Raw genomic sequence first — 49,143 nt, forward strand, 5'->3', positions numbered from 1 at the left:
CCTCGACTAGCTGCCGGTAATCGGTGATCGGGGTGTCGTTGGCGTTGCTGGGTCCGGACATGCGTGGCTTCCCCTGTGGACGCGCAGCATAGCCCGCAGCGATGACGGCCGGCAGTGCGCCTCCCGGCTTTCAGTGTTGCGGCTGCATACGTATTCCCGGCCGAATCCGTTGTCCCCGCATCGGCGCGCTTGTAGCCTCGCTCGCACATCGCTGCCTTGGAGGGGCCTGATGCGCACGATCCTCTGCACGCTCGCGTTGCTGCTCGGCTTTTCCGCACCCGTGCGCGCCATCGACATCGAACGCGTCGAACCCGCCAACTGGTGGGTCGGCATGCAGCACAACCGGGTCGAGTTGCTGGTGCACGGCAACGGCATCGCGACATCGACGCCGCGGCTGTCGCACCACGGCGTGGCCATCGTCGATGTGCAGAAGACCGACAACCCCAACTACCTGTTCGTGACCGTCGAGATCGCGGCCGACGCCACGCCCGGCAACTTCGACATCGCCTTCGTCGACGCCGGCAAGATCGTGGCGACGCATCCGTGGCGACTCGACGCGCGCGAGCCCGGCTCCGCGCAGCGCCGCGGCTTCGATGCGCACGATGCGATCTACCTGATCACGCCCGATCGCTTCGCCAACGGCGATCCATCCAACGACAGCGTCCCCGGCATGCGCGAAGCCGCCAACCGCGCGAGTCCGAACGGCCGTCACGGAGGCGACATCGCCGGCATCCGCAAGCACCTGGACTACATCGCCGGCATGGGCTTCACCCAGCTGTGGCCGACGCCGTTCCTGGAAAACGACCAACCCGAATACAGCTATCACGGCTACGCGATCACCGATCTCTACAAGACCGATCCGCGCATGGGCAGCAACGAGGACGTGCGTGCGCTGTCGCGCGAGGCGAAGTCGAAGGGCGTCGGCATCGTCATGGACATCGTGCTCAACCATATCGGCTCGCAGCACTGGTGGATGCGCGATCTGCCGGCGAAGGACTGGATCAACCACGGCGGCAGGTTTGCGCCGACCAACCATCGCCGCACCACGGTGCAGGATCCGCATGCGGCACCGGCGGATCGCGAGGCCTTCACCGACGGCTGGTTCGTCGATGCGATGCCCGACCTCAACCAGCGCAACCCGCACCTGGCGCGCTATCTCATCCAGAACACGTTGTGGTGGATCGAGTACGCCGGGCTTTCCGGGATCCGCGAGGACACCTTCGGCTATGCCGATGCTGACTTCCTCAGCGCGTGGGCGAAGGCGGTGCTCACCGAGTACCCGAACTTCGCGATGGTCGGCGAGGAATGGAGCATCAACCCGATGGTCGTCGCCCATTGGCAGCGCGGCAAACAGAACGCCAGCGGCCATGTCCCGCACATGCCCAGCATGATGGACTTCCCGATCCACATCGCCCTGCGCACAGCGCTGGTGCAGCCGGAAGGCTGGGACACGGGCTGGGTGAATCTGTACGAGATGCTGGCCAACGATTTCGTCTACCCGGATCCCGATGCGCTGGTGGTGTTCGCCGAGAACCACGACACCGCGCGCCTGTTCGCCCACCTGGACGGCGACCTGGCCGCATGGAAGCTCGGCATGGCCTACCTGGCCACCGTGCGCGGCACGCCGCAGTTCTATTACGGCTCCGAAGTGCTGCTGCGCGGCCCGAAGGAACGCAACGACGGCCAGCTGCGCGCCGACATGCCCGGCGGCTGGGCCGGCGATACCGCGAATGCCTTCACCGGCAACGGATTGAGCGCCGCGCAACGCGACGCACAGGCCTACACCCGCGCGCTGTTCGACTGGCGCAAACGCACGCCATTGCTGCACACCGGCAAGCTCACCCACTTCGCGCCGCAGGATGGCGTGTACGTGTACTTCCGCCACGAAGGCGGGCGTAGCGTGATGGTGGCCCTCAACAAGAACGCCAAGCCGACATCGCTCGCGCTGGATCGCTTCGATGCTTTCCTGCGCGGCCGCACGGCGCGCGATGCGCTGAGCGCCAAGCCAGTGGGGATGGGCAGGGCACTTGAACTGCCGGCGATGTCGGCAACGCTACTGGAGATCGAATGAGGTGATCGCGACGGCGAGACCGTCGGCTGAATCGCGCAGCGGCATTCGAGCCGCGCAGCGATCACCAAGCGGTAGGCGCCGGCGCTGCGACTAACCGGCTTCTAGATTTCCAGCCAGCCCGCCACGACCGCGCGCAGTTCGTCGACGCCCTGCTTGGTCTCGCCGGAAAAGCCCTGCACGCTGACGCTGTCGCCATATGTCGCCGACAGATCCTTGCGCACGGCCTGCACGGTATTCATCGCCGCGCCGCGGGAGAGCTTGTCGGCCTTGGTCAACAAGGCATGCGCGGGCAGGCCGCGACGCATCGCATAACCGATCATCGAGCGGTCGTAGTCCTTCAGCGGATGGCGGATATCCATCACCACGACCAGCCCGGCCAGGGCATCGCGGCTGCCGAAGTAGCCATCCAGGAACGCCTGCCAGTGCGCCTGCAGGTCCTGCGGCACCTTGGCGTAGCCGTAGCCCGGCAGGTCGACGAGGTACTTGCCCTCGTGCGGCGGCAGTCCGAAGTACACCAGTTGCTGGGTGCGGCCCGGCGTCTTGGACACCCGCGCCAGCGCGTTGCGACCGCACAGCGCGTTCAGCGCCGAGGACTTGCCGGCGTTGGAACGGCCGGCAAAGGCGACCTCGCGACCGCCATCCGGCGGCAGTTGGCGGTGGGTATGCGCGGCCAGCAGGTAGTCGGCGCGGTTGAACGGATTGGGGACGGCCATCGCCATAGGATGCCACGTCGCCGCTTGCGACCTGCCTTGGCGGGGTCGTCGCCGCCCGCGCAGGTTTGACCACCTAAGGCCGGCCGACCATAATTCGCCAGTTCAGCGGCTCCCGGCCGCACCTGCATTGGTATTTGGAGTTCCGCATGCGTCTTGCCCGCGTCCATGGTCTCGTCGGCCTTGCCTGCCTTGTTCTGGCCGCCGCCGCGTATGCACAGAGCACCGCCGTTGCCGTTCCCGACAACGCCCCGGTCCAGGCCGCGCCGCTGGACGACAAGCCCGCCACTTGGGGTGATGCCAAGGCCGGCCAGAGCAAGGCCGGTGCCTGCGCCGCGTGCCACGGCGTGGATGGCAACGCGATGCTGCAGAACGCGCCGCGGATCGCCGGCATGCCGGAACGCTACATCGCCCAGCAGCTCGCCCTGTTCAAGCACGGCGAACGCACCGGCGGTCTGGCTGCACTGATGGCCCCGTATGCCGCCCCGTTGTCCAACCAGGACATGCGCGACCTCGGTGCGTGGTTCGCGACCCAGAAGCCCGCCGCTGGCGTGGCCGACGACAGCGTCATCGCCGCTGGCCCGAACAAGGGCCTGAAGTTCTACCAGGTGGGCGAACGCCTGTATCGCGCTGGCGACGCCGCCCGCGGCATCCCCGCCTGCATGGCCTGCCACGGTCCGTCCGGTGCTGGCAACCCGGGTCCGTCCTACCCGTCGCTGCACGGCCAGGAAACCGCCTACGTGGTGCGCCGCCTCGAGGAGTATCGCGCCGGCACCAGCACCTACAAGGACGCCGCGCATTTCAATTTGATGGCCGGCATCGCCAAGCCGCTCAGCGACGAAGAGATCCGTTCGCTGGGCAGCTACGTGCAGGGCCTGCACGCACGCGCATCGGCCAAGCCGGCAAGTGCCGCCCCCTGATCCAAGCGGCGCGGCTTCACCATGCGTTCCGCCAGGCTTGCGCATGCTCGCCCGGCCCACCCTGATCGCCGGAGCTGAGTCGATGCGCGCACTGCTGTTGTCCGTCACCCTCCTGCTGTCCGCCCTTGCCCTGCCGGCGCACGCGCAGAAACAACTGCCCGGACTGACCGAAGGCACCGAGTACCGCTACATCGAGGACGGCAAGCCCTACCGCGCGGTGCCCGGCAAGATCGAGGTCGCCGAGGTATTCGGCTACTGGTGTCCGCATTGCGCGCATTTCGCGCCGATGCTGGAAAAGTGGAAGGCGACCATGCCGGCGAATGCGCAGCTGGTGCTGGTGCCGGCGATGTTCGATCCGAACGATGCCTATGCGCGCCTGTTCTTCATCGCCGAAGGGGCCAACGCCGTCAACGCGACCCACGCCAGCATCTTCCGTGCGGTCCACGAGACCAACGAACTGCCGCGCAAGGCCAGCATCGAGCAACTCACCGCGTACTACACGCGCTTGCCGGGCGTGAACGCCAAGGCATTCGCCGCTGCCCAGAAGGATGAGGCGACCCTGCAGGCCAAGGCCGCGAACGCCCGGGAATTCCAGGTGCGCAGCGACATCCCGGGCACGCCTTCGCTGGTCATCGCCGGCAAGTACCTGGTGCTCGGAAACAGTTTCGAAAGCATGCTCGACAACGCCCGCCGCGTGATCCTGGCGGCGGCGCCGGCCGCCAAGGCCAAGCCGAAGCCTGCAGCGGCCAAGCCCGCCGCCAAGCCCCGCACCTGACATCATCGACCGACCGGAACCGCCATGACCGCATCGCGCTACGCCCTGCTGCTCCTCGCCCTGCTCCCGCTGGCTGCCTGCAAGAACGACGCGCCTGCGCCGGTCACCGATTCATCAACCGCTGCCGCACCGGTTGCCAGCGTGCAGCAGGCCAGTTCCGAAGATCCGGCGCAGAAGGCCGCCGCCGAGGCCGCGATCCGGGCCGCCGAGGAAGCCGCCGCGAAGGCCCCGCCCCTGGTCGCGGGCGTGGATTACGTCGACATTCCGAACGGCCAGCGCTTCAACACCACCGACGGCCGCATCGAGGTGGTGGAAGTGTTCGGTTATGTCTGCCCGTTCTGCGCCTCGGTGCAACCGATGGTCAGCGCGATGAAGGCCAAATTCCCGGCCGACGTGCACATGGTCTATGTGCCGGCGGCGTTCGGCGGGACGTGGGACAACTATGCCAAGGCCTTCTACACCGCCGAGGCGATGGGCCTGGTCGACAAGACCCATGACGCGATGTTCCGCGCGATCCATATCGACAAGACCCTGAAGGGCGAGCGCGGCATGGATACGCCGGAGCAGATCGCCGCGTTCTACGGCAACTACGGTGCGGATCCGAAGCAGTTCACCAGCAGCATGCAGAGCTTCGCGGTGGCCACCAAGGTCAACAGCGGCAAGCAGTTCATCCTGAATGCCTTCAGCAACGGCGACTCGCCCAGCACCCCGGCCTTCATCGTCGACGGCAAGTACCGGGTCAAGGGTAAGTCGGTCGACGACGTGTTCCGCGTGCTCAACCAGCTGATCGTGGCCGAGCGCGCCAAGAAAGCCGCGGCCGCGCCGGCAGCGGCTCCGGCCGCAACGGATGCCGCGGCACCGGTTGCGCCCGCGGAAACGCCCGCAGCTGCCGCGCCGCAGGCCTGATCAACGCAGAACCCGCCGCCTATGGAGACGCGCCGGCTACGCCTGCTGAGCGCCAACATCCAGGCGGGTTCCAGCACCCGCGGCTACCAGGACTACGTCACCCGCAGCTGGTCGCACGTGTTGCCGGCCGGCAACAAGCGCGGTTCGCTGGACCTGATCGCCGAACTCGCGGGCCGGCACGACATCGTCGGCCTGCAGGAATCGGATCCCGGCAGCCTGCGCTCCGGTTTTACCAACCAGACCCATTATCTGGCGCAACGCGGTGGCTTCGCCTACTGGAGCCACCAGCCCAACCGGCGGATGGGCGGCGTCGCCTCGAGCGCCAACGGCCTGCTGAGCAAGCTGGAACCGAAACGGGTCGAGGAGCATTCGCTGCCCGGCCGGGTCAAGGGCCGCGGCGTGTTGATCGGCACCTTCGGCGATGGCGACGACGGGCTGACGGTGGCGGTGGCGCATCTGTCGCTGGGCGCGCAGTCGCGCAAGTCGCAAATCGACTTCATCGCCGAACTGCTGGGCGACCACCCGCATGCGGTGCTGATGGGCGACTTCAATTGCGACCCGGATCGCCCGGAGATGCAGGGCCTGTACCGCAATACCCGCCTGCAGCCGCCGGCGGATTGCGTGCCCACCTTCCCCTCGTGGCGACCGCAGCGCGCGATCGACCATGTGCTGGTCACCCCGGCACTCGCCATCGCCGCCATGCAGGCCGTGCCGGCGGCGCATTCGGATCATCTGGCGTTGTCGGTGGAACTCGACGTGCCGGAACACGCCTTCGGCTGAGCGGCCGCGCCCCGATCAGGGACGCAGCAGGATCTTGCCCTTGCTGGCCCGGCCAGGCACCAGGGAATCGCGGATCGCATCGCCGATGGCGTCGAAGTCATAGGTCGCCGCGACCGGCAGTTGCAGTTCGCCGCTGGCGGCGCGCTGCAGCAGCTCGCCCATCAACCGGCGGCGATCCTGCGAGGACAAGGCCTTGCTGGCCGGCGTGCCCCAGAATCCCTTGACCGTGATCTGCTTGAAGATCAGTTCGCCGGAGGGAATCTGCATCGACTCGCCGGTCATGCTGCCGAAGGACACCAGCAAGCCGTTTTCGCCGAGCAGGCTGGCCAGCACGCCGCTGGCCGGGCCGCCGACCGAATCCACCGCCGCCTTCGGGCGCGCGCCACCCATCAGCTCACGCGCGGTGGCCTTCCAGCCCTCGTGCATGGTGCAGACGGTGTTGCCGATGCCCTGCGCCGCCATTTCGGCCACGCCTTCCTCGCGGCGCACCAGGTTCAGCACGTGGATGCCGCGCGCACGCGCCAGCATCGCCAGCGCCTTGCCGACCGCGCCATTGGCGGCGTTCTGCACGATCCAGTCGCCTTCGACCACGCCCAGGGTTTCCAGCAGCATCAGCGCGCTCAGCGGCATCGCCACCAGCTGCGCCGCGGTCGCGTCGTCGATGTTGTCCGGGACCGGCACCAGCGAATTCGCCGGCACGGTGAAATATTCCGCCCACGCACCACGCGCACCGGCCGTAGTCACGCGTTGGCCGATGGTCACGCCCTCGACGCCCTCGCCCAGCGCATCGACGACACCCATCGCCTCGCTGCCCGCGATCGCCGGCAAGGTCGGCTTGTAGCCGTACTGCCCGCGCACCGTCCAGACATCGTGGTTGTGGATCGGCGAGAGCAGCATGCGCACCCGCGCCTGTCCGGGACCGGGTTCCGGCATCGGGCTGTCGCCCGCGGTCAGGACGTCGGCCGGTTCGCCGAAGGTCGCATGCAGGACACTGCGCATCACGTACTCCACTGTATGGTCAGGTCAGCGCACTGTACGCGAAGGCACCACCGACCAGCAGCAGGAACACCGCGAACACGCGTTTCAGCGCCGGCCCGCTCAACGCATGCGCCAGCCGCGTGCCGTACGGCGCGGCGAACACCGAGGCCAGCGCCACGCCCAGTGCGGCGGGCAGGTACACGTAGCCGAATGCGCCAGGCAAAGCCACCGCACCCGCGGGTGCCTGCAGCGCGTAACCCAGCGCACTGCCGATGCCGATGAAGATCCCGCAGGCGGACGACGTGCCGACCGCACGCACCGGCACCACCCCGCGCCAGACCAGCAAAGGCACGGTCAGGCTGCCGCCACCGATGCCGACGATCGCCGAGACGATACCGATGCCGCTCCCTGCCAGCGTGTAACCCGGCCCTCGCGGCGCGGCGACCGTGCCGGTGCCTGCCGGCGTCTTCGACCACAGCATCTGCGCCGCGATCAGGAAGCAGTAGCCGGCCACGCACCAGCGCAACACGCCATCGTCGAGGGCGATCGCGAAGCGGCTGCCCAACCAGCCACCCAGCAACACGCCCGGCACCATCCACGCCACCGTCGGCCACAGCACGCTGCCGCGGCGATGATGCGCGCGCGCGGATGCCGCTGCGGTCAGCACGATGCTGGTCAGCGAACTCGCCAATGCCACATGCATGGCCGCATCGGCGGGCACGCCCTGCAGCGGAAGCAACCACGACAGCGCTCCCACCAGCACCAGTCCTCCGCCGATGCCCAGCAGACCCGCGAGCACGCCGGCGCAAGCGCCAAGCAACAGATAGATCAGCAACGCGGACATGCATCGCTACCGGAAAAGTGATTCATCGATGCTCGGGTATAGTCGAATCATGCACAAGCTCGCCTCGTCTTTCATGGTCGCGCTGGCATGCGGCACCTGCCTGTTGCCCGGCAGTACCCGCGCGCAGTCCGCCACGCCGCCGCCGCGCAGCGCCAATCCGCCGATCCTGGTCGCCACGCCGAGCATGGCCGTGCGCGAAGCGTTCGAGGCCGCCAATCGCGGCACGTTGGACGACACGTTGCTGGATTCGTATTCACGGCATCCACTCGGTGGCTGGCTCGAATACACCGCACTGCGCAAGCGCATGGACACATTGCCGATACCGCGCGGCAATGCGTTCCTGGCCCGCCATCGCGGCGAACCGGTGGCACGCGCGTTCCGCAACGACTGGCTCGCGGCACTCGCCGCGCGCAGCGAATGGACGGCCTTGCTGGCGAACTGGGACGCCGGCATCGACGATCCCGGCTTGCGTTGCCTGCGCTTGCAGGCACTGCAGGCGACCGGTCGCGCGGATGCGGTATGGACCAGTGATGCGCAGGCGCTTTGGCGCGGCACCGGCAAGTCGTTGCCCGCGTCCTGTGACGCACCGTTCGCGCATCTGGCGACGCAAGGCGCACTGGACGATGCGCTGCGTTGGGAACGCTTCGACAAGGCCGTCGCAGAAGGGCAGTCTGGAGTCATGCGTGCGATCGCGCGCGGCATGAGCGCCGACGCGGCGACGCAGGCGAATGCGTACGCGGCCTATATCGACAAGGCCTCGGTCGATGTCGGCACCTGGCCGAAGAACGCGCGCAGCCGCCTGGTCGCATCGTGGGGCTTGGCGCGCCTTGCAAAGGCATCGCCGGACCAAGCCGAGGCGCTGTTGCCGGGCGTTGCGCAGGCGCTTGGCTTCAACGGCGAGGAGCGCGCGCGGGTGCTGGTTCCGATCGCGTTGTGGACGGTGGCCTCGTACGGGCCGGCGTCCGCACGCCGTCTGGCCGCAGTGCCGGAATCCGCCTACGACGCCAGCCTGCACGAATGGCGCGTGCGCGAAGCCCTGGCGCGCAGTGACTGGCGCAGCGCGTTGGCCGCGATCCGCAAGATGGACGACACCCAGCGCAACGATTCGCGCTGGACCTACCTGGCCGCGCGTACCAGCGAACTCACGGGCGATACCGCGGGTGCGAAGGTGCTGTATCGACAGGCGGCGAAGAAGAGCGACTTCCACGGCTTCCTGGCTGCCGACAAGCTCGACCAGGCCTACGCGCTATGCCCGTGGCAACCGGTGGTGGCGCATGCCGCCAAGCAGGCGATCGCGCGCGATCCCTCGATCGTTCGCGCGCTGCAGTTGTTCGCGCTGGATCGCAAGGGCTGGGCACAGCGCGAATGGGCCGATGCGCTGTCGCGCTTCTCCGACGAACAGCGCCGGATCGCAGTGGAAGTGGCGCAGGACAACGGCTGGTTCGATCGTGGCGTGTTCGCCCTGGTCAACGTGGACGGCAAGCGCTATCCCGAGGAACAGCGCCTGTACTTGCTGCGCTTCCCGCTGCATCACGACGCCACGATCCGTCGCGAGGCCGCGAAGAACCGGCTCGATCCGGCCTGGGTCGCCGCCGAGATCCGCGCCGAATCGGTATTCGACCCGAACGCGCGCTCGTCCGCCGATGCGCGCGGGCTGATGCAGGTGTTGCCCGCGACCGGTGCCGGCGTGGCGGCGAAGATCGGCATGTCCTGGAAAGGCGGCGACAGCCTGTTTGATCCCGACACCAACATCGCCCTCGGCACCGCCTACCTGCGCCAGCTGATGGACAAGTACGGCGGCAAGCCCTACCAGGTCATCGCCGGCTACAACGCCGGCCCGGCACCGCTGGGCCGCTGGATCTCGCAGCGGCCGACGATGGATCCGGATTTCTGGATCGAGACCATCAGCTACAAGGAAACCCGCGAGTACGTGGCCCGCGTGCTGAGCTTCAGCACACTCTACGACTGGCGGCTCAACGGCGATGCGGTGCGCCTGAGCGACCGCCTGCTGGGCAACGGCAATGGCCCGCGCAAGGCGTTTGCCTGCGCCACGCCGGAGGCCCCGAAACCCGCGCAGACGCCCGCGCCGGCGGCACCGAAGAAGCCCACGCTCAAGGACCGCCGCCGCCACTGAGCGCCGTATCGGGCATCATTTCCGCATGACGATGGCGACGCTTCCCGACAACGCAAAGGTCTATCTGGTTGGCGGCGCAGTGCGCGATGCCCTGCTCGGCCTGCCTGCGGGCGACCATGATTACGCGGTGGTCGGTGCCGGCGTGCAGCAGATGCTCGATGCCGGTTTCAGGCAGGTCGGCCGCGACTTCCCGGTATTCCTGCATCCACAGACCGGCGAGGAATACGCGCTGGCGCGCACCGAACGCAAGTCGGCGCGCGGGCATACCGGCTTCGTGGTGCATGCCGATCCCTCGGTGACGCTGGAAGAAGACCTGCGCCGCCGCGATTTCACCCTCAACGCGATCGCGCGCGATGCCGATGGCGCATTGGTCGATCCGTTCCGCGGCGTGGCCGACATCGAAGCGCGCGTGCTCCGGCATGTCGGCGATGCCTTCGTCGAGGATCCATTGCGGGTGCTGCGCGCGGCACGCTTCATGGCCCGCTTCGCGCCGCTCGGATTTACGGTTGCGCCGGAGACGCTGTCGCTGATGCGCGTGATGGCTGCGGGCGGCGAACTGGCCGAACTGGTGCCCGAACGGGTCTGGCAGGAACTGGCCAAGGCCCTGCGCAGCGCGTCACCCGCCGCGTTCCTGCGCACCCTGCGCGATGCCGATGCCTTGCGCGCGGTACTGCCGGACGTGGATGCGCTGTACGGCGTGCCGCAGCGCGCGGAATACCATCCCGAAGTCGATACCGGCACCCACGTCGAGCTGGTCTGCGACATGGCCGCACGGCTGGCACCCGGCGATGACCTGATCGGTTATGCCGCGCTCTGCCACGACCTCGGCAAGGCGCTCACCCCCGCCGACACCTTGCCCGCGCACGTGATGCACGAGCAGCGCGGCGTCGCTCCGGTGATCGCAATGAGCGAACGCTTGAAGGTGCCGGCCGAGCATCGCGACGTGGCCGTGCTGTGCTGCCGCGAACACCTCAATGTGCATCGCCTCGACGAACTCAAGCCCGTCACCGTGCACGAGGTGATCACGCGTTGCGACGGCTTCCGCAAGCCGAAGCGGATCGATCAACTGGCCACCGTCTGCGAGGCCGACAAGCGTGGCCGCACCGGCCTGTCCGAACATCCGTATCCGCAAGCCGACACGTTGCGCCGCCTGCACGCCGCAGCAATGGCGGTGCGCAGCGACGACATCGCCACACAGGGCATCACCGGACCGGCATTCGGCGATGCCTTGCGCAAGGCGCGCATCGGGGCGATCGCCGCCGCACGCGGTTAGACGCTGATCCTGATCCCGCGCTTCGCCATCGCCCACATCAGCAACCACCAGAACGCGACGAAGGCGATGGCAAAGGCGAGCGATGCCGCCTTCTCGCCCAGCAGCGGGCCGATCGCCGGCTGCAACACGCCGCGATAGAACGCGCCGAACACGCCGAAGCGCTCCAGCACGCAGGCCATGATCCACGAGCCGGCATACGCGGTGATCGCATTGATGCCCATGCTGCGCCCGAACGGACGCCAGCCACGCACGTCGAACAGCTGATGGCACAGCGCCAGCAGCAGGGTCGCCCAACCCGCCGTCCATACCGCATAAGACGGCGTCCACAGATTCTTGTTCCAAGGCAGCAGCAGCGGCCACGCGCCGCCGACCAGCAGCGCGAGCAGGCCGAAGCGCAACAGGCTGCGCGTGCCCTGCTCGCGCAACACCACGCCGGCGCGCACGCCGAGCAAGGTCGTGGCGAGCGCGGGCAAGGTGCTGAGCAGGCCTTCCGGCTCGTGGCCCAAGCCGGTCGCGGCATCGAATTTGTAGGCATGCGCGCCGAGCATCCATGCATCCACCCGGCTGGCGATGTTGTGCCAGGGCTCGACGCTGCCGCCGGCCACGAGCAGCGCCCAATAGCCCAGCAACAATCCTGCGATGCACAGCCACTGGCCGCGCGCGCGCTGGTAAAGCACCACGGTTGCGGCCAGCCCGAAGCACAGGCCGATCCGCTGCAGCACGCCCCATGGCCGGAACGCGGCGATGTCGTAGGCCCACATCGCCACCGCATGCAACAGCAGGCCGATCGCGACCAGCCGCAGTGCGCGCATCCAGGCCTTGCCCAGCAGCACGCGTCGCTCCGTCGGCGATGGCGTGGCGTGCGACATGCCCAACGCGATCGACACCCCGACCACGAACAGGAAGGTCGGGAAGATCAGGTCGGTCGGCGTGCAGCCGTGCCAGGTCGCGTGCTCGAACGGCGCGTAGATGGAACCCCAGTCGCCCGGATAGTTGACCAGCAACATCGCCGCCACGGCCCAGCCGCGCAGCACGTCAACCGAAGTGAATCGCGATGGTCCTGGCGGCATGCTCACAATCGCCGGTCGAACCACAGCAGCGCATCGCGCAATGGCGTGAACGCGGTGGCCAGGCCGATCAGCACGCCAATGGTATTAGCCAGAGCATCGTTGCGATCCAGCATGCGCCCCAGCCCCATCTGCGCCTGCAGATATTCAAGACCGATGCCCATCAGCACCAGCAACACGCAGACGAAGCCCCACGACAGCCGGCGCACGAACAACTGCACCGCACCCGCGGACAGCACCGCGTAACCGACGAAATGCTGCAATTTGTCGTCCACGTTGACCGATGGCAGATCCTCCGAAGGCAACAGGGAGCCGATCACCACGGCAGCAATCGCCAGCACCCACAAACCTGCCCACAGCCACGTCCGCTTGAACGGCTTGAACGATCTGCCGAAGCGGCGTGGCGATGCGCTCACAGGCGATGACTCAGGTCGCCGACCAGGAAGGCCGCGCCCAATTCGACGCCGCGCTGGAAGCCGATCGCCTGGAAGCGCTCGCCCATCTCGCTGGGCAAGGTCAGGTGCTTCACCTGGCTGCGCAAGGCATGACGGGCGACATCGTCTGCGGCACGCGATTCCGCCAGCGCCAGGTTGTCCTGCAGGCGATTGCCAATCAGGAAACTCGCCTGCGAGCAGTAACCGGCGAAATCGAAGCCGGCGGCCGTACCGGCCTCGGCCAGCGCGGTGAAATCCACCGACGCAGTGATGTCCTGCAGGCCCGGCCAGGCGAACACGTCGTCGGTGACATGGTGCTGGCGGAACGCACGCAACGTGCCGTCGCGGCGTTGCGGCTGGTAGTACTCGGCGCGCGCGTAGCCGTAGTCGATGAACAGCATCGCGCCCTCCTGCATCGCGCCCATCACTGCCTGGATCCAGTACGGCAATTGCGCCAGCGCATCGCTGCGATAGCCTTCCGCGAACGGCTCCGGCAATTGCCGCTCGACGTGGCGCACCGCGGCAGCGAGCATCGGATCAGCCGGTCTGTCGGTGACCCGAAAGCGTCCCTCGCCGTCCAGCGCGACGTGTTCCTCGAACACCTCGCCATCGCGGATCGTGAAGCGCGGCGTCGGCAACGCATCGATCACCTCGTTGGCGAACAGCACGCCGTTCCAGGATTCCTGGATCGGTCCGTCCAGCCATTCCACCAGCTCGAACAGCAGCGGCGGTAAACGCGCCTGCAGGCGCTCGCGTTGGCGCTGGCGCAGGTCGGCGCTGGGCTCCAGGATCGCGTAGCGCGCGGGCAACGCATCGTTGGCAAGCAATTTCGACAAACAGGTTTCGGCGAACGCGCCGCTGCCCCCGCCGATCTCCACGAATACTGCGTCGGGACCGAGTTGCTGCAACACCGGCGTCAGCGCATCGGCCACGCAGGCGGAGAACAGCGGCGAACGTTCCGGCGCGGTGGTGAAGTCGCCGCCCGGACCGAACTTGTGCGCACCGGCGCTGTAATAGCCGAGGCCCGGCGCATACAGCGCCAGCTCCATGAACTTCCAGAACGGCAAATGACCACCGGCGGCAATGATCTGCTCCTGGATCACCTCGCGCAGGTGTGCGCTGTGCGACTGCGCATCGGCATCGGGCGGCGGCAGGGTCGATGCCATCAGTCGAACCTGGCGCGGCGACCCGCGCTCTGGCCGGGACCGGAGAACACCCGCACCTCGATCGCGTCGATGCGATGTTCATGCAAAACGGCGCGATCTTCGCCGAGCCGGGCGAGGAACCACGCCGCGAATTCCTCCAGCGTGGCGTTCTCGATCGGCAGCAGGAGCACATCACTGCGCAGGAACGGGATGCGGGTGCCGTCGAACGACGCGAACACATGCGCGCCGTCCTCCTCGATCCGCAGGTGCATTGATCGCGTCGGCAGGATCGTCCATTCGTTCAGTTCGCGGCACAGCGCGACCACGCGATCCTTGTAGATGCCGTAGTCGAAGCACATGCCGTTGCCGAGCATCCGCGCGTCGATGTCGACCTCCACACGGAAGTTGTGTCCGTGCAGGCGTTCGCGTTCGCTGGCACTGAAGATCGTGAAGTGGGCGGCGGAGAATTTCATGTTCTCCTTGGCCAGGCGGATCGTCACCGTGTCGCTCATGCCGGTACATCCCCAAAATCGGCATCGCCGATGTCGCCGCGCTGCGGGCGCATCACGATGTCCTCGACCACGGTGCGCGCCGACATCGACCACGCGGCCCAGGCCATCTCCGCCACGTCTTCGGCCCGCATCAACCGCTCCGGCGGCAACGGCACGCCCTCCCACGAGGCGGTCAACGTCGCCCCCGGCAGCAGCGCAACCACGCGCACGCCATGTGGCTTCATTTCCTCGCGCAGATTGCGCGAAAACCCGTGCAACGCATGCTTGGCGATGCTGTACGAACCGCCGTTCGGATACGCGGCGATCGACGCGGTGCTGCAGACGTTGAGCACCATCCCGCTGCGACGCGCGACCATCGCCGGCAACACGCGTTTGGTCAGTCGATACGCACCGAACAGATTGGCCTGCAGCATGTCGAGCAGCGCATCGTCGTCCTCGCTCGCGATCTGCCCGGGTCGATACGCGCCGGCGTTGTTGACCAGCAGATCGACCGCGCCATGGCGCGCCTGCACGTCGCGCGCCAGTGCATCGACCGCGGCACCGTCGCGCATGTCGCAGGGCATGCAATCGACATGGGGGAAATCGGCTTTCAATTCGGCCAGGCCGGCCTCGCCGCGGGCGCAGGCGACCACGCTGCAACCTTCGCGAACGAAGCGCACCGCGATCGCGCGGCCGATCCCGCGCGACGCGCCGGTGACCAGCACCACGCTCATGCGAAACGCCCGCGTTCGATGACCACGCCCACCGACGCCGCATGCTCGAACGCACCGGGCTTGTGGAGCTTGAGCCGCACGCCGGCCGCACCGAATTCGCCCAGGATCAGCGCCGCGCACTGCTCGGCCAGGGTCTCGACCAGGTTGAAGCGGGTCTGGCCGATGAACTCGACCAGGCGCATCGACACTGCGTGGTAGTCCAGGGCGTCCGCGAGCGCATCGCTGAGCGCCGGGATGCTGTTGTCGAAACGCATCTGGATATCGAGCAGCAGTGGCCGCGGCGCGCGGCGTTCGTGCTCGTAGACGCCGATCAGGGCGTCGACGCGCAGGCCTTCGATGAAGACGAGATCGGTCATCGCGAAAGGATACCTGCAGCGGTGATCGATCAGTGCGCCATATCCCGCAGGTGGGCCGGGGCACGAGCGTCCGTCAACGAGATGCGCAGCGGCGCATCGCTCGAGGATTGGAACACCGAGAGTCCGAACTCGGGCAGGATCGCCAGCAGGTGGTCGAAGATGTCGGACTGGATCCCCTCGTACGCGCCCCAGCGGGTGTCGTTGGTGAAGCAATACACTTCCAGCGGGATGCCGGTTTCGCCTGGTTGCAGTTGGCGCACGAGCAGGGTCATGTCCTGACGTACAGCGGAGTGCGCGCGCAGGTAGCGTTCCACATAGGCGCGGTAGGTACCCAGGTTGGTGGCACGGCGGGTATTGACCGCATCGGCCTGCCCGTCGAAACGCGCATTCCAGGCCTCCAGCTCGCGCTGCTTCTCGTTCCAGTAGTCGTCGATCAGGCGGAACCGCCGCATCGACCCCAAGCCGTCCTGGTCGAGGAAGCGCACGCTTTTCTGGTCGATGTGCATCGCACGCTTGATTCTGCGTCCACCCGCTTCGCTCATCCCGCGCCAGTTCTTGAACGAGTCGCTGATCAATGTCTTGGTCGGAATGGTGGTGATGGTCTTGTCCCAGTTCTGCACGGTCACCGTATGCAGGGCGATGTCGGTGACTTCGCCATCGGCGTTCTGGCTGGGCATCTCGATCCAGTCACCCAGGCGAACGCGACCATCGCTGCCGATCTGCACGCTGGCCACGAACGAGAGGATGGTGTCCTGGAAGATCAGCATGGTCACCGCCGTCATCGCACCCAGCCCGGTCAGGACATGGACGAATTTCGCGCCGACCAGCGTGGCGAAAATCGAAATGGCGGCGAGTACGTACACCGCGATCTTGGCGACCTGCAGATAGCCCTTGATCGGCTTTTCATGCGCCTTCGGCTTCCGCTCGTACATGCGATTGAACACGTCCAGCGCGCGCGCCGCAGACAACGCGAGGGTCAGCACGACAAACGCCTGGCACAGTGCGCGCACCACCGTCACCGCCAACGGCGGCAAATCCGGCACCGCGACAACACCCGCATACAGCACCAGTGCCGGCACCGCATTGGCCAGCCGTGGAATCACCGATAGCCGCACCTCGCTGTCGTGCCCGGCCTCGCGATGCATGGTGGCACGCAGCAGTCGACGGAGACCGCGCAGCAACACGTGCCTGGTAAGCCAGTTGGCCAGCCATGCGGCAAAGATCAGCACGCAGAGGGCGATGCCGGTCCAGGCCCACGGATAGGGTTCCAACGACGTCTGCAGACGCCCAATCCATTCGCTCATCGGATCAGGATAACCGCGGCGATGTCAGCAGCCCGTTAGCCGATCACACCAGCGGCAGCGCCGCCATGTCCCAGCGCGGGGTCACGTGCACCGCGGCGGGCTCGCGCTGGCCGGCTTCCAGGCGCAGCGCGCCGGCGAAGGCGATCATCGCGCCGTTGTCGGTGCACAGCGCCGGCCGCGGGAAGCAGGCGCGGCCGCCGCGCTGTTCGCACATCGCCTGCAGCTTTGCCCGCAGGCGCTTGTTCGCGCCGACGCCGCCCGCGACCACCAGCGTGTCGCAGCCGGCCGCGTCCAGCGCGCGACCGCACTTGATCGCCAGCGTGTCCACGACGGCATCCTCGAAACCGCGGGCGATGTCGGCGCGGGTGCTCTCGGATTGGTCGCTGTTGCGCCAGGCCAGCAACACCTGGGTCTTCAAGCCGCTGAAGCTGAAATCCAGGCCGGGCCGGTCGGTCATCGGCCGGGCAAACTTGAAGACGCCCGGCGTTCCGGTTTCGGCCAACTTCGCCAGCTGCGGCCCGCCCGGATACGGCAGGCCCATCATCTTGGCGGTCTTGTCGAAGGCCTCGCCGGCGGCATCGTCCAGGGTCTCGCCGAGCAATCGGTAGCTGCCGATGGCGTCCACTGCCACCAACTGGGTGTGCCCACCGGACACCAGCAGGGCCACGAACGGCGCGGCCGGCGGGTCGTCTTCCATCAGCGGGGCCAGCAGGTGGCCCTCCATGTGATGTACACCGACCGCCGGCAGATCCAGCGCCCAGGCCAGCGATCGCGCCACCCCGGCACCGACCAGCAAGGCCCCGACCAGGCCGGGACCGGCCGTGTAGGCCACGCCGTCGAGGTCGGCGACCGACAGGTCGGCCTCCGCCAGCGTCTGCCGGATCAATGGCAACAGCTTGCGTACGTGGTCGCGGCTGGCCAGTTCCGGCACCACGCCCCCGTATTCGGCGTGCAGGGCGATCTGGCTGTAGACCGCATGGGCAAGCAGTCCGGCGGCTCCGGACAGGGCCGTGTCATAGACCGCGACCCCGGTTTCGTCGCAGGAGGATTCGATTCCGAGGACTTTCATGGGCTCGTTCTCATGGGCGTATCTTGCACCGGCCGGAAGCTCGCTGCTATCATGCGCGGCTCGCCCGGACTGCCCCGGCGTGTGCGGGTCCCTCCGCAAGAGCCCGGCCACCTGGCCCGACTTTCCAAAAGATTCCGAGATTCCAAAGATGCCGAGCGTCAAAGTCCGCGAAAACGAACCCTTCGAGTTTGCCCTGCGCCGCTTCAAGCGCACCTGCGAGAAGGCCGGCGTGCTGGCCGAGACCCGCAAGCGCGAGTTCTACGAGAAGCCGACCCAGGAGCGCAAGCGCAAGGCTGCGGCTGCCGTGAAGCGTCAGGCGCGCCGCGCCGGTCGCGACGTCACCAAGCGCCAGCGCCTGTACTGAGCGCGGTTTCGTGGCAGCAGAAGCCGGCACGCGCAAGCGTCGCCGGCTTTTCGCGTTTCTGCGGCGGCCGATCCCGGCGCCCCTGATTCACCCGATTCACCCGATCCATCTGGAGCCAGCATGAGCCTCAAGCAGCAACTCACCGACGACATGAAGACCGCGATGAAGGCCGGCGAGAAGGATCGCCTGGGCGTGATCCGCCTGGTCCTGGCCGCGATCAAGCAGAAGGAAGTCGACGAGCGCATCGAGATGACCGATCCGCTGGTGCTGGCCGTGCTGGAGAAGATGGTCAAGCAGCGCAAGGATTCGATCAGCCAGTACGAGGCCGCCGCGCGCGAGGATCTGGCCGCGATCGAGCGCTACGAGCTGGGCATCATCGATGCCTACCTGCCGGTGAAGTTGGACGAAGCCGCGATCCTGGCCGAGATCGACAAGGCCATCGCGGCGACCGGCGCGGCCTCCGGTGCCGACATCGGGAAGCTGATGGGCGTGCTCAAGCCCGCCTTGGCCGGACAGGCCGACATGGGCCTGGTCAGCAAGCTGGTGAAGCAGAAGTTGAGCTGAGCCATGGCCGCGCATCCGCTGCTGTCGATCCGCCCCGCCACCACCGATGACGTGCCGCTGATCCGGCAGTTGATCGCCGAACTGGCCGAGTACGAACGACTGGCGGATGCCGCGGTGGCGACCGATGACGGCCTGCGCGCGCAACTGTTCGGTGCGCAGCCGGCCGCCGAAGTCCTGATCGGCGAAGTCGATGGCGAGGCCGCCGGCTTCGCCCTGTTCTTCCACAATTTCAGCACCTTCCTCGGCAAGCGCGGGCTGTACCTCGAGGATCTGTTCGTGCGCCCGGCGTTCCGCGGCTCCGGCCTCGGCAGGCACCTGATGGCATCGCTGGCGCGGATCGCCGTGCGGCGCGATTGCGGCCGCTTCGAATGGAGCGTGCTGGACTGGAATTTGCCGGCGATCCGCTTCTATCGCACGCTCGGTGCGGTCGGCATGGACGAATGGACCGTGCAGCGGCTCGAAGGCGATGCCCTGCACGCGCTGGCATCGCACGACGCGCTCTGACAGCGCGCGTGGCAAGCTAATCCGATGGCCCGCATCCCCGACGCGTTCATCGATGACCTGCTCGCGCGGACGGACATCGTCGAGGTCATCGGCGCCCGCGTCCCGCTGAAGAGGCAGGGCAAGGAATACGCGGCACGCTGCCCGTTCCACGACGAGCGCTCGGCCAGCTTCACGGTCTCGCAGACCAAGCAGTTCTATCACTGCTTCGGTTGCGGCGCGCACGGCACCGCGATCAGTTTCATGATGAATTTCGACCGCCTCGAATTCCTCGATGCGGTCGATGAACTCGCCAAGCGCGTGGGCATGGAAATCCCGCGTGACACCCAGCAGCGCAACGCCAATCCGGAAACCCGCGACCTCTACGGCGCGATGGAAGCCGCCTCCACGTTCTTCCGCAGCCAGCTCGCCAACAGCGAGAAAGCACGCGCGTATGTCGAGCGGCGCGGCATCGCGGCGGAGATCGTCGAGCGCTACGCAATCGGCTACGCGCCCGATGGGTTCTCCGCATTGCGCGACGCGCTCGGCACCGATCCGGGGCGCATGCAGCTGATGGAGCGCGGCGGGCTGTTCTCGAAGAACGACCGCGGCAACGTCTACGACAAGTTCCGCGACCGCCTGATGTTCCCGATCCATGATCGCCGCGGCCGCACCATCGCGTTCGGTGGCCGCGTCATCGATCCGGAGGATTCGCCGAAGTACCTCAACTCGCCGGAAACCGCGCTGTTCCACAAGGGCCGCGAGTTGTACGGCCTGTGGCAGGCGAAGCAGGCGAACGCCAAGCTCGAGCGGCTGATCGTGGTCGAGGGCTACATGGACGTGGTCGCGCTGGCGCAGTACGGCGTCTCGCAGGCGGTCGCCACGCTCGGCACCGCGACCACGCCGGACCATGCCGAACTGCTGTTCCGCAACGCACCCGACGTCTATTTCTGTTTCGATGGCGACCGCGCCGGCCGCAGCGCCGCGTGGAAGGCGCTGGAGTCGGTGCTGCCGCGGATGAAGGATGGCCGACAGGCGTTCTTCCTGTTCCTGCCCGATGGCGAGGACCCGGATTCGATCGTGCGCAAGGAAGGCGTGGCAGGTTTCGATGCGCGCCTGCGCGACGCCACGCCGCTGTCCGAGTTCTTCTATGCGTCGCTGTCGAGCGACGTGAACCTGTCCAGCCTGGACGGCAAGGCGCGACTGGCCGAACGCTGCAAACCCTTGCTCGCGCAGATTCCCGACGGCGCTTTCGGCGACCTGATGCAGCAGCGCCTGACCGAACTCACCGGGGTCGGCACGCGTGCCAGCACGCCGCAGACGCATGTGCCCGTGAAGCGTGCGACTCACTCGTCGCGCGGCACGCCTGCGCAGAAGCCCAGCCTGGTGCGCGGAGCGATCACCCACCTGCTGCATCGCCCCGCGTTGGCGCTGGACCTGCAGCCGCCGTACCGCTTCGCCGCCTTGCGGCAACCCGGCATCGAACTGTTGTCGGAACTGGTGCTGCTGGTGCGCGAGCGTCCGGAGATCAGCACCGGTGCCTTGCTCGAACACTTCGAGGGCCGTGAGGAAGTCGGTGCGCTGCAGAAGCTGGCCACGCTGGAACTGCCCGGCGAAGCGGCCAACCTGCGCGACGAATTCATCGATGCCATCGCCCAACTCGACATCCAGGTCCTGCAACAACGCATCGAGGAACTGCAGCAGCAACAGCGCGACGGCGGCCTGGACGCTGACGGCAAACAGGAAATGCGCGAGTTGCTGCAGGCACAACGCCGCTAGTCGAACCTCACCCGTCGTATGCGAAAACGGGAATGACGAGCAAAACCCCATGACCTTCGGCGCAGGCAACGCAACCCCAGCGCGCTAAGCTCGGCCTTCCATCTGGCTTGGGGAAGCCGCCATGTCCCGTTTCGACATCAGTGCCCGCACCGTCCTGTTCGCCGCGCTGATCGCGGCCCTGCCCGCGCTCGCGCAGTCCGCCGAAGTCAAGCGCGAAGTCGTCGGCAACCGCACCAGCGAGAACATCCCGGCGATTCCGGCCGAACTGCTGGAGCAACTCAATCGCTACCAGAACACGCGCGGCGCGGGGCTGGCGGGCTGGACCAAGGACGGCTGCCTGCTGATCAGCACCCGCTTCGCCGAAACCGCGCAGGCGCATCGCGTCTGCCAGCCACTGGGCATGCGCGAGCAGCTGACCTTCTATCCGGAACCGGTCGGCGGCATCACGCCTGCGCCCGCGAACGCGTGGCGCGACGGCTTCGTGTTCGCCAAGGACAAGGGCGGCGACGAGTTCAGCCAGTTGTACTGGTTCGACGGCCCGACCCGCAGCGTGCACTTGTTGACCGACGGCAAGCGCAGCCAGAACGGCGGCACCACGCTGAATCGCGACGGCAAGCTGATGGCCTACAGCAGCACCGCGCGCAACGGCACCGATCGCGACGTGTGGCTACGCAATACGCAGAGCGGCGAAACGAAGTTGCTCGTCGATGCCGGTGGCAATTGGACGCCACTGGATTTCTCGCCCGATGGCTCGCGCCTGCTGGTCATGAAATATGTGTCCGCCGCGGAGTCGTATCCGGGCGTGGTCGATGTCGCGACAGGCAGGCTGGAACTGTTCCCGGTCGATGGCGGCAAGGCCAGCTTCGGCGGCTTCGCCTTCGCGCCGGATGGCAAGGCGGTGTACTTCATCTCCAACGAACCGCTGCAGGGCAAGCCGCAGGAATTCAAGACCCTGCGCTACCACGACCCGGTATCGGGCAGGTTCGAGGTTCTCAGCGCGCGTATCCCGTGGGATGTCGGCGGCGTCACCCTCGCCGATGACGGCAAGCACCTCGCCTTCGTCAGCAACGAGGACGGCATCAGCAAACTGCGCGTGCTCTCGCTGCCCGGCCACAAGGAAATCCGTCTGCCCGAACTGCCGATCGGCGTGATCGGCGGGCTGTCGTTTTCGCCGGATGGCAAGCGCCTGGCGCTGACCTTGAACAGCGCGACTTCGGCCAGCGACGTGCACGTGATCGACCTGGCGGCGGCCACGCTCACGCGCTGGACGCAGAGCGAAGTCGGCGGGCTGGATGCCTCGACCTTCATCGCGCCCACGCTGGTGCGCTATCCCACCTTCGACAAGGTGGATGGCGTCCAGCGCACGATCCCGGCGTTCTACTACAAGCCCGCGAAACCGTCCAAGACCGGCAAGTATCCGGTCGTGATCAACATCCACGGCGGCCCGGAAGGCCAGTCCTTGCCGACCTTCAGTTCCAACGCGCAGTACCTGGCAAACGAGCTGGGCGTGGCGATGCTGGTGCCGAACGTGCGCGGCTCCACCGGCTACGGGAAGACCTGGCTGTCGCTGGACAACGCGGAGAAGCGCGAGGATTCGGTCAAGGACATTGGTGCCCTGCTCGACTGGATCGCGAAGCAGCCGGAACTGGATGCGTCGCGCGTCGGCGTGATCGGCGGCAGCTACGGCGGCTACATGGTGCTGTCGTCGCTGATGCACTACAGCGATCGCATCCGCGCCGGCGTGGACGTGGTCGGCATCTCCCACTTCGGCACGTTCCTGAAGAACACCGAGAGCTACCGCCGCGACCTGCGCCGCGCCGAATACGGCGACGAACGCGATCCGGCGATGAACGCGGTGTTCGAACGCATCTCGCCGCTCAACAATGCGCACAAGATCAAGTCGCCGCTGTTCGTCGCGCAGGGCCGCAACGATCCGCGCGTGCCGTGGACCGAGGCCGAGCAGATCGTCAAGGCGGTGCGTGGCAACGGCCAACCGGTCTGGTATCTGCTCTACGCCGACGAGGGCCATGGTTTCGCGAAGAAGGCGAACAGCGACTGGTTCGGCGCAGCGACGATCCTGTTCTGGCAACAGCATTTGCTGAACGACTGACGCTCGCGCGGTGCGTCGGCCATGGCGGGAATTCGCTACGCGACTCGAAATGTCGCTGCGCGAACACCCGCCACGGCCGACGCGTTATCGGCCGGCTCCTTCGCGCGACAGCAGTTCGCGCTTGCGCTCCACGCCCCAGCGATAGCCCGACAACGCGCCATCGCTGCGCACCACTCGGTGGCAGGGGATCGCCACCGCCAGCGTATTCGCCGCGCAGGCACCGGCGACCGCGCGCACCGACTTCGGTGAACCGATGCGTTGCGCGATCTGCGCGTAGCTGGCGGTTTCGCCTGGCGGGATCTGCCGCAGCGCCTGCCACACGCGCTGCTGGAAGGCGGTGCCGCGTACGTCCAGCGGCAGGTCGATGCCGATATTCGGCTGTTCGATCATGCCGACGACCTGCGCGACCAGTTGCTCGAACGACGCATCGCCGCCGATCAGTTCCGCACGCGGGAAACGATCCTGCAATTCGCGAAGTAGTGCATCGGCATCGTCGCCCAGCGAAATCGCGCAGACGCCGCGCTGGCTGCGCGCGACCAGGATCGCGCCCAGCGAGGTTTCGCCGATGGCGAATTCGATCCGTGCATCAAGACCGCCCGCGCGATATTGCGTCGGCTTCATCCCCAGCATCGCGTCCGCATGTTCGTAGAAGCGACTGTTCGCATTGAAGCCGGCATCGAAGATCGCGTCGGTCACGCTGGCTTTGCCAAGCGCGAGCGATGCGCGCACCGCATTCGCGCGATGCGCATCGGCATACGCTTTCGGGGTGAGTCCGGTCGCCGCCTTGAACACACGATGGAAGTGGAACGGGCTCAGGCCGGCCTGTTGTGCCAAGCCGTCCAGCGACGGCGGCTGGTCCGCGGCCTCGATGCGGCGACAGGCTTGCGCTACCAGATCGGCATGCTTGTTCGGTGTCGACGGAAGCTGCGGTTTGGTCATGACGTGCATGGCGGCTTTTACCTGGCAATCGTGCCCGATGGCGTGCCGCCACTCTAGGGCGCAGGCCGCGGCCGGACACTCCGGTTCTTGCGATCCGCGCCGATCCGCTCACCGCACCTTGCGGAAAGTCAGGTTCAGGCGTTGCTCGCCTATCACTTCATGGCGGCCCGGCTTGATCGGCAACACGCCGTGGAAGCGCATGCGGTCATCGCCACCCCAGACCACCACATCGCCATGCTGCAATGGCACGCGCACGGTCTTGTCTCCACGCTCGAAACCGCCGAACAGGAAAGTCGCCGGCAGCCCCAGCGAGACCGACACGATCGGCGCGACGCGGTCGTCCTCGTCGCGGTCCTGGTGCAGCGACAGGCGCGTGCCGGGTTTATAGCGATTGATCAGGCAGGCATCCGGCACATAGCCGTCGAAGCCGGCGGCGCGCGCGGCATCGGCGGCGAGCTGCAGGAACGCGGGCGACAAAGCAGGCCATGGCGTGCCGGTTTGCGGATCGACGCGGTCGTAGCGATAGCCGCGCCGGTCGCTGCACCAGCCGTAAGTCCCGCAATTCGTCATCGCCACCTGCATCACGTGGCCACCGGGCGTGACCAGGTGGCGGAACGGCGCGGCGGCTTCGATTGCGGCAACATCGGCCAACAGGGCATCGACGGCATCCAGTGCGAAGCCATGCAGCACGCAGGCCTGCGTGCCGAGTTGGATGCGGGTGTCGCGGTGTTGCGCAGCGAACAAATCGCTCATCAGCCAGCCATCAGGCCGTCGGCACGAATTCCACCGCGGGCCCCGGCTGCAGGAACGGCAGCAGCCAGTGGTCGAGCAGCAGGAAGGCGAACAGCGCCATCAGGTACACGATCGAATACTTGAACGCGCGCATCGCGAAGAATTCGTCCGGCGGGTCGAGCAATTTCCACGCGTACCAGAGGAACACCGCGCCCAGCACCAGCGCGCCGCCGAGGTAGAACACGCCGCTCATGTGCGTGGCCCAGGGCAGGATCGTCGCGACCACCAGCAGCACGGTGTACAGCAGGATCTGCCAACGCGTGTATTCCACGCCGTGCGTCACCGGCAGCATCGGCACCAGCGCGCGCGCATAGTCCTCGCGGCGGAAGATCGCCAGCGCCCAGAAATGCGGCGGCGTCCACACGAAGATGATCAGCACCAGCAGCAGCGCGTATTCCCAGTCGCGCGCGCCCTGCATGCCGGTGACCGCGGCCCAGCCCAGCAGCGGCGGCGCGGCACCGGCGATGCCGCCGATCACGATGTTCTGCGGCGTGGCGCGCTTGAGGAAGCCGGTGTAGACGAAGGCGTAGCCGATCAGCGACGCGAACGTGAGCAAGGCGGTGATCGCGTTGACCAGCAGCAACAGGATCGCCATCGACGCGACGCCCAGCGCGATCGCGAATCCCAGCACCTGCGCTGGACGCAACGAGCCGGTCGCCAAAGGGCGATCGGCGGTGCGTGCCATCACCTTGTCGATGCGTTGATCGAGCAGGTGGTTGATTGCCGCCGCACTGGCCGCGGCCAGCCAGATGCCGACGCTGCCGGCGCACAGGCGCGCCCACGGCCAGACATCGCCGGGCTGGATCGCCAGCAGCATGCCGATGATCGCGGTGAACACGATCAACGCGACCACCCGCGGCTTGGTCAATGCCCAATATTGCGATGCCGGCGATGGCGCGGTCTTGCTCATGCGGCCGGGGCACGCACCCGCGCCAGCAGGGTCACCAGCACGAACAGCAGGGCCACGGCACCGGCGTTGTGGGCCGTTGCCAGATGCAAGGGCAGCGACATCACCACGTTGGCGATGCCCAGCCCGACCTGCACGAAGACCAGCACGCCCAGCAGGCTGCCCCAGCCACGCAGGCCCGGGTTGCGCAGCAGACGGATCGCCAGCATCAGCAGGTGCCCGGCGACCAGCAGTGCCATGATCCGATGCGCCAGCTGGATCGCGATGCGCGCCTGGTTGTCGAGCACGCCGCCTTCGTAGTCCACCCCGATCCCGCGCCACAGCACGAAGCCCTCGCGGAAGTCGTGCGGCGGCCACCACTGGCCCGCGCATTTCGGGAAATCGGTGCCGCAGGCCAGCGCCGCATAGTTCGCACTGGTCCAGCCGCCCAATGCGATCTGCACGCCGAGCAAGGCCAGGCCGACGATCAGCAGGCGGCGCAGCTTGGCGGCATCGGCGATCCGGATCGGGATGTCTGTCGCGCGCCATGCCATCCACGCCAGCAGCGAGAACGTCAGCAAGCCGCCAAGCAGATGCGCCATCACCACGACCGGTTTCAACAACCACGTCACCGTCCACATGCCGAGCATGGCCTGGAAGATGATCACTGCCAAAGTCAGTACCGCCGTGCGCGCGAGATCGACGTTGCTCCAGCGCAACGCCGCCCACAGCAGCGCAGCCTCGGCGATGGCGACCAGCACCGACGACGCCACGTGCTGGCCCTGCATGTACAACGGGATCGCGATGGCGACCAACGCCGCGGCACCGATTATCTGCGCCAGGCCGAAACGACGGCGGCGCGCGGCCAGCAACGCAAGCGCGAACACCAGCAAGCCCAGGCCCGCGGCGATGTGGCGATGGAACTGCTCGCGCCAGGCCTTGCTCGGCTCGACCGGACGGATCCCGGTGGCGATGTGGTCGACGACCTGCTCGGCATGCGTCGGCCACGCGGCCTTGCCGTAGCAGGTCGGCCAGTCCGGGCAGCTCAGGCCCGCATTGGACAGGCGCACGAACGCACCGAACACGATGACGCACAAGGCCAGCGCCACCGCCAACCAGGCGATGCGGTGGAAATGTCTGTACAGAGCCGGCTTGTACAAGGCGGGCTTGTCCGGGGCATTGCGTTGGGGCGAGGTGCTGGGATTCATCGGGATCAGTTGATCTTCAACAGACGGGCGAGATCGGTGCGCAGATCACCGGGGTCGAAGCCGGGAGCGTAGCGCAACACCACGAAGCCGTTCGGATCGACCAGCCAGGCGGCGTCGCCGCCGGCAGTATCTTCCCAACGCACCAGGCCGGCACGCAGGCCATCATCCGCGCGCACCAGGCGGACTTCTTCCGGCACCGTGGCACCGGGCGGCATCGCGCCCGCCCACAGCACATGCACGCGGTCGGCATCCTTGGTCATCAAGCGCCAGACCTTGTCGAAGTCGGCTAGCAGGCGCGTGCATTCGGCCGCGCGGGTGGTGTCGCAATCGCGCGGCATCGCCACGATCCGCCATATCCGCGGCTCGTCCTTCCAGCCGTAGGCGCTGCCGTCGGCCAGCGTCGGCGTGTAACCGCGCAAGTCGCCGTAGGGCTGCAGCATCTCGCCCTTGTTCTTGGTACCGTCCGGCCGCCAGCCGGAGAAACGCAGCAAGCCGGCCACCAGCATGCCGCCGAAGAACAGCACGAACAGCGCCACCAGCATGTTGCGGTTGCGGCGGCGGACCGCCAGCTGTTCCGGGGTCAACAGCGTCATCGTTTTTTCCTCAAGGTGAGCACCAGCGCGACCACCAGCACGGTGATCGCCAGGCCGAACCACTGCACCGCGTAACCGAGATGGCGATCGGGTGTCAGCGTGTTGGCCAGGATGTCGAGGTCGCGCTCGCCGGGCGCGAGCATCACTCCGGCATCGTCCGTCTTGCGCTCCGGGTCAAGCCGCAACACGCGCGGTGCCAATCCGGTCGCGAGCTTCAATGCATCGGCGATGGCCGGCAAATCCAGTCGTGCGGCCAGCCAGCGCGCATCCCCATTCGCCGCCATCGCGTCACCGGTGGCGATGCCCGGCGACGGCGGGGGTGCCAGCAAGCCGCGCACCTTCTGCGCATCACCCGCGGGGCAACCGAACACCGGCAACGTGCGCCTGCCGTCCAGCGGCCACCAGCCGGCATCGACCAGCACCGGCTGCACGCCGTCGTCGGGGAACAGCACGCAATACATGCGCACGCCGCTGCGCCCGCCGCGCATCTGGTTGTCCAGCCAGACGGTGGCGTTGGCGATCCGCCCCGTGCCGGCCGCACGGCCGTAGGCAGTGCGGCGGCCGGGATCGGAGGCCAGCAGCAGCGGTTGCGGTTCGGCCTGCGCAAGCGCGGTGGCGGCTGCGGCCAGCATCGCTTCCTTTTCGTGCATCCGACCCAGCTGCCAGCGGCCGGCGACGGCGAACGCGACCATCGCCACCACTGCGAGCAGCCAGCCAACCAGGAGATTTTTCGCGCGCGGACTCATCGCACGTGCAACTGCGATAATGCGCGGAGCATGCGGACGGTCCGCATCGCGGAGACAAGCATGAGCGATTCGCTGAAGACCCTGCTCATCGTTGGCGTGTTGATCCTCATCCTGTGGAACCTCGGCGCCGGCCTGTATTACATGCTGGTGGACAAGGGGCAGACCAAGCGCACCGTCAATTCGTTGACCAAGCGCATCGGCCTGAGCGTGGCCCTGATCCTGTTCGTGGTGGTGGCGATCAAGATGGGCTGGATCACCCCGCACGGAGTCGGTTCAAACCCGAACTAACGAACCGAACCAAAGACGCCTGTTTCGAAGACACAAAGGCCGGCATCGCCGGCCTTTCGTTTGCTTGACTCGTTGCTGGCGCATCGGGCGCTGCTGCCGCTAGGAGCGCGCTGCACCGAAAACCGGAATGGACATGGAGTCCATGAGGATTTGCGGGACAGCGCAGCGACGACGCAGCGGCAAGCTCCGGTGCGTCAAAGCACGTAGACGAACAGGAACAAGCCCAGCCACACCACGTCGACGAAGTGCCAGTACCAGGCCACCGCTTCGAACGCGAAGTGGTTGTCCTTGCTGAAGTGGCCTTTCGCGCAGCGCAGCCACATGATCGCCAGCATCAGCGTACCCAGGGTCACGTGCGCGCCATGGAAGCCGGTGAGCATGAAGAAGGTGGAGCCGTAGATGCCCGAGCCCATGGTCAGGTTGAGCTCGTGGTAGGCGTGGATGTATTCCTCCGCCTGGTAGTACAGGAACACGCAGCCCAGCAGCACGGTCAGCCCCAGGAACAGCAGCAGGATGCCGCGCTTGCCTTCCTTGAGGGCGTGGTGGGCGATGGTGATGGTCACGCCCGATGTCAGCAGGATCAGGGTGTTGAGCAGCGGCAAACCCCACGCCGGGATGGTCTGGTAGGTCCCGCCGATCGCGCCCGGGCCATTGCTCGGCCAACCACCGCTGAAGCCCGCCCAGAGGATGCTGTGGGTCGCCGCACCATCGCCCTCGCCGTTGAGCCACGGCAACGCGAACTGGCGCGCGTAGAACAGCGCACCGAAGAACGCGGCGAAGAACATCACTTCGGAAAAGATGAACCAGACCATGCCCATGCGGAAGCTGGTGTCGACCTGCTTGTTGTAGTGCCCGGCCAGCGATTCGCGGATCACGTCGCCGAACCACTTGAACAGGATCGCAAGCAGGCCGGCCAGGCCGACGAAGAACGTCGTCTTGCCCCAACTCACTTCGTTCAGCCAGGTGGCGAAGCCGACCATGGTGATGAACAGCGCGACCGAGGCGAACACCGGCCACTTGCTGCCGTGCGGGACGAAATACACGTCCTGACCGTGGGTGCCGTGGTGGGCGTCGTCGTGATGGAGGTCTGCGTGGGCGTTCGCCATGGCGGTTCCGGTGGTTCGTGAAGTCGTGATGATCAGGGCGCGGCTTTCGCCGCGCCTGCGTGGCCCTGACCTGCGCCGAGCGCGGCGGTCTGGGTATCGTTCTTGAAGAAGGTATAGGACAAGGTGATCGTCTTGACGCCGGCGGGCAAGCCGGGATCGACGATGAAGCGCACCGGCATCTCGCGCGATTCGCCGGCGACCAGCGTCTGCGCGGTGAAGCAGAAGCACTCGGTCTTGCTGAAATAACCGGAGGCCTTGGCCGGCGCCACCGACGGCACCGCGTTGCCGACGATCGCCCGATCCGAGGTATTGCGCGCGGAATACAGCGCCTCGTATTGGCGACCCACCTGCACGCGCATGCTGCGCTGTTCCGGCGCGAACTGCCACGGCAGCTTGGAATTGACGCCGCCATCGAACTGCACCGTCACCCAGCGTTCCTTCGGCGTGACCGCGGTGGCACTGGCCGAAGCAGGGCCCTGTTCCAGGCGCACCCCGAACACCTTCTCGCAGGCGATCCGGTACAGCGGCACCAGCGAGAACGCGAAGCCGAATGCGGCCAGCGACACGCCGGCCAGCTTCAACACGCCAAAGGTTTTAGCGGTGGATTGACTCACCGACCCACCACGCCCGAGAGCAAAAAGCCCAGGTACACCGCGACCACCACCGCACCCAACACCAGCGCCGTCCGGCGCGCACGGCGGCGGCGCTGGTCCTCGGTATTGCTGGCGATGTCGTGGCCGGCGGTCATCGCGTCAGGCTCAGTGGCTGATGTCGCCATGGGCGAGGTCGCCCGGCTTGATCACCGGCGGGACGGTGAAGGTGTGGTGCGGCGCCGGCGACGGCACCGTCCATTCCAGCCCCTTCGCGCCTTCCCAGGAACGCGCCTCGGCCTTTGCACCATGCTTCAGCGAGTGCCAGAGGACGAAGAACATGATGAACGGGGTGGCGAACATGCCGAACGCGCCGATCGAGCTGATCAGGTTCCAGTCCGCGAACACCACGTTGTAGTCCGGGATTCGGCGCGGCATGCCGGCCAGGCCCAGGAAGTGCTGCGGGAAGAACAGCAGGTTGACGAAGACCATCGACCACCAGAAATGGAACTTGGCCATCGGCTCGCTGTACATGCGGCCGGTCCATTTCGGCCACCAGTAGTACACCGCGGCGATGATCGCGAACAGCGCGCCAGTCACCAGCACGTAGTGGAAGTGGGCGACCACGAAGTAGGTGTCGTGGTACTGGAAGTCCGCCGGGACGATGGCCAGCATCAAGCCGGAGAAGCCGCCGATGGTGAACAGGATCACGAACGCCACCGCCCACAGCATCGGCGACTCGAAGCTGATCGAGCCGCGCCACATGGTGGTGACCCAGTTGAACACCTTCACGCCGGTCGGGATCGAGATCAGCATCGTCGCGAACATGAAGTAGATCTCGCCGCCCAGCGGCATGCCCACCGTGAACATGTGGTGCGCCCACACGATGAACGACAGGAACGCGATCGCCGCGGTGGCGTAGACCATCGCCTGGTAGCCGAACAGCGGCTTGCGGCTGAAGGTCGGGATGATCTCGCTGGCGATGCCGAACGCCGGCAGGATCATGATGTAGACCTCGGGATGCCCGAAGAACCAGAAGATGTGCTGGAACATCACCGGGTCGCCGCCGCCGGCCGCATTGAAGAAGCTGGTGGCGAAGAACTTGTCGGTGAGCAGCATGGTCACCGCACCCGCCAGCACCGGCATCACCGCGATCAGCAGGAACGCGGTGATCAGCCAGGTCCAGCAGAAGATCGGCATCTTCAACAGGTCCACGCCCGGGGCGCGCATGTTGAGGATGGTGGCGATGATGTTGATCGCGCCCATGATCGAGCTGATGCCCATCATGTGGATGGCGAAGATCACGAAGGCCACGTTGTTGCCGCCCTGCAGCGACAGCGGCGGGTACAGCGTCCAGCCACCGGCGGGCCCGCCGCCCGGCAGGAACAGCGTCACCAGCAGCAGGCTGAAGGCGAACGGCATGATCCAGAACGACCAGTTGTTCATGCGCGGCAACGCCATGTCCGGCGCGCCGATCTGCAGCGGCACCATCCAGTTCGCCAGGCCCACGAAGGCCGGCATCACCCCGCCGAAGATCATCACCAGCGCGTGCATGGTGGTCATCTGGTTGAAGAACTCGGGGCTGACGTGCTGCAGGCCCGGGGTCGCCAGTTCGGTGCGGATCACCACGCTCATCGCAGCGCCGATGATGAACATGATGAAGCTGAAGATCAGGTACAGGGTCCCGATGTCTTTGTGGTTGGTGGAGAACAGCCAGCGGTCGATGAAACCCTGCTTGTGCTCGTGGTGGTCGGCGTGCGCCATGGCCTGAACCTCAGTGATTCGTTGCGTGGATCAACCGGCGGCCGCGACGGTGGCCGCGGGCTGCTCGGTTTGCGGGGCGGCATCAGCCGCGGCGGGGGCGGCGACATCGTCGGCCATCGGAGCTTCCGGTGCCGCTTCGACCGCCGGCGCGGGTACCGGTTCGGCGGGCGCGCGCTTGGCCTTCTCGGCCGCCAGCCAGGACGCGTACTCGTCCTTGCTCACCGCCCGGACCACGATCGGCATGAAGCCGTGGTCCTTGCCGCACAACTCGGCGCACTGGCCGCGGTAGATGCCCGGCTCCTGGATCTCGGCCCAGGCTTCGTTGACGATGCCCGGGATCGCGTCCTGCTTCCAACCAAGCGCCGGCACCCACCAGGCGTGGATCACGTCGTCGGCGGTCAGCACGAAGCGGATCTTGGTGTTGATCGGCAGCACCAGCTGGTTGTCGACGTCGAGCAGGTAATGCGGATGGTTGGCGGTGCGCGCGTCGACGCCGCTCTGGCGGATCTCGTCGCTCTTGCGGTCCAGGCGGCTGGTGAACTCCACGCCCTCGCCCAGGTAGTCGTACTTCCACATCCACTGGAAACCGGTGACCTTGACCGTCATCGCGGCGTCGCGGGTGTCGTACATGCGCATCAGGCCGCTGGTGGCCGGGAATGCCAGGCCCACCAGGATCAGGATCGGCAGCGCGGTCCACAGGACTTCCAGCTTGGTGCTGTGGGTGAACTCGGTGTCCGCCACCGCGCCCTTGGACTTGCGGAACTTGAACATCGCGATGGCCATCGCGCCGAACACGATCACGCCGATCACCACGCAGATCCACAGCGTGATCATGTGGGCGTCGTAGGCGGCATGCGAGGTCGGAGTGACGCCCCGATCCATGTTGAGCTGCCAGCGATGCGGATCCGCGGACTGTGCATGCGCGAGCAACGGCATCGCCATCGCGACGGCTGCAGCCAGCGCCCATTGCTTGGCCACGCCAATTTTAAATCGACCGGGTGTCATCACATCGAGCCCCACTGCCTGGTTCTGCCTGGATCGGCCCCGCCGCCCGGAGTGTCCGTGCGCCGCGCCGAGGTCTTGGATTCCGTGCCTGCCCCGCTCGCCGCGGACGGCCAAAGGGTCGGGAACAACCGTGAAATGGTACCGGCGAGGCCCTGATGCAGCAACCCGCGCGGATGCCCCGCTGGTCACCGAGGACTACACTACGCACCCTCGATCCACCGCCAGCAGGCGCGATGAGCACTGATCCCACACCCGTTCCCGCGATCGCGCCGATCCTCTCCGCGGAATTGAATCCGGTTGTCGGTGCCCCGCGCGCAGCCATTACCGCCGGCTGGATCCGCGACGAAACCGCCCATGTGCGCGAAATGCTGGCGCTGGCGGCCTTGCCGGAGGCCGATCGGACCGCCGCCCAAGCCACCGCCGCCGATCTGGTTCGCCGGGTTCGCGGCCGCGCTCGCCAGCAGGGAGCCGTCGAAGCCTTCATGCGCCAGTACGACCTGGGCAGCGACGAGGGCGTGCTGCTGATGTGCGTGGCCGAAGCCCTGCTGCGGATCCCCGACCAGGCCACCGCCGACGCGCTGATCCGCGACAAGCTGGGCGACGCCAACTGGAAGCGGCACCTCGGCCAGTCGGATTCGGTGCTGGTGAATGCCTCCACCTGGGGCCTGATGCTGACCGGCAAGCTGGTCGACCTGGCCGACGACACCAAGCGCGACGTCCACGGTGCCTTCCAGCGGCTGGTCGGTCGCGCCGGCGAGCCGGTCATCCGCCTCGCGGTGCGCCAGGCGATGAAGATCATGGGCCACCAGTTCGTGCTCGGGCGCACCATCGACGAAGCGCTGTCGCGCAGCCGCAAGGGCGACAACGCGGCCTACCGCTATTCCTTCGACATGCTCGGCGAAGGCGCGTTGACGACGAAGGACGCGCAGCGCTACCTCGAGGCCTACCGCCAGGCGATCCACGCGATCGGCAGCACCGGCCCGTTCGATGACGTGTTCGCCGCGCCCAGCATCTCGGTCAAGTTGTCCGCGCTGCATCCCCGCTACGAGCACGCCAAGCGCGCGCGGGTGCTGGCCGAACTGGGTGCCGGCCTGCTGGAACTGACCTTGCTGGCCAAGCGCTACGACATCGGCCTGACCATCGACGCCGAGGAAACCGACCGACTGGAACTCTCGCTGGACCTGATCTTCCAGGTGCTGGCCGACGAGTCGCTGCGCGACTGGAACGGCTTCGGCATCGTGGTGCAGGCGTACCAGAAGCGCGCGCCGTACGTGATCGACTACATCGCGCACATGGCCGCGAAGCTCGGTCGACGCATCCCGGTGCGCCTGGTGAAAGGCGCGTACTGGGATGCCGAGGTCAAGCGCGCGCAGGTTGAAGGCCAGGCTGGCTATCCGCTGTTCACCCGCAAGCAGAACACCGATGTGTCGTACCTCGCGAATGCGCGTCGCCTGCTGGATGCCGGGGACGCGATCTATCCGATGTTCGCGACTCACAATGCGCAGACGATCGCCACGGTGCATCGCATGGCGCGCGCGATGCGCAACCGTCGGGATTTCGAATTCCAGAAGCTGCACGGCATGGGCGACGACCTCTACGCCGAAGTGATCCCGGCCGATCGCCTCGACGTGCCCTGCCGCGTGTACGCGCCGGTCGGCTCGCACGAAGACCTGCTGCCGTACCTGGTGCGCCGCCTGCTGGAGAACGGCGCGAATTCCAGCTTCGTCAATCGCATCACCGACGAATCGATCTCCATCGACGAACTGGTCCGCGATCCGGTCGAAGCGGTTTCCAACTTCGATCCGATCCCGCATCCCAAGATCCCGCTGCCGGTCGACTTGTACCGCAGCCAACACCAGCCTCGAGACAACTCCATGGGCCTCAACCTCGCCAACGACGACCAGCTGCGCGAACTCGCCGCGGCCCTCAACACTTCCGGTGCGGGCAGTTGGACGGCTGCGCCGCTGGCACCGGGCGCGAATCCGACGGGCGAGAAAATCGCCGTCACCAATCCGGCCGACCGCCGCGAAGTCGTCGGCCACTGGCAGGCCGCGGACACTGCGACGGTGGAACGCGCGCTGCAGAACGCCGTTGCCGCGCATGCCGGATGGGATGCCACGCCGGCCGGCTCACGCGCCGCGATCCTGGAACACGCCGCCACGCTACTTGAAGCGCGCATGCCCGCCTACATGGCGATGTGCACCAAGGAGGCCGGCAAGACCCTGCCCGACGGCATCGCCGAAGTGCGCGAGGCGGTCGACTTCCTGCGCTATTACGCGCTTCAGGCACGCGAGCATTTCGCGCCGATGCCTTTGCCCGGCCCGACCGGCGAATCCAATCAGTTGCAGCTGGGCGGACGCGGCGTGTTCGTGTGCATTTCGCCGTGGAATTTCCCGCTGGCGATTTTCCTCGGGCAGGTTGCGGCAGCGCTGGCCGCCGGCAATACCGTGATCGCCAAGCCGGCGGAGCAGACCAACCTGGTCGGGTACGCTGCGGTGCAGTTGCTGCATGAAGCCGGCATCCCGCAGGACGTGCTGCAGTACCTGCCCGGTGACGGCGCCACCGTCGGTGCCGCGCTGACCCGCGACCCGCGCGTGGCCGGCGTCTGCTTCACTGGCAGTACTGATACTGCGCGCCTGATCAACCGCGCTCTGGCCGGCCGCGAAAGCGGTGCCATCGCCACCCTGATCGCCGAAACCGGCGGTCAGAACGCGATGATCGCCGACAGCTCCTCGCTGCCGGAACAGGTGGTCAAGGACGTCCTGGGTTCCGCATTTACCTCGGCAGGCCAGCGTTGCTCGGCCGCACGCGTGCTGCTGGTGCAGGACGACATCGCCGACAAGGTGATCCACATGCTCGCGGGCGCGATGGCGGAACTCAGCATCGGCGATCCCGGCCTGCCCTCCACCGATGTCGGCCCGGTGATCGACGAGGACGCCAAGGCCATCCTGGTGGCGCATGCGGCGCGGATGAAATCCGCTGCAACCTTCATCGCCCAAGCCAGGCTCGGCGAAGGCACGCAACACGGCACCTTCTTCGCGCCGGTGGCCTGGGAATTGCCCTCGCTTGCTGCACTGGAGAGCGAGAAATTCGGTCCGGCCCTGCACGTGGTGCGTTGGAAGGCGGATCAACTCGATGCCGTGGTCGATGCGATCAACGCCACCGGCTACGGCCTGACCCTGGGCATCCATTCGCGCATCGACGCCACCATCGATCGCATCGTCTCGCTGGCCAAGGTCGGCAACATCTACGTCAACCGCAACCAGATCGGCGCGGTCGTCGGCGTGCAGCCGTTCGGCGGCCAGGGCCTGTCCGGCACCGGTCCCAAGGCCGGCGGCCCGCACTACCTGCCACGCTTCGCCACCGAGAAGACGGTGACCGTCAACACCACCGCGGCGGGCGGCAATGCATCGCTGCTGACATTGGGGGATTGATCCCGTAGGGGCAGGCCATCGCGTTGCGGAGTTGATTTCGCAGGGGCATGCCCCGGTGCCTGCCCTACCCGACAGGGTCACGGTATCAACCAAGAAAAAGCCCCGCATTCGCGGGGCTTTTCGTATCACGCGATCCGCAAGGATCAGGACATCCGGATCAGAAGCGGTACTGCATCGACACGCCGAACAGATTCGCGTGGCCGTCGTACTCGCCGACCAGGGTCGAGGTGTTGCCGGCCGCGGCATCGACCGGCAGGTTGATCGTCGGCGCATCGATGGTGATGCGCTGGAACGCGGCATCGATCGACATGCTCTCGCTCATGTTCCAGGTCGCACCGATCGAGTAAAGCATGCGATCGTTGTCGGGCAGACGCGGGGTGCGGTGGGTGTCGTTGGTCGGGCTTTGATCCCGGGCCACGCCGCCGCGCAGGGTGAAGGCATCGCTGAGATCGAACTCGGCACCGATCGAGACGAAATTGGTGTCATCCCATTCGAAGGGCTCGCTGCCGACGACGGTGCCATCGTCGCGCTTGATGGTCACGTCCTTCAGCGAGCTCCAACCGGTGCTCTGGTAGTCACCCATCAGGCGGAAGTCGTCGGTGAAGCCGTAGGAGATGCTCAGGGTGGTGACCGACGGGGTCACCAGGCGCGCGCCGCCGTCGCCGTCCTCGAAGCGCGGATCCGCGCCCAGCAGGGCTGGCACGTTCTGGAAGTCCAGGGTGCCCTTCAGATCGTGTTTGATCTCGGAACGATGACTGACGCCGATCGCCAGCTTGTCGTTCGGCGCGATCTGCGCACCGATCACGTAGCCGATCGCGCTGTCGCTGCCGGAGACCTCGAAGGCACCGTCGAGCTGCTGTGGCTTGAACGGATAGGCGGGGTTGAAGCAATTCGCAGGATTGCCCGAGCCGGCGCAGATCGCGGTGCCGAAGTCGATCGCCTTGCTCAGCGTCGCTTCCGCACGCTCGTAGATCACGCCGGCACCGATCGAGACGCCATCTGTCGCCTTGAACGCGACCGACAGGGTCAGGTCGACGGTCTTGAGATCGGAGGTCATGGCGCGATAACGGCCCACCCAGCCCGGCTCGTATTCGGTCTTCAGACCGAACGGCGCGCCGATGCTGGCGCCGATGGTCATGCCTTCCAGCGCGCCCTTCAGCGGGAACACCGCGGCCATGTTCGGCACTACGGTCGGATCGCCCGGATCGCCACCGTTGCCGCCGGTCAGCGGCGCACTCGGATGTGCGGAACCGAGGATGCGGCCGCTGCCGACAAAATCGGCGGTCAGGTCGATCACGGTGATGTCGGACTGGAAGGTGTTCTTGTCCAGGTTGGTCATCGCGGCAGGATTCAGCGAGACGTTCGAAGCGTCCTTGCCGACGATGCTGCCGGCATTCGACTTGCCGAGGTTCTTCACGCTCTGCTCGCGAAGCTGGAAGCCGGTGGCACCGGCCTGGCCGGCGACAAGGGCGCCCAGCACGGCAAGCGCAAGCGCCGAAGCGCGGAAGCGGCGGGTATGGCTCATGGAATCTTCTCCGGTAACTCTGTGCAGTGATGGTTGTTTGGTGCAGGCGGATGCGCATCCGGCATGGGCCTGGCAGGTCAGCGCTGCGTTAACCGGAGTTCCTGCCCAAGGCAGCCCTTCCCGACGTACGACGCCGTATGCAGTTTAGCGGCTAACTTAACTTCCCGCTAACAAACCGCCGGGCCGGCCGTTACAGTGCCGGTCATGTTCGTCGGCATCCAGACTCGCCGCCAACGCCGGCTTTTGTGGGCGACCCCGCTCCTGTTCGCCACGTTGTGGGTGGCCTACATCGTGTCCGCCATGCGTGCGCCGGCCGGGCGCATCGCGACTGCGCTCGACTGGGGCGTGCTGACCGGCGGACTCGACAGCATGGCCGCCTGGCAAGCGGCCATGACCGACGGCAGCGTCTTGCGGCTGGTGTCCGGCCTGTTCCTGCATGCGGACTGGATCCACCTGCTCGGCAACCTGGTGTTCCTGCTGATCTTTGGCCTGCCGGCGGAACGCACCATGGGTGGGCGGCGCTTCCTGCTGCTGTTCCTGCTCGGTGGCGCGGTCGCCAATCTGGCCGCGGTGCTGGCGATTGGCGCGCCAGACCGGGTGGTGATCGGCGCCAGTGGCGCGGTGTCGGCAGTCATCGGGGCCTACCTGGCCCTGTTCCCCGGCGCACGCCTGGGCGTGGTGCTACCGCTTGGCCTCTTCCTGGAATTCGTGCGGGTGCCGGCCTTCCTGCTGATCGGTCTGTGGGTGCTGCTGCAGGTGCTGTTCGCCTACAGCGGTCCGGCTTTCGGCGCAGTCGCCTGGCCGGCGCACATCGCCGGCTTCCTGTTCGGGGTGGTGTTCGCCCTGCTGACCAAGGCGGCGATCGCCCGCCGCCTGCGCCGCAGTCGCGGTTACTGAGGCTTGGTCGCGGGCTTCGCCTTGGGCGCGGCCGGAACCGGTGCCAGCGCCACGCCCGCCATCCTCTTCAATTCCAGCAAGGCGGCATCGATTGGCTTCGGACCGGGCAGGACTTCCCCGGCGTTGTCGCCTTCCAGCGGCGTCTCGCCGGCCAGGTGGCGCGGCAATTCCGCCTCGCTGATCGGCACCGGGCGGCGGTCGCCGCCCTCCGGATGCAGGATCACGTCGGGGACGATGCCCAGCGCCTGGATCGAATGCCCGCTCGGAGTGAAGTAGCGCGCGGTCGTGAGCTTGATCGAATCGCCGTTGTCGAGCGGCAGCAGGGTCTGCACCGAGCCCTTGCCGAAGGTGCGGCTGCCGATCACGCGGGCGCGCTGGTTGTCACGCAACGCGCCCGCCAGCACTTCCGCCGCACTGGCGGAACCGGCATCGACCAGCACGATCACGGGCGCGCCTTTCAGTCGATCGCCGGGCGTCGCATCGAAGCGGCTGTCGCCGATCAGTTCGCGACCCTTGGTGCTGACGATGCCGCCCTTGTCCAGCAGCTCGTCGGCGATCTGCACCGCACCGACCAGGAGGCCGCCGGGGTTGCTGCGCATGTCCAGGACCAGGCCACGCAGCGGCGCGTCCTTCTGCAGCGCGTCCACCGCCTTGTTGAAGTCGCTGGCGGTGGCCGCCTGGAAGCTGCTGATGCGCACGTAGCCGAAGCCCGGCTCCAGCATCCGCGAACGCACGCTGGTGGTGCGGATGGTCTCGCGCACCAGGGTCACGTCGAACGGCTTGGGCGTCCCTTCGCGGACGATCCGTACCACCACCTTGGTGCCGGCCTTGCCGCGCAGCGGTGCGGACGCATCGCCCTCGCCCGCCACCAGCGGCTTGCCGTCGATGGCGATGATGACGTCGCGGCTGCGCAGCCCGGCGCGTTCCGCCGGACCATCGTCGAGCGGGGCGACCACGCGCACGCCGCCCTCGGGCAACTGCTGCAATTCCAGCCCGACGCCGTCGTACGCACCGCTGGTGAGCTCATCGAATTCTTCCGCATCCGCCTTCTTCATGTAGGCGCTGTGCGGATCCAGGTCCAGCAACAGGCCGCGCACCGCGGACTGCATCAGTTCGCGGTCGTCGACCGGGTCCACATAGGCTTGGCGGATCGCGTTGTAGACCATGACGTAGCGGCGGATTTCGTCCAGCGGCACCTTGGCGGCGTCGGTCTTGGCCGCGTCGGGATCATCGCTGGCGAGCGGATCCTGCTCGTCCTGCGGCGGCGCAGCCGCGGGCTCCGTGGCCGGAGGCGATGCCGGGGCCGGCGATTGCGCGAAGGCGGGCGCAGCGGCCAGTCCCAGCAAGACGGCGATGACGATGGAAAGCGGCTTGGCCCGCATGGCTGCTCCGATTGCGCGTGAAGGCTGGATGTCCGACCGAGGGATGCCGGATCGGGTTCCCATCATGCCCGCGAACGGCGTTTCGATGCCGTGCACGGGTTCATTGCCGCGTCAGCCAACTGGCCGGGTTGACCGGTGCGCCATTGCGACGCAGTTCGAAGTACAAGGCCGGCACTTCCTGCCCACCCGAGGTGCCCACGCTGGCCACGCTGTCGCCGCGCTTCACTGCGTCGCCGGCGTCCCGCAGCAGGCCGTCGTTGTGCGCGTACAGGCTCATGTAGCCATTGCCATGGTCGATGATCAGGATGTTGCCGTAGCCGGTCATCCAGTCGGCATACACCACCGTGCCATCGGCGACGGCCTTGACTGCAGTGCCCGCGGCCGCAGCGATCAGCACACCATCGCTGCGACGGCCGTCGGGCAACTTGCCGCCGAACGAGGCAAGCAGGTTGCCGGCCACCGGCCAACCCAATCCACCCACACGCATGGCCGGCGCGCTGGCCACCGCGGTGCGCCTGGCGGTTGATTTCGGCTTGGGCTTGCCGGAAGCCGCGGCCTGGCGCTCGGCCTCCGCCTTCGCGCGGGCGGCGTCGCGCGCCGCTTTCGCCGCAGCGGCACGCAGCCGCGCCAGCAGATCCTGCAAGGCCTTGGCATCACGACCCAGCGCTTTTTCGCGGCCGGCGCGATCCTGGTATTGCTGGTCGATGCCGGCCAACAGGCCCGCGCGTTGCTTGCGCGCCTGCTGCAGGGCGAGCAACTGGTTCGCCTGTTTGCGCCGCTCGCGGGCCAATGCATCGCGGCGCTCGACGATCTCGCGCTCCAGCCCGTCGATGCGCTGCAGTTCCGCCGACAGCACCCGGATCCGCTGGACCTGGCCACGCTGCAGATAACCCTGGTAGGTCAAGGCGCGTTCGGCTTCGGCCACGCGATCCTGCGCCAGCATGGTCTTGAGCGGCGCTTCGCTGCCGGCGAACTGGGCAGCACGCAACAGGCGCGCCAGCTCGGCCTTCTTCATGTCCAGGTCGTCGGTATATCTCGCACGCTCGGCCTGCAGGCGCTGCAGGTCTGCACCGTCGCGCTGCAAGGTGGCCTGGGTCTTCTGCAGGGAAAGCTGCACGCCACCGACCTGCTCATCCGCCTCGCGCAACTTGCGGCTGGCGTCGCCGCGCGCGCCTTCCAGCTTGCGCCGCTCGGCGGCGACCTGCCTCAGCTCCGTACGCACACCCTGCAGCCGGCGCTCGGCATCGCTGCGATCCTGCGCATGCGCACCACCGGTCAGCAGCGCCAGCACGCAGATCAGGGCAGCGGTACGCGGATGTCGCATCAGATCGGCAGCAACAGGCTCTGACCGCTCATCTCGGCCGGCTGCGGCAGGCCGAGCAAATCGAGCAGGGTCGGGCCGACATCGCGCAGGGCGCCGCCGCCGCGCAGCGCGACATCGCGATTCCCCGCATAGACCAGTGGGACCGGACCCACGGTATGCGCGGTATGCGGCTGGCCGGTGGTCGGGTCGCGCATCATTTCCAGGTTGCCGTGATCGGCGGTGATGATCAGTGCACCACCCGCATCGCGCACAGCCTCTGAAACCCGACCGATCGCGATGTCGACGGCCTGCGCGGCGAAGATCGCCGCCTGCAGGATGCCGCTGTGGCCGACCATGTCCGGATTGGCGATGTTGCAGACGATCGCATCGAAATGGCCGGAGCCGATCGCGGCCACCAGCTTGTCGGTCAGCTCCGGGCAACTCATTTCCGGCTGCAGGTCGTAGGTCGCGACCTGCGGGCTCGGCACCAGGATGCGCTCCTCGCCGGCGAACAGGTCTTCGCGACCACCGCTGAAGAAGAAAGTGACGTGCGCGTACTTTTCGGTTTCGGCGATGCGCAGTTGGGTGAGTCCGGCACCGGCCACGATCTCGCCGAAGGTGTGGCGCAGGTCATCGGGCGCAAACGCGAGCGGTGCCGGCAACTTCGCGTCGTACTCGGTCAGGCAGACGAAGCGCGACAACGCCGGGCGGCGGGCGACGAAGCCGTCGAAGTCGGGATCGACGAAGGCCGCGGTGAGCTGGCGCGCACGGTCGGCGCGGAAGTTCATGAATACCACCGCATCGCCATCGCGCATCGGCGTTCCACCGTCGATGACCGTGGGTGCGACGAACTCGTCGTTCTCGCCGCGCGCATATGCGGCCTGCAACGCGGAAAGCGCATCCACCGCGCGGTGCGTGCCTTCGGCCTCGACGATCGCATCCCAACCACGCCGCACGCGATCCCAGCGCTTGTCGCGATCCATGGCGAAGTAACGACCACCCACGCTGGCGATGCGCGCGTTGCCGAGTTCATCGCACAAGGCCTGCAGGGCGCGCAGGCTGGCTTCAGCCGAACGCGGCGGGGTGTCGCGACCGTCAAGAAACGCATGCACCGCGACCCTTGGCACGCCGACGCGCTTCGCCAGCGCCAGCATCGCGAAGATGTGCGATTCGTGGCTGTGCACGCCGCCCGCGGACAGCAGGCCCATCACGTGCAGGGTACCGCCGCTGGCGATGGCATCCTGGCAAGCGGCATTCAATTCGGTGTTGGCGAAGAAGCTGCCGTCCTCGATCGCGGCATCGACCCGGGTCAGGTCCTGGTAGACGATGCGGCCGGCACCCAGGTTCATGTGGCCGACCTCGGAATTGCCCATCTGCCCGTCCGGCAGGCCGACGTGGCGACCTTCGGTATGCACCAGCGTATGCGGGCAGGTCGCCAGCAAGCGGTGCCAGTTCGGCAGTTCGGCCTGCGCCAACGCATTGTCCTCGACCTCCTCGCGATGGCCCCAGCCATCCAGGATCAGCAACACCACGGGCTTCGGACGGGCGGGAGCGGTAGCGGGCACGATCGGTTCCTGTGTGGGGAGACCCGCGCGGCGGGTGTTCGATGATTGTAGCGGTGTCTAAACCTTGGGCCGGCCCGCCGCATCAGAGCCTGTACAACCACTGGAGTCCCGCATGAAACGCTCCCTGCTTTTCGTTGCCCTGCTTGCCTTTTCCAGCGTCGCCTCGGCGGCTGGCCACGACGGCCCCGGCCGCGATATCGACAAGGTCAACGGCAGCATCACCGCCAGCGCCGGCGAAGCCTACGGCGACCTCAGCACCGTCAATGGCGGCATCGACTTGGAACGCGGAGCGCGCGTGGGCGATGTGGAAACCGTCAACGGCGGCGTCGAGGCAGCGGACGACGTGGGCGCGCGTTCGGTGTCGACCGTCAACGGCGCGATCCGCTTCGGCAAGCAAGCCCGCATCGACGGTGACGTGGAAACGGTCAATGGCGGCATTTTCATCGATCGCGGCGGCAACGTGCGCGATGACATCAGCACCGTGAACGGTGCGATCGGCCTGGTCGACACCGACCTCGGCGGCGGCATCGAGACCGTGAATGGCGACATCACCGTCGGCGTGGGCTCGCACGTGAAGGGCGGCATCCACGTCGAGAAACCGAGCGGCAACGGCATGCAGTGGGGCAAGCAACGCATCCCGCGCATCGTCATCGGGCCAAACGCGGTAGTCGATGGCCCACTGGTATTCGAACGCGACGTGGTGCTGTACGTGCACGGCACGGCGCGCATCGGCAGCGTGCGCGGCGCAACCCCGACGCCTTACAACAGCGCGACTCCGCCGAAGGACTGAACGCCGCGACGCGGCTAGAATCGCGGGACATCCGACAAGGAGTCCCGCGATGCGCGCCACCACGCTTTCCCTTGCCCTGCTGACGCTGTGCGCCTGCACGCCCAGAGGCGAACAGCAACCCAAGACCGATCCGCAGGCTGACGCGACGCCTGCCACCGACACGGCCGCGACCGGCAGCCATGCCTTCAAGGACGCGATCGATGCCGGCGATTTCGCCGAGCATGTGAAGCACCTGGCATCCGACGAATTCGGTGGCCGCGGGCCCGGAACGCCGGGCGAAGACAAGACGGTCGAGTACATCAAGGCACAGTTCGCCCGCATCGGCCTGCAGCCGGGCAACGGCAGCGACTGGTTCCAGACCGTGCCGATGGTCGAAACCACCGCCGACGAAGCGTCGGCCTCGATGGTGGCGACGGTCGGCGGTGCAACCCAGGCGCTGAAGTTCGGCAGCGACATGGTGATCGGCACGCGTACCGGCCAGGCCCAGGTCGATATCAAGGACAGCCAACTGGTCTTCATCGGCTACGGCGTGGATGCGCCGGAACGGCAATGGAACGACTACGCCGGCATCGACGTCAAGGGCAAGACCGTGGTGATGCTGGTCAACGATCCCGGCTTCCACGCAGGCGATGCGAAGCTGTTCGACGGCAAGCGGATGACCTGGTACGGCCGCTGGACCTACAAGTTCGAGGAAGCCGCGCGCAAGGGCGCCGCCGCCGCCCTGATCATCCATGACACCGAGGGCGCCTCCTACGGTTGGGACGTGGTGAAGAACTCCTGGTCGGGCCCGCAGTACGACCTGCCGGCCAAGGACGACCCCGCGCCGCGCGTATCCGCGCAGGGCTGGATCACCGGCGAGGCCGCCACCGCGCTGTTCAAGGCCGCCGGCCAGGACCTGGGCAAGCTGCGCGCCGCCGCCAACAAGCGCGGTTTCAAGCCAGTGCCGCTGGACGCCACCCTGTCGCTGGCGCTGAAGAGCACGTCGGTGGAAAAGTCCTCGCGCAACGTGGTCGGCCTGTTGCCGGGCAGCGAAACGCCGGACGAGGCCATCGTCTACATGGCGCACTGGGACCATCTGGGCACCCACGAGGGCGAAACAGGCGGCGACAACATCTACAACGGCGCGGTCGACAACGCGACCGGCGTCGCTGCGATCATCGAAATCGCCGAGGCCATGCGCAAGGCCAAGGTTCCGCCGAAGCGCTCGACCTTGTTCCTCGCGGTGACCCTCGAAGAATCGGGCCTGCTCGGCTCCAAGTACTACGTCGCGCATCCGGTCATTCCGCTCGACAAGACCGTGGCCGTGTTCAACCTCGACGCGCTTTCTCCGGTCGGCAAGGCCCGCGACATCACCGTAGTCGGCCAGGGCAGCTCGCAGCTGGAAGACTTGCTGAAGCCGCTGCTTGACGGGCAGAAGCGCAAAGCGGTCGGCGAGAGCAATACCGCCGCCGGTTACTACTTCCGCTCCGACCACTTCAACTTTGCCAAGGCGGGCGTGCCGGCGCTGTACATCGACAGCGGCACCGACCTGCTGGATGGTGGCCAGGCCGCAGGCGACGCAGGCGGCAAGGACTACACCGACAATCGTTATCACAAGGCCGGCGACCACTACGACGGCGCGAACTGGAAGCTGGACGGGATCGTCCAGGACCTCGAGGTGGTGGCGACGATGGGCACCAACCTGGCGAACGGCGGTCAGTGGCCGAACTGGTACGCGGGCAATCCGTTCAAGGCGGCGCGCGACGCGATGCGTCCCGCCGCCGCGGCGAGCGCACCGCCCGCGGCGAAGTAAGTCCGTCGGCAACATCGGTGTCAGGGGCGCCGGCGATACACGGATCCGCTAGGCTGGCGGCCTCCATTCGTGCCCGGGGAGGGCCGCCATGTCCATCGCTTACTGGTGCATCCTGATCGCCGCCGTCCTGCCCTTAGTCTGGGTCGGCTTCGCCAAGAGCGCCGCGCCCGGCTACAACAACAAGGATCCACGCGGCTGGGTCGCCAAGCAGGACGCATACCGCGTCCGCAACGCCTATAACGCCCACCTCAATGCCTTCGAGGCATTTCCCACCTTCGCGGCCGGCGTGCTGATGGCGCAGTTCGCCGGCGTCGATCCGGGTCACGTCAGCCTGCTGGCGATCGCCTTCATCAGCTTCCGTGTGCTGCATGGCGTCTTTTACCTGGCATCGTTCGCGTTGATGCGCAGCCTGGTCTGGATGGGAGGCTTCGCCTGCTCGATCGGATTGATGGTGCTTGCCGCGCTGAAGCTTGGCGCGGTCTGACCCACCGAAGCGGGCCCTCGCAACCTTGGCGCGCCGCGTGAAGCCGTGGCTGCTGGCGACTGCGGCAACTGCCGTGGTCGGGATCGCGGTTTTCAGCGCGTGGACCGTGTCTCGACAAACGCAGTCCCCGCCACCGAAATCGTCGAAATCGATCATCCACGGCATTCCGGCCGGGGCTGTCGTCGTCGACACCGCAAATTACCGGATCCATTCAAGTGCCTCGCCAGAGCAGGCCGCCGACATCGGCCAGGCTCTGGAAGCACTGCGCACTGCCTATGTGGAGCTGTTCCCGATCACCACGGATCCCGGGCGGCTTCCGGTAATCCTGTACCGTGATCGCGCCGAATTCTCCCGCAACAACCGCAGCAGCCCCTGGGCCGAGGCCTACTACCTCGATCCCGCCTGCTACGCCTATTTCGATGCCACGGCCCGCAATCCCCATCACTGGGCGATGCACGAAGCGGTGCACCAACTCGCCCGCAAGCCTCCGGATTCAAGCGCAACCGCTGGATCGACGAAGGGCTGGCCAGTTACTTCTCTGCAAGCCAGCGCGTGGACGGACAGCTCCAGCCCGGCAAGATCGACCCCACCGCCTATCCTGCTTGGTGGCTGGCGGATGCGGCCGACAAACGCGACACGCCGATCCCGCTCGAGGTGCTGCTTTCAACCAGTGGCGGACCCGACGCGAATACCCATTTCAACCAGTATTACCTGAGCGCCTGGAGCCTCACCCACTTTCTCCTGCGCCGCGACAATGGCCGCCATGCCGGCAGCTATCGCGCCTTCCTTGAATCCGGTGCCGATCGAAACGCCTTCCTCCTCCACATCGGCACGATAGAAACCATCGAATCGCAATGGATCCCGTATTTCTGGTTGCAGGCCACCTCGGCGGCCGAATCTCGGTGAGCCGGCCACTCCCGCATGCGTCTCTAGCCAGGCATTAATCTGCTCGATGCCGAATCGGGATTTGGATTGCGAATCCATTAAGTTCGGAAGACGTTCAGCCGAGGGTTTTCAACGTCCAAAGAAAAACCCCGCTTCGACTGAAGCGGGGTTTAGGGTAAAGACCCTGGCGATGACCTACTCTTGCATGGCTTGAGCCACACTACCATCGGCGCAGCTGTGTTTCACTTCCGAGTTCGGGATGGGATCGGGTGGTACCACAGCGCTTTTGTCACCAGGGAGAGGGTGGAGGGTCGCCGGCTTCGGATGAAGTAGCGCCACGCTCTCAGAGGGTGGGAAGAAGAGTGACGAGCGTTTGTTGCAAGCCATCAACGTGTTGAGGCCAAGGGTTTCATTCGACTAAACGAAGAAACTTGAGGTGATATGGTCAAGCCACACGGATCATTAGTACAGGTAAGCTCAACACATTACTGCGCTTACACACCCTGCCTATCAACCACCTGGTCTTGATGGTTCCTTTAGGGGACTTGTGTCCCGGGAGATCTCATCTTGAGGCGCGCTTCCCGCTTAGATGCTTTCAGCGGTTATCGCTTCCGAACGTAGCTACCCGGCAATGCCACTGGCGTGACAACCGGAACACCAGGGGTTCGTCCACTCCGGTCCTCTCGTACTAGGAGCAGCCCCTCTCAAATCTCCAACGCCCACGACAGATAGGGACCGAACTGTCTCACGACGTTCTGAACCCAGCTCGCGTACCACTTTAAATGGCGAACAGCCATACCCTTGGGACCGACTACAGCCCCAGGATGTGATGAGCCGACATCGAGGTGCCAAACACCGCCGTCGATATGAACTCTTGGGCGGTATCAGCCTGTTATCCCCGGAGTACCTTTTATCCGTTGAGCGATGGCCCTTCCATACAGAACCACCGGATCACTAAGTCCTAGTTTCCTACCTGCTTGATCCGTCGATCTTGCAGTCAAGCACGCTTATGCCTTTGCACACAGTGCGCGATGTCCGACCGCGCTGAGCGTACCTTCGAGCTCCTCCGTTACACTTTGGGAGGAGACCGCCCCAGTCAAACTACCCACCATACACGGTCCCCGACCCGGATTACGGGCCCAGGTTAGAACGTCAAGCACATCAGGGTGGTATTTCAAGGTTGGCTCCACCCCGGCTAGCGCCAGGGTTTCACAGCCTCCCACCTATCCTACACAGACGAACTCAACGTTCAGTGTAAAGCTATAGTAAAGGTTCACGGGGTCTTTCCGTCTTGCCGCGGGAACGCTGCATCTTCACAGCGATTTCAATTTCACTGAGTCTCGGGTGGAGACAGCGCCGCTGTCGTTACGCCATTCGTGCAGGTCGGAACTTACCCGACAAGGAATTTCGCTACCTTAGGACCGTTATAGTTACGGCCGCCGTTTACCGGGGCTTCGATCAAGAGCTTCGCCTTGCGGCTGACCCCATCAATTAACCTTCCGGCACCGGGCAGGCGTCACACCCTATACGTCCACTTTCGTGTTTGCAGAGTGCTGTGTTTTTGATAAACAGTCGCAGCGGCCTGGTCACTTCGGCCGACCTCAGCTATTCACCATGGTCGGCGCACCTTCTCCCGAAGTTACGGTGCTATTTTGCCTAGTTCCTTCACCCGAGTTCTCTCAAGCGCCTGAGAATTCTCATCCTGCCCACCTGTGTCGGTTTACGGTACGGTCTGCGTAAGCTGAAGCTTAGGGACTTTTCCTGGAAGCGTGATATCGGTGACTTAATCCTATTGGACTCGTCCTTGACCTCAATGTTGCACCCCCGGATTTGCCTAAGGGCACCACCTCAGTCCTCTCACCGGGACAACCAACGCCCGGC

The 49,143-nt window shown here is 66.5% G+C and carries 46 protein-coding genes and 2 rRNA genes (2 of these 48 only partly in view); 19 read left to right on the forward strand and 29 right to left on the reverse strand.

What is annotated here, in order from left to right:
- A protein-coding gene (locus H9L16_RS03690; RefSeq protein WP_187553240.1) for a glutamate--cysteine ligase crosses the window boundary here: on the reverse strand, positions 1-61 show its 5' portion. The gene continues 1,319 nt to the left of window position 1, outside the view; only the first 61 of its 1,380 coding nucleotides appear in the window; the start codon lies at positions 59-61; the stop codon falls past the left edge of the window.
- Positions 62-229: 168 nt separating this feature from the next.
- Between H9L16_RS03690 and H9L16_RS03695 the strand changes: the two genes are divergently transcribed.
- The gene (locus H9L16_RS03695; RefSeq protein WP_187553241.1) at positions 230-2,071 is read left to right on the forward strand and encodes a glycoside hydrolase family 13 protein; all 1,842 of its coding nucleotides are present in this window, start codon (positions 230-232) and stop codon (positions 2,069-2,071) included.
- Between the two features lie 101 nt (positions 2,072-2,172).
- Here the strand turns inward: H9L16_RS03695 and yihA are convergent, their stop codons facing one another.
- Entirely contained in the window at positions 2,173-2,784 is a 612-nt protein-coding gene (yihA, locus tag H9L16_RS03700) for a ribosome biogenesis GTP-binding protein YihA/YsxC (protein ID WP_425507226.1), read from the reverse strand.
- A 146-nt stretch (positions 2,785-2,930) separates the two neighbouring features.
- On the opposite strand from yihA, the gene H9L16_RS03705 reads away from it, so the two are divergent.
- The 4 genes from H9L16_RS03705 (at position 2,931) to H9L16_RS03720 (ending at position 6,162) form a co-directional block, all read left to right on the forward strand.
- A complete protein-coding gene (locus H9L16_RS03705) occupies positions 2,931-3,701 on the forward strand; it encodes a c-type cytochrome (RefSeq protein ID WP_187553243.1) in 771 nt (256 codons plus the stop codon).
- Positions 3,702-3,783: 82 nt separating this feature from the next.
- Positions 3,784-4,476, forward strand: a complete 693-nt coding sequence (locus H9L16_RS03710) for a thiol:disulfide interchange protein DsbA/DsbL (RefSeq protein ID WP_187553244.1) — start codon at positions 3,784-3,786, stop codon at positions 4,474-4,476.
- A gap of 24 nt (positions 4,477-4,500) precedes the next feature.
- Positions 4,501-5,382 carry a thiol:disulfide interchange protein DsbA/DsbL gene (locus tag H9L16_RS03715; protein WP_229796531.1) on the forward strand — a complete coding sequence of 294 codons (882 nt, stop codon included), beginning with the start codon at positions 4,501-4,503 and terminating at the stop codon, positions 5,380-5,382.
- Between the two features lie 42 nt (positions 5,383-5,424).
- A complete protein-coding gene (locus H9L16_RS03720; RefSeq protein ID WP_187554029.1) occupies positions 5,425-6,162 on the forward strand; it encodes an endonuclease/exonuclease/phosphatase family protein in 738 nt (245 codons plus the stop codon).
- A 15-nt stretch (positions 6,163-6,177) separates the two neighbouring features.
- Here the strand turns inward: H9L16_RS03720 and H9L16_RS03725 are convergent, their stop codons facing one another.
- Together H9L16_RS03725 and H9L16_RS03730 are read right to left on the reverse strand one after the other, a co-directional pair.
- Positions 6,178-7,161 carry a zinc-binding dehydrogenase gene (locus H9L16_RS03725; protein WP_187553245.1) on the reverse strand — a complete coding sequence of 328 codons (984 nt, stop codon included), beginning with the start codon at positions 7,159-7,161 and terminating at the stop codon, positions 6,178-6,180.
- A gap of 19 nt (positions 7,162-7,180) precedes the next feature.
- On the reverse strand, positions 7,181-7,984 hold the full coding sequence (locus H9L16_RS03730) for a sulfite exporter TauE/SafE family protein (protein ID WP_229796532.1): 804 nt from the start codon (positions 7,982-7,984) through the stop codon (positions 7,181-7,183).
- A 49-nt stretch (positions 7,985-8,033) separates the two neighbouring features.
- On the opposite strand from H9L16_RS03730, the gene H9L16_RS03735 reads away from it, so the two are divergent.
- Both H9L16_RS03735 and H9L16_RS03740 read left to right on the forward strand, forming a co-directional pair.
- Entirely contained in the window at positions 8,034-10,118 is a 2,085-nt protein-coding gene (locus H9L16_RS03735) for a lytic transglycosylase domain-containing protein (protein WP_229796533.1), read from the forward strand.
- A gap of 31 nt (positions 10,119-10,149) precedes the next feature.
- Entirely contained in the window at positions 10,150-11,391 is a 1,242-nt protein-coding gene (locus H9L16_RS03740) for a multifunctional CCA addition/repair protein (protein ID WP_187554032.1), read from the forward strand.
- Here H9L16_RS03740 and H9L16_RS03745 read toward each other — a convergent pair.
- Genes H9L16_RS03745 through tsaD form a run of 8 tightly spaced genes read right to left on the reverse strand, consistent with a single transcriptional unit; the run spans position 11,388 to position 17,991 of the window.
- Positions 11,388-12,461 carry an acyltransferase family protein gene (locus H9L16_RS03745; protein ID WP_187553246.1) on the reverse strand — a complete coding sequence of 358 codons (1,074 nt, stop codon included), beginning with the start codon at positions 12,459-12,461 and terminating at the stop codon, positions 11,388-11,390. The two genes, H9L16_RS03740 and H9L16_RS03745, sit on opposite strands and share 4 nt — an antisense overlap.
- Before the next feature lie 2 nt (positions 12,462-12,463).
- Positions 12,464-12,874 (reverse strand): VanZ family protein, encoded by a 411-nt coding sequence (locus tag H9L16_RS03750; RefSeq protein WP_187553247.1) that lies wholly within the window; start codon positions 12,872-12,874, stop codon positions 12,464-12,466.
- Positions 12,871-14,058 (reverse strand): class I SAM-dependent methyltransferase, encoded by a 1,188-nt coding sequence (locus H9L16_RS03755; protein WP_187553248.1) that lies wholly within the window; start codon positions 14,056-14,058, stop codon positions 12,871-12,873. Before H9L16_RS03755 ends, H9L16_RS03750 begins: the two co-directional genes overlap by 4 nt.
- Entirely contained in the window at positions 14,058-14,549 is a 492-nt protein-coding gene (locus H9L16_RS03760) for a 6-pyruvoyl trahydropterin synthase family protein (RefSeq protein ID WP_187553249.1), read from the reverse strand. The genes H9L16_RS03755 and H9L16_RS03760 overlap by 1 nt, the downstream gene beginning before the upstream one ends.
- Entirely contained in the window at positions 14,546-15,262 is a 717-nt protein-coding gene (locus H9L16_RS03765; protein ID WP_187553250.1) for an SDR family oxidoreductase, read from the reverse strand. The genes H9L16_RS03760 and H9L16_RS03765 overlap by 4 nt, the downstream gene beginning before the upstream one ends.
- Entirely contained in the window at positions 15,259-15,618 is a 360-nt protein-coding gene (folB, locus tag H9L16_RS03770) for a dihydroneopterin aldolase (protein ID WP_187553251.1), read from the reverse strand. The genes H9L16_RS03765 and folB overlap by 4 nt, the downstream gene beginning before the upstream one ends.
- A gap of 29 nt (positions 15,619-15,647) precedes the next feature.
- Entirely contained in the window at positions 15,648-16,922 is a 1,275-nt protein-coding gene (locus H9L16_RS03775) for a mechanosensitive ion channel family protein (protein WP_187553252.1), read from the reverse strand.
- A gap of 43 nt (positions 16,923-16,965) precedes the next feature.
- Positions 16,966-17,991, reverse strand: coding sequence for a tRNA (adenosine(37)-N6)-threonylcarbamoyltransferase complex transferase subunit TsaD (gene tsaD / locus H9L16_RS03780; protein ID WP_187553253.1), 1,026 nt, complete (start codon positions 17,989-17,991; stop codon positions 16,966-16,968).
- A 148-nt stretch (positions 17,992-18,139) separates the two neighbouring features.
- On the opposite strand from tsaD, the gene rpsU reads away from it, so the two are divergent.
- The 5 genes from rpsU (at position 18,140) to H9L16_RS03805 (ending at position 23,288) form a co-directional block, all read left to right on the forward strand.
- Positions 18,140-18,355, forward strand: a complete 216-nt coding sequence (gene rpsU / locus H9L16_RS03785; protein WP_139716606.1) for a 30S ribosomal protein S21 — start codon at positions 18,140-18,142, stop codon at positions 18,353-18,355.
- 120 nt (positions 18,356-18,475) lie between these two features.
- Positions 18,476-18,919, forward strand: coding sequence for a GatB/YqeY domain-containing protein (locus tag H9L16_RS03790; protein WP_187553254.1), 444 nt, complete (start codon positions 18,476-18,478; stop codon positions 18,917-18,919).
- Between the two features lie 3 nt (positions 18,920-18,922).
- On the forward strand, positions 18,923-19,423 hold the full coding sequence (locus tag H9L16_RS03795) for a GNAT family N-acetyltransferase (protein ID WP_187553255.1): 501 nt from the start codon (positions 18,923-18,925) through the stop codon (positions 19,421-19,423).
- Between the two features lie 24 nt (positions 19,424-19,447).
- Complete coding sequence (gene dnaG / locus H9L16_RS03800) at positions 19,448-21,178, forward strand: DNA primase (protein ID WP_187553256.1); 1,731 nt, start codon at positions 19,448-19,450, stop codon at positions 21,176-21,178.
- 121 nt (positions 21,179-21,299) lie between these two features.
- Positions 21,300-23,288, forward strand: a complete 1,989-nt coding sequence (locus H9L16_RS03805) for a S9 family peptidase (RefSeq protein WP_187553257.1) — start codon at positions 21,300-21,302, stop codon at positions 23,286-23,288.
- Positions 23,289-23,372: 84 nt separating this feature from the next.
- Here the strand turns inward: H9L16_RS03805 and ada are convergent, their stop codons facing one another.
- From ada to H9L16_RS03835, 6 genes are all read right to left on the reverse strand, one after another.
- The gene (gene ada, locus H9L16_RS03810; protein ID WP_229796534.1) at positions 23,373-24,227 is read right to left on the reverse strand and encodes a bifunctional DNA-binding transcriptional regulator/O6-methylguanine-DNA methyltransferase Ada; all 855 of its coding nucleotides are present in this window, start codon (positions 24,225-24,227) and stop codon (positions 23,373-23,375) included.
- Positions 24,228-24,335: 108 nt separating this feature from the next.
- On the reverse strand, positions 24,336-24,980 hold the full coding sequence (gene alkB, locus H9L16_RS03815) for a DNA oxidative demethylase AlkB (protein WP_187553259.1): 645 nt from the start codon (positions 24,978-24,980) through the stop codon (positions 24,336-24,338).
- Between the two features lie 10 nt (positions 24,981-24,990).
- Positions 24,991-25,929 (reverse strand): heme o synthase, encoded by a 939-nt coding sequence (gene cyoE / locus H9L16_RS03820; RefSeq protein ID WP_187553260.1) that lies wholly within the window; start codon positions 25,927-25,929, stop codon positions 24,991-24,993.
- Positions 25,926-27,113 carry a COX15/CtaA family protein gene (locus H9L16_RS03825; RefSeq protein ID WP_187553261.1) on the reverse strand — a complete coding sequence of 396 codons (1,188 nt, stop codon included), beginning with the start codon at positions 27,111-27,113 and terminating at the stop codon, positions 25,926-25,928. Before H9L16_RS03825 ends, cyoE begins: the two co-directional genes overlap by 4 nt.
- Before the next feature lie 5 nt (positions 27,114-27,118).
- The gene (locus H9L16_RS03830; protein WP_187553262.1) at positions 27,119-27,706 is read right to left on the reverse strand and encodes a thioredoxin domain-containing protein; all 588 of its coding nucleotides are present in this window, start codon (positions 27,704-27,706) and stop codon (positions 27,119-27,121) included.
- Complete coding sequence (locus H9L16_RS03835; protein WP_187553263.1) at positions 27,703-28,452, reverse strand: SURF1 family protein; 750 nt, start codon at positions 28,450-28,452, stop codon at positions 27,703-27,705. Before H9L16_RS03835 ends, H9L16_RS03830 begins: the two co-directional genes overlap by 4 nt.
- Before the next feature lie 60 nt (positions 28,453-28,512).
- On the opposite strand from H9L16_RS03835, the gene H9L16_RS03840 reads away from it, so the two are divergent.
- Positions 28,513-28,740 carry a twin transmembrane helix small protein gene (locus H9L16_RS03840; RefSeq protein WP_187553264.1) on the forward strand — a complete coding sequence of 76 codons (228 nt, stop codon included), beginning with the start codon at positions 28,513-28,515 and terminating at the stop codon, positions 28,738-28,740.
- Positions 28,741-28,934: 194 nt separating this feature from the next.
- On the opposite strand, the gene H9L16_RS03845 is transcribed toward H9L16_RS03840, so the two are convergent.
- The 5 genes from H9L16_RS03845 to coxB are packed head-to-tail and all read right to left on the reverse strand — an operon-like array spanning position 28,935 to position 33,205.
- Positions 28,935-29,846, reverse strand: coding sequence for a cytochrome c oxidase subunit 3 (locus H9L16_RS03845; RefSeq protein WP_187553265.1), 912 nt, complete (start codon positions 29,844-29,846; stop codon positions 28,935-28,937).
- Between the two features lie 32 nt (positions 29,847-29,878).
- Complete coding sequence (locus H9L16_RS03850; protein ID WP_187553266.1) at positions 29,879-30,460, reverse strand: cytochrome c oxidase assembly protein; 582 nt, start codon at positions 30,458-30,460, stop codon at positions 29,879-29,881.
- The gene (locus H9L16_RS03855; protein WP_187554244.1) at positions 30,457-30,624 is read right to left on the reverse strand and encodes a hypothetical protein; all 168 of its coding nucleotides are present in this window, start codon (positions 30,622-30,624) and stop codon (positions 30,457-30,459) included. Before H9L16_RS03855 ends, H9L16_RS03850 begins: the two co-directional genes overlap by 4 nt.
- Positions 30,605-32,200, reverse strand: a complete 1,596-nt coding sequence (ctaD, locus tag H9L16_RS03860; RefSeq protein ID WP_187553267.1) for a cytochrome c oxidase subunit I — start codon at positions 32,198-32,200, stop codon at positions 30,605-30,607. The genes H9L16_RS03855 and ctaD overlap by 20 nt, the downstream gene beginning before the upstream one ends.
- 30 nt (positions 32,201-32,230) lie before the next feature.
- Positions 32,231-33,205, reverse strand: coding sequence for a cytochrome c oxidase subunit II (gene coxB, locus H9L16_RS03865; RefSeq protein WP_187554033.1), 975 nt, complete (start codon positions 33,203-33,205; stop codon positions 32,231-32,233).
- A 233-nt stretch (positions 33,206-33,438) separates the two neighbouring features.
- Here coxB and putA point away from each other — a divergent pair, with 233 nt between their 5' ends.
- Complete coding sequence (gene putA / locus H9L16_RS03870) at positions 33,439-36,639, forward strand: bifunctional proline dehydrogenase/L-glutamate gamma-semialdehyde dehydrogenase PutA (RefSeq protein WP_187553268.1); 3,201 nt, start codon at positions 33,439-33,441, stop codon at positions 36,637-36,639.
- Between the two features lie 157 nt (positions 36,640-36,796).
- On the opposite strand, the gene H9L16_RS03875 is transcribed toward putA, so the two are convergent.
- Complete coding sequence (locus H9L16_RS03875; RefSeq protein WP_187553269.1) at positions 36,797-38,164, reverse strand: OmpP1/FadL family transporter; 1,368 nt, start codon at positions 38,162-38,164, stop codon at positions 36,797-36,799.
- Between the two features lie 204 nt (positions 38,165-38,368).
- Between H9L16_RS03875 and H9L16_RS03880 the strand changes: the two genes are divergently transcribed.
- Positions 38,369-39,061, forward strand: coding sequence for a rhomboid family intramembrane serine protease (locus tag H9L16_RS03880; RefSeq protein WP_187553270.1), 693 nt, complete (start codon positions 38,369-38,371; stop codon positions 39,059-39,061).
- Here the strand turns inward: H9L16_RS03880 and H9L16_RS03885 are convergent.
- From H9L16_RS03885 to gpmI, 3 genes are all read right to left on the reverse strand, one after another.
- Complete coding sequence (locus tag H9L16_RS03885) at positions 39,055-40,443, reverse strand: S41 family peptidase (RefSeq protein WP_187553271.1); 1,389 nt, start codon at positions 40,441-40,443, stop codon at positions 39,055-39,057. The genes H9L16_RS03880 and H9L16_RS03885 overlap by 7 nt on opposite strands.
- A 100-nt stretch (positions 40,444-40,543) precedes the next feature.
- Positions 40,544-41,767, reverse strand: coding sequence for a murein hydrolase activator EnvC family protein (locus H9L16_RS03890; RefSeq protein WP_187553272.1), 1,224 nt, complete (start codon positions 41,765-41,767; stop codon positions 40,544-40,546).
- Positions 41,767-43,311, reverse strand: coding sequence for a 2,3-bisphosphoglycerate-independent phosphoglycerate mutase (gene gpmI / locus H9L16_RS03895; RefSeq protein WP_223158170.1), 1,545 nt, complete (start codon positions 43,309-43,311; stop codon positions 41,767-41,769). The genes H9L16_RS03890 and gpmI overlap by 1 nt, the downstream gene beginning before the upstream one ends.
- 112 nt (positions 43,312-43,423) lie before the next feature.
- Here gpmI and H9L16_RS03900 point away from each other — a divergent pair, with 112 nt between their 5' ends.
- From H9L16_RS03900 to H9L16_RS16100, 4 genes are all read left to right on the forward strand, one after another.
- On the forward strand, positions 43,424-44,101 hold the full coding sequence (locus H9L16_RS03900) for a DUF4097 family beta strand repeat-containing protein (RefSeq protein WP_187553273.1): 678 nt from the start codon (positions 43,424-43,426) through the stop codon (positions 44,099-44,101).
- A 49-nt stretch (positions 44,102-44,150) separates the two neighbouring features.
- Positions 44,151-45,893, forward strand: a complete 1,743-nt coding sequence (locus H9L16_RS03905; protein ID WP_187553274.1) for a M28 family metallopeptidase — start codon at positions 44,151-44,153, stop codon at positions 45,891-45,893.
- 88 nt (positions 45,894-45,981) lie between these two features.
- On the forward strand, positions 45,982-46,377 hold the full coding sequence (locus tag H9L16_RS03910) for an MAPEG family protein (RefSeq protein WP_187553275.1): 396 nt from the start codon (positions 45,982-45,984) through the stop codon (positions 46,375-46,377).
- A 552-nt stretch (positions 46,378-46,929) separates the two neighbouring features.
- Positions 46,930-47,283 (forward strand): hypothetical protein, encoded by a 354-nt coding sequence (locus tag H9L16_RS16100; protein WP_229796535.1) that lies wholly within the window; start codon positions 46,930-46,932, stop codon positions 47,281-47,283.
- Between the two features lie 161 nt (positions 47,284-47,444).
- On the opposite strand, the gene rrf is transcribed toward H9L16_RS16100, so the two are convergent.
- Positions 47,445-47,559: ribosomal RNA gene (gene rrf, locus H9L16_RS03920) — 5S ribosomal RNA — on the reverse strand.
- 144 nt (positions 47,560-47,703) lie between these two features.
- A 23S ribosomal RNA gene (locus H9L16_RS03925) occupies positions 47,704-49,143 on the reverse strand (it continues 1,423 nt past the right edge of the window).

Origin of the sequence: Thermomonas carbonis (assembly GCF_014396975.1) — a bacterium.
Lineage (GTDB): Bacteria > Pseudomonadota > Gammaproteobacteria > Xanthomonadales > Xanthomonadaceae > Thermomonas > Thermomonas carbonis.

What these genes read in the sequence shown, in the direction of transcription:
- H9L16_RS03910 (WP_187553275.1), top strand. Translation starts at nt 45,982, where the DNA reads ATGTCCATCGCTTACTGGTGCATCCTGATCGCCGCCGTCCTGCCCTTA.
- H9L16_RS03855 (WP_187554244.1), bottom strand. Translation starts at nt 30,624, where the DNA reads ATGGCGACATCAGCCACTGAGCCTGACGCGATGACCGCCGGCCACGAC.
- dnaG (WP_187553256.1), top strand. Translation starts at nt 19,448, where the DNA reads ATGGCCCGCATCCCCGACGCGTTCATCGATGACCTGCTCGCGCGGACG.
- H9L16_RS03795 (WP_187553255.1), top strand. Translation starts at nt 18,923, where the DNA reads ATGGCCGCGCATCCGCTGCTGTCGATCCGCCCCGCCACCACCGATGAC.
- H9L16_RS03730 (WP_229796532.1), bottom strand. Translation starts at nt 7,984, where the DNA reads ATGTCCGCGTTGCTGATCTATCTGTTGCTTGGCGCTTGCGCCGGCGTG.
- H9L16_RS03745 (WP_187553246.1), bottom strand. Translation starts at nt 12,461, where the DNA reads ATGCCGCCAGGACCATCGCGATTCACTTCGGTTGACGTGCTGCGCGGC.
- ctaD (WP_187553267.1), bottom strand. Translation starts at nt 32,200, where the DNA reads ATGGCGCACGCCGACCACCACGAGCACAAGCAGGGTTTCATCGACCGC.
- H9L16_RS03735 (WP_229796533.1), top strand. Translation starts at nt 8,034, where the DNA reads ATGCACAAGCTCGCCTCGTCTTTCATGGTCGCGCTGGCATGCGGCACC.
- putA (WP_187553268.1), top strand. Translation starts at nt 33,439, where the DNA reads ATGAGCACTGATCCCACACCCGTTCCCGCGATCGCGCCGATCCTCTCC.
- H9L16_RS03705 (WP_187553243.1), top strand. Translation starts at nt 2,931, where the DNA reads ATGCGTCTTGCCCGCGTCCATGGTCTCGTCGGCCTTGCCTGCCTTGTT.
- H9L16_RS03835 (WP_187553263.1), bottom strand. Translation starts at nt 28,452, where the DNA reads ATGAGTCCGCGCGCGAAAAATCTCCTGGTTGGCTGGCTGCTCGCAGTG.
- alkB (WP_187553259.1), bottom strand. Translation starts at nt 24,980, where the DNA reads ATGAGCGATTTGTTCGCTGCGCAACACCGCGACACCCGCATCCAACTC.
- rpsU (WP_139716606.1), top strand. Translation starts at nt 18,140, where the DNA reads ATGCCGAGCGTCAAAGTCCGCGAAAACGAACCCTTCGAGTTTGCCCTG.
- coxB (WP_187554033.1), bottom strand. Translation starts at nt 33,205, where the DNA reads ATGACACCCGGTCGATTTAAAATTGGCGTGGCCAAGCAATGGGCGCTG.
- H9L16_RS03905 (WP_187553274.1), top strand. Translation starts at nt 44,151, where the DNA reads ATGCGCGCCACCACGCTTTCCCTTGCCCTGCTGACGCTGTGCGCCTGC.
- H9L16_RS03875 (WP_187553269.1), bottom strand. Translation starts at nt 38,164, where the DNA reads ATGAGCCATACCCGCCGCTTCCGCGCTTCGGCGCTTGCGCTTGCCGTG.
- H9L16_RS03715 (WP_229796531.1), top strand. Translation starts at nt 4,501, where the DNA reads ATGACCGCATCGCGCTACGCCCTGCTGCTCCTCGCCCTGCTCCCGCTG.
- H9L16_RS03755 (WP_187553248.1), bottom strand. Translation starts at nt 14,058, where the DNA reads ATGGCATCGACCCTGCCGCCGCCCGATGCCGATGCGCAGTCGCACAGC.
- H9L16_RS03765 (WP_187553250.1), bottom strand. Translation starts at nt 15,262, where the DNA reads ATGAGCGTGGTGCTGGTCACCGGCGCGTCGCGCGGGATCGGCCGCGCG.
- H9L16_RS03760 (WP_187553249.1), bottom strand. Translation starts at nt 14,549, where the DNA reads ATGAGCGACACGGTGACGATCCGCCTGGCCAAGGAGAACATGAAATTC.
- H9L16_RS03840 (WP_187553264.1), top strand. Translation starts at nt 28,513, where the DNA reads ATGAGCGATTCGCTGAAGACCCTGCTCATCGTTGGCGTGTTGATCCTC.
- H9L16_RS03790 (WP_187553254.1), top strand. Translation starts at nt 18,476, where the DNA reads ATGAGCCTCAAGCAGCAACTCACCGACGACATGAAGACCGCGATGAAG.
- H9L16_RS03710 (WP_187553244.1), top strand. Translation starts at nt 3,784, where the DNA reads ATGCGCGCACTGCTGTTGTCCGTCACCCTCCTGCTGTCCGCCCTTGCC.
- ada (WP_229796534.1), bottom strand. Translation starts at nt 24,227, where the DNA reads ATGACCAAACCGCAGCTTCCGTCGACACCGAACAAGCATGCCGATCTG.
- H9L16_RS03725 (WP_187553245.1), bottom strand. Translation starts at nt 7,161, where the DNA reads ATGCGCAGTGTCCTGCATGCGACCTTCGGCGAACCGGCCGACGTCCTG.
- H9L16_RS03845 (WP_187553265.1), bottom strand. Translation starts at nt 29,846, where the DNA reads ATGGCGAACGCCCACGCAGACCTCCATCACGACGACGCCCACCACGGC.
- H9L16_RS03900 (WP_187553273.1), top strand. Translation starts at nt 43,424, where the DNA reads ATGAAACGCTCCCTGCTTTTCGTTGCCCTGCTTGCCTTTTCCAGCGTC.
- H9L16_RS03805 (WP_187553257.1), top strand. Translation starts at nt 21,300, where the DNA reads ATGTCCCGTTTCGACATCAGTGCCCGCACCGTCCTGTTCGCCGCGCTG.
- H9L16_RS03740 (WP_187554032.1), top strand. Translation starts at nt 10,150, where the DNA reads ATGGCGACGCTTCCCGACAACGCAAAGGTCTATCTGGTTGGCGGCGCA.
- H9L16_RS03885 (WP_187553271.1), bottom strand. Translation starts at nt 40,443, where the DNA reads ATGCGGGCCAAGCCGCTTTCCATCGTCATCGCCGTCTTGCTGGGACTG.
- folB (WP_187553251.1), bottom strand. Translation starts at nt 15,618, where the DNA reads ATGACCGATCTCGTCTTCATCGAAGGCCTGCGCGTCGACGCCCTGATC.
- tsaD (WP_187553253.1), bottom strand. Translation starts at nt 17,991, where the DNA reads ATGAAAGTCCTCGGAATCGAATCCTCCTGCGACGAAACCGGGGTCGCG.
- H9L16_RS03695 (WP_187553241.1), top strand. Translation starts at nt 230, where the DNA reads ATGCGCACGATCCTCTGCACGCTCGCGTTGCTGCTCGGCTTTTCCGCA.
- cyoE (WP_187553260.1), bottom strand. Translation starts at nt 25,929, where the DNA reads ATGAGCAAGACCGCGCCATCGCCGGCATCGCAATATTGGGCATTGACC.
- H9L16_RS03880 (WP_187553270.1), top strand. Translation starts at nt 38,369, where the DNA reads ATGTTCGTCGGCATCCAGACTCGCCGCCAACGCCGGCTTTTGTGGGCG.
- H9L16_RS03825 (WP_187553261.1), bottom strand. Translation starts at nt 27,113, where the DNA reads ATGAATCCCAGCACCTCGCCCCAACGCAATGCCCCGGACAAGCCCGCC.
- yihA (WP_425507226.1), bottom strand. Translation starts at nt 2,784, where the DNA reads ATGGCCGTCCCCAATCCGTTCAACCGCGCCGACTACCTGCTGGCCGCG.
- H9L16_RS03890 (WP_187553272.1), bottom strand. Translation starts at nt 41,767, where the DNA reads ATGCGACATCCGCGTACCGCTGCCCTGATCTGCGTGCTGGCGCTGCTG.
- H9L16_RS03830 (WP_187553262.1), bottom strand. Translation starts at nt 27,706, where the DNA reads ATGACGCTGTTGACCCCGGAACAGCTGGCGGTCCGCCGCCGCAACCGC.
- H9L16_RS03775 (WP_187553252.1), bottom strand. Translation starts at nt 16,922, where the DNA reads ATGAGCGAATGGATTGGGCGTCTGCAGACGTCGTTGGAACCCTATCCG.